Source organism: Paractinoplanes rhizophilus (genome assembly GCF_042664765.1).
Taxonomy (GTDB): Bacteria; Actinomycetota; Actinomycetes; order Mycobacteriales; family Micromonosporaceae; genus Actinoplanes; species Actinoplanes rhizophilus.
The window spans coordinates 278287-319022 of the sequence record NZ_JBHTBJ010000006.1 but is presented as its reverse complement, the minus strand read 5'-3'; the positions used below and the strand labels follow the sequence as shown (position 1 = coordinate 319022).

Genomic DNA, 40736 nt, shown 5'->3' with positions numbered 1-40736 from the left:
GGCGTCGCTCTCCCGCGCGGCGTCGCTCTCCCGCGCGGCGTCGCTCTCCCGCGCGGCGTCGCTCTCCCGCGCGGCGTCGCTCTCCCGCGCGGCGTCGCTCTCCCGCGCGGCGTCGCTCTCCCGCGCGACGTCGCTGTCGGCCGCGCAGGCCGCGTTGCTGCGGGGCAGGGTCATCGTCGCGGCGGCCGGCGCCCAGAAGGGCAAGCCCTACCGCCACGGCGCCGCCGGTCCCCGCGCGTTCGACTGCTCCGGCCTGTCCGGCTACGCCTACCGCGCCGCCCACATCCGCCTGCCCCGCACCTCGAACGCCCAGTACCGCGCCGCCCGCCCGGTCAGCCGCGCCACCGCCCGCCCCGGCGACCTGGTCTTCTGGGTACACGGTCGCAGCGCCTACCACGTCGGCGTCTTCGCCGGCGCCGGTCGCGTCTGGCACGCCCCGAAACCGGGTGACCGCGTCCGCCTGGCCAAGATCTGGAGCCCCCGGGAAGTCCGGTTCGGCCGCATCGGCGCCTGATCCCGTCGCCGAGGGGCGCGCAGTACCGGCGCCCCTCGGCGATCCCCGCGGCATCGTCGGCCGGCCGGAGCCTGGCTAGCGCCCGGTCGAGCCGTCGATGAGCTCGCGCAGGATGTCGGCGTGCCCCGCGTGCCGAGCCGTCTCCTCCAGCATGTGCCCGATGACGAACCGCAGATTGCAGCGCGGCTGCCCGTCGTCGCGCGCCAGCATCGCCTCGAGGTCGCCCTCCACGAGCACGTGCGCGACGCGCTGCCATGCGGCCTCGTACGCGTCAATCGCCGCGCGCAAGGTGTCGCCCTCCCGGACCTCCTCGTCCGGGAGCGTGACGTCCTCGCCCGCGAAGCGCACCAGAAACCAGGACAGCTCGGCCCACGTCAGGTGTTTGACCAGCCACAGCAGGCTGGTACCACTGCCCACCGGCGACCGGCGCGCGGTCTCGTCGTCGACCCCGGTCACCTTGCGCACCAGCGATTCCCGCTGGAACTGCAGGAGCCCGACCAGCGTGGCCCGCTCCCCCGTCACGGTCCGTGGCGGTCGTCGATCAGCCAACGTGGCTCTCCCCACGCTTTGTCCCGGTGATGTCAGAGCTCGCCCTGATAAGCCAGCACCCCCCGGTTGACCGCGGCGATCGCCTTGCGGGCCGTGTCGCGCACGCCGGTCGACGACGCCGGCGCCTCCTTGACCTGGCCGAGCAGGTCGAGCACCTGGCGCGCCCAGCGCACGAAGTCGCCCGCCGGCATGTCGGCGTCGTAGTTGTGGCCGCTCGCCAGCACCCGGGCCAGCGGCTCGCCGCGGGCCCACCGGTACATCGGCCACACGAACCCGGGGTCGGGCTCGCGGGTCAGGCTCAGCCCGCGGTCGGCCTCGTCGGCGGCGATCTCGCCCCACAGCTTGGTGCAGGCGTCGACGGCCGCGGTGATCGGACCCTTCGGCACCGAGGCGCGGTCGTCACCCTCGCGCCGCGACTCGTAGAGCACCATCGAGACGGCCGCGGCCAGCTCGTCGGGCTCGAGGCCCTCCCAGACGCCCTGCCGCAGGCACTCGGCGACCAGCAGGTCGGCCTCGGACCAGATGCGGCCGAGCATGCGCCCCGCCTCGGTGACCTCGCCATCGGGCGACAAATATCCGCGCTCGCCCAGCACCGCGCACACCTGGTCGAACGTGCGGGCCAGCGATCCCGTGCGCCCCGCCACCCGGTCGCGCAGGGCGTCGGTGTCGCGCTGCAGCCGGTGCCGCCGCTCGGCCCAGCGGGCGTGCTCCTCGCGCTCGGGGCAGGCGTGGCAGGGGTGCTGCCGCAGTCGCACCTTGAGCAGCGCGATCTCGGCGTCCTCGCCGGTGTTGACGCCGCCGCCGCGGCGCCCGCGCCGGCCGCCGCCGTGCCGCTCGAGGCCGGTCGCGGAGATCTGGGCGGCCAGGTCGCGGCGGGCCGACGGGTTGCGGTGGTTGAAGTGCTTGGGTACGCGCAGGCGCTCGAGCACCTGGACCTCGCCCGGGAAGTCGGCCGGACTGACCCGCCCGGCCCACCTGTCCTGGGTCAGCACGAGCGGCCGCGGCTCGCCGAAGCCCCCGGCGGGCGCCTCGAGGACGACCGCCAGCCCGGCCCGCCGCCCCTGCGGCACCCGGATGATGTCGCCCACCCGCAGCCGCTCCAGCGAGGACACTGCCGCGGCCCGCCGCTGGTTGGCGCCCTGCCGGGCGAGCGCGCGCTCCCGGTCGGCGATGGCCACCCGGATCCCGAAGTACTCGTCGAAGTCGCCGTGGTGGCAGGCGGCGTCGTTCCCGTACGCCTGGATGGTGTCGACGTTGCGCTGCACCTGCCGGGCCAGTCCGACCACCGAGCGGTCGGCCTGGAACTGGGCGAACGACGACTCGAGCAGGTCGCGGGCCTTCTCGGCGCCGACCGTGCCGACCAGGTTGACCGCCATGTTGTAGGACGGGCGGAACGAGGAGCGCAACGGATACGTACGCGTGGACGCGAGCCCCGCCACGTGGCGCGGGTCGACCTCGGGGCTCCACAGCACGACCGCGTGGCCCTCGACGTCGATGCCGCGGCGCCCGGCCCGACCGGTGAGCTGGGTGTACTCCCCCGGGGTCAGATCGACGTGCGCCTCGCCGTTGAACTTGACCAGCCGCTCGAGCACCACGCAGCGGGCCGGCATGTTGATGCCCAGGGCCAGCGTCTCGGTCGCGAACACCGCCTTCACCAGGCCCTGCACGAAGCACTCCTCGACCGCCTCCTTGAAGGCGGGCAGCATGCCGGCGTGGTGCGCGGCGACGCCCCGCTCGAGGCCGTCGAGCCACTCCCAGTAGCCCAGGACCGACAGATCCTCCCGCGGGATGCCGGCCACCTTGGCGTCGGCGATGCGGCGGATCTCGGCGCGCTCCTCGGAGTCGGTCAGCCGCAGCCCCGCCGCCAGGCACTGCTGCACGGCCGCGTCGCAGCCGGCCCGGCTGAAGATGAACAGGATCGCCGGGAGCAGGCCGGACCGCTCGAGCCGGTCGACCACCTCGGGCCGCGGCGGCGGCTGCCAGCGGCGGGAGCGCCCGCGATAGCCCGGCCCGTGCGCCCGGTCGGTGAGCTCGAGCCGGCGATCCATCTCGCGCGTGTAGCGCAGCAGCTCGGGGTGCACGTCGTGCTTCTTGGCCGCGTCGGCGTCGTGGAACAGGTCGAACATGCGCCGGCCGACCAGCATGTGCTGCCACAGGGGGACCGGCCGGTGCTCGCTGACCACCACCTCGGTCTCGCCGCGCACGGTGACCAGCCAGTCGGCGAACTCCTCGTAATTGCTGACCGTCGCGGACAGCGAGACCAGGGTCACCGACGCCGGGAGGTGGATGATCACCTCCTCCCAGACCGCGCCGCGGAACCGGTCGGCCAGGTAGTGGACCTCGTCCATCACCACGTAGGCCAGGCCCTTGAGCGCGGCCGAGCCGGAATAGAGCATGTTGCGCAGGACCTCGGTGGTCATCACCACCACCGGGGCGTCGCCGTTGATCGCGTTGTCGCCGGTCAGCAGGCCGACCTTGTCGGGGCCGTAGCGCTCGACCAGGTCGTGATACTTCTGGTTGGACAGCGCCTTGATCGGCGTGGTGTAGAAGCACTTGCGCTCGCCGGCCCGCAGCGCGAGGTGCACGGCGAACTCGCCCACCACCGTCTTGCCGGCGCCGGTCGGCGCGCACACCAGTACGCCGCTGCCGCGCTCGAGCGACTCGCAGGCCGAGCGCTGGAAGTCGTCGAGGTCGAACCCGACGTCGACCATGAAATCCTCGAGCGCCGGGAACGCCGCCCGCCTTTTGGATTGGGCATACCGCTCGGCGGGACTTGTCATGCCGACAACGCTACTTCCTGGGTGTGACAACTCGCAGCACCGGCGGTGGCGTCCCACTGTCCCGGACCGGGTGGGTATCGTGCTTCCGTGCCGGAAGCCGTGGAATCGACCGATCATCCTCCCCATCGGCCGTCCCGCCAGGTCGACGCCGTGCTGTTCGATTTCCACGGCACGCTGGCCCAGGTGGAGGATCCGATCCAGTGGGTTCAGGCGGCCGCCGTGGCCTGCGGCCACGAGCTCGACCGGGGCCGGGCCACGATGCTCGCCGACCGCTTGGTGATGGCCGGCCGCGCCGGCGGGCCGCTTCCGGCCCGGGTGCCGCCCCACCTGGCGGAGCATTGGGCCGACCGTGATCTGTACGCCCACAGCCACCGCGCCGCGTACACCGGCCTGGCCGCCACCGTCGCCACCGACGTGGAAGGCTTGGCGGACGCCCTGTACGACCGCCTGCTGGGCCCGGAGGGCTGGCTCCCTTACGCCGACACCGAGCCCACGCTGCGCACCCTGCACGACGCCGGCATCAAGGTGGCGGTGGTCAGCAACATCGGCTTCGACATCCGCCCCCACTTCGACGCCTGGGGCTTCGACGCGCTGATCGACGCGTACGCGCTGAGCTACGAGCTCGGCCGCACCAAGCCCGACCCGGCGATCTTCCTGCGCGCCTGCGGCATGCTCGGCGCCGACCCCGAGCGCACCTTGATGGTCGGCGACTCCCCCGCCGACGCCGGCGCGGTGCAGGCGGGCTGCGCGGCCCTGGTCCTGCCCGCCTCCGAGCCCGGCCACCCGAACGGCCTCACCGCGGCGCTGGCCCTGGCCGGCTGCGGCGCGTAGCACATTCCGCCGCCGCCCGAGCGTTTTCCACAAACTCGAGTCGTCCACAGCCTCCGTCCCCCGCTCACCCGTACACCCATCTTTCTCGTGGACAATGACCTGAGGGGGCTCCCCCAGGGAGGGTGGGGTCCGCGGCGGCGCCCGAAATGATCTTTGTTCTGCGCTGGGCCATCGGCCACCTGGTTGCCACCGGCGCGTCGCCGTCGCACGGCGGGGCTGCCTGCGGTTTCGGTAGCCGGCGGGGCTTGCCATGGCCGGGCGAGCTGGGTGGTCGCGGCGGGTGCCGCCACTCAAGCTGATGACGCTTGGGGATCCCGGTACGGCTGTCAGACGACGCGCCGCCTTCCGGTGGCACTTCTCGAATGGCAGGACGCGCACATCACGATGCGGGAAGCCGGGTCGAATCGGACGCGACATATCGGGAATTTCAGGCGGAAGGCCCGTCGGCGTGCCGAAGGATGAAGACCTAACGCTTCCCTCGAACTGCGACTTATCAAGATCGCAACGCACCTCACCCAGGGTGCCGAATGGCGAGACGCGGTGGAGACTGCGGCCCGATGGACTTATCCGGAAATTTCGTTGGCTGGGCGCCGAGGGAGTCAAAGATGAAGACTTCCGGCGCTGACCGAACCGAGCCTCATCAAGGTCGCGCTCCGCGATCGTCGCTGGCGGCCGGGCTGGGCGGGATCGCGGCGGGCGGGGCGGGATCGCGGCGGGCGGGGCGGGATCGCGGCGGGCGGGGCGGGATCGCGGAGGGCGGGGCGGGATCCCGGCGGGCTGGGCGGGATCGCGGCGGGACCCGGGCCGGAGCCACGCCACGCCTCAGGCGTAGGCGTCCAGCGCGAGCCCCTTGCGGATGCCGGCCTTGCGCCTCTCGGTGGGCGTCACGTCTGCCGCCTCGCTCTTTGTCACAGCAGCGGCCGTGGGCGTCGCCGTGGCGCCCTGGTGCCTGCGCTCGCCCGTCGACGTCTCCGCCGAGGCCGTCTCCGCCGAGGCCGCGTCGGAGCCGGGCGGCGGGACGGCCGCCTCGGCCATCGCCTTCAGCGTCGAGCGAGCGGTGTCGAAGGCGGTGGTGGCGAGCGACGCGGCGCCACTGAACGAGCGGAGCGAACTGAGCGACATGCTCTCAGGTTCGGTCCCGGCGGAGATTTCTGACCGCGTGGCCCGCCCCGCAACCGGACCGCTACCGCAGCAGCCGCAGCGCGCCGGGGACGCAGGTGATCTCGAGCGGGAGCGGGCCGACCCGCTCGCCGTCCGCGTACGCGATGATCCCGTCCGAATGGAGGCGCACCTGCTTCGCCCGGTATGCCCGGACCCGCGGGTCGGTCACGTGGGTGCCCCGGCGCAGCCGCGGCTTGAGGCGGGTCATCGCGGCCCGGGTCAGTGGCAGGGCGGTGACGATGTCGAGCAGCCCGTCCGCTGGGTCGGCGGCCGGGACGATCCGCAGACCGCCCCCGTAACTGGGGCAATTGCCGACCGCGACCAGCGTTCCCTCGAAGCCGTGATCGACCCCGTCGAGCTCCAGGGCGTACAGCCGGGGGCGCACCCGCACCATCTCCAGGAAGATCGCCACGTCGTACCGCCGCGGGCCGCGCGGCCAGCGCATCCGGTTGGCCCGCTCGTTGACGATCGCGTCGAACCCGGCCGCCAGCACCGCCCCGAACCAGCGCGTCTCGCCGTCGGTTCCCACCGCGCGGGCGAGGTCGATCGGCACGACGGACGACGACTCGAGGGCGGAAGCGATCGCGGACGCCGCCGCCAGCGGATCGAGCGACACCCCGGTCCCGGCGGCGAAGTCGTTGCCCGTCCCGGCCGGCACCACGCCGAACGCGACGGACCGCGTGGCGGCCGCCTGCAGGGCGAGGTGCACCGTCCCGTCGCCGCCCACGGCCACCAGAGCGGCGCAGCCGTCCCCGACGGCCCGATGGCAGGCCTTCTCCGCCTCCTCCGCCGTCGACGCCTCCAGCAGCCGTACGTCGTGCCCGGCGGCCCCGAGCCGCCGCACCACCCCCGGAAGCAGACCGCGGTGCCGGCCACGCCCCGCGCGGGGGTTGGCCAGCACCGCGATGTCACCGCTCGTCATGGCGGGGGACATTACTACGTCATGTCGTCGAAACGACCCTCCAGCGGCAGCGGTTTGCTCACCGGAGTCGGTCCGTCGACCGGGCTGGGCGCCTCGATCGGGTCGGAGGCGCCGACCGGCACCCGGTCGTCCTCGAGCGGCGAGATGGTGTCGTCGTCGAGGTCGGCATAGATCTCCTTGCCGCGGCCCTTGCGCCGGTCGTTGAGGAAGCCGATGCCGACCGCGATGAAGTAGAGCAGCACCATGCAGGCGGCGAGCAGCGTCATGCCGAACGGTCCGGGATCGGGCGTGGCGACCGCGGCGAACGCGAACGACACGAAGATCACGATCCGCCACCAGCCGAGCAGCCGGCGGGCCGAGACCACGCCGGTGAAGTTCAGCATCAGCAAGATCAACGGGAACTCGAACGCCGCCCCGAAGAGCATCAGCATGCTGGAGACGAAGCCCAGATAACTGCCGACTTCAAGCTTCGTCGGCTCGCCCAGGACGCCCGCCTCCATGATGAAGGCGAGGCTGTGGCCGACGACGAAGTAGGCCAGCACCGCGCCGGTCACGAACAGCGGGGCCGCGATGGCGACGAAGATGTACGCCCACTTGCGCTCGTGCCGGTGCAGGCCGGGCGCGATGAACGCCCAGAGCTGGTAGAGCCAGACCGGGGCGCCGACGATGATGCCCACCCACAGCGCGATCTTGAGCCGGATGATCAGGCCGTCGCCGACGCCGAGGACCAGGAAGTCGCAGTACGGCGTGCCGTCGGTGCGGGTCGACCAGGACGACGGCAGCGCGCAGTACGGCTCCTTGAGCAGGTCGAAGACCCAGTTGGACAGGATGAAGCCGACGATCAGGCCCACGACGAGGCCGAGCGAGGCCACGAACAGCCGGTTACGAAGCTCCCGGATGTGGTCGATGAGCGTCATCGAGCCGTCGGCGGCCTGCTGGAACTTGCTGGGCCGCCCCTGACGGCGAAGGGTCAGCGCCATGACCGATGGTCAGCGGTCGTTGGTGCGCTGCACCGGGTCGACGTACGGCTGCGCCTGTGGCTGGGCGGGCGGCGGCTGGTAGCCCTGCTGCGCCTGCGGCGGCTGCACGTCACCCTGCAGCGGCTGGCGGTGGTACTCGGGCTCGGCCTTCTCGGCGACGTTGCTGTTCTCGTCGATGAGGCCCTTGGTCTCCGCCTTGATGATGCGCAGCGAACGGCCGAGCGACCGGGCCGCGTCGGGAAGCCGCTTCGCGCCGAACAGCAGCACGAGCACGACCACGAAGATGGCTATGTGCCATGGCTTGAGGGCACCCATGGGAGAACTCCAGTCGTCGGATCAAGTTGTGCGGGGTCCATCGTACGTGGCAATTCTGGTGAAGTAGCCCACGGGACCGGCCGGATTCCCACGAAGTCCCGGACAACGGGGAAGGAACGCCGCACGCTACCGTCGCCGGTCCAGATCTGTAAAGGCTACTTCCGATGCGGGACCTTGGCCTCCACCTGCGCGGCCGTCTCCTGCAGGCGCAGCAGCCGCTCCTGGAGCTTGGCCGCCTCGGCCTGGGCGCGCTGCATCTTCGCCACGGCCCGGCGCAGGCCACCGAGCTTGCCCGGCAGCGGCGCCGCCGCGGCGACCAGGACGACCAGCGCGACCGCGACCACGGCGATCCAGACCCAGAGCAGCACGGCAGCCACCCTACCGGCTGGGCGAGCTGTACTGGTCGAGCGCGGCCGTGGCCTGCTGCCGGATCCGCTCGAGCAGCTCGGGCGGCCCGATCACGGTCACGTCCGGCCCGAGCCCGAGCAGCAGCCGCTGCGCCCAGCCCAGGTCGGTGATCCGCATGGTCACCACCCACTCGGCGGAGGACTCCGAGCGGCGGATCTCCTCGACCGGGTAGTACTCGGTGATCCACCGGCTGTGCCGGCCGATGCGCAGCGTCATCAGCGGCAGGTCGTCGGTGGGCTTGAACACGCCGTCGCTCACGTCCTGTGGCGCCGCGTCGGGCGGCGGCGCCGAGGGCTCGTCCAGCTCGGCGAACGCGTCGATCCGGTCGACCCGGAACATCCGGACCGCCTCGGCCCGCCGGCACCAGGCCTCCAGGTACGCCCGTCCGCCCACCATGAGCACCCGCATCGGATCCACGACCCGGGAGGTGGTCTCGTCGCGGGCGGCCGTGTAATAGGTCATTTGCAGCGCGTGCCCGCCCTCGACCGCCGCCCGTACCTTGTCCAGCTTCTCGGCGTTGGCCGGCAGCTTCACCGCGACCGGGGCGTCGGCGAGGTCGCCGGCCGCGCTCTCGATCTTGGCGAGGGCCCGCTCGATCACGTCGCGGGTGCCGGTGCCGGGTGTCTCGGCGAGCATCCGCAGCGCCACCACCAGCGCGAGCGCCTCGTCCTGGTTGAGCCGCAACGGCCGGTCGATGCCCGCGTCGTGGCTGATCGTCACCCGGTCGCCGTCGAGCGCCATGTCGATCAGGTCGCCGGGGCCGTACCCGGGCAGCCCGCACACCCAGAGCAGCTCGAGGTCCTCGCGCAGCTGCTTCTCGCTGATGCCGAGATCGGCCGCCGCCTCGGAGATCAGGATCCCGGGGCGGGCGAGCAGGTAGGGCACGAGGTTGAGCAGCCGGCCGAGCCGGTCGACCGAGGGTTTCGGGGCGGTCATGCGGCCACCACGCCCTCGTGGCGGGCCATGACCTCCTTGAGGTGCTGGATCACCGCGTCGCGCACCTCCGGCGGCCCCTCGACGCAGACGTCCGGGCCGTAGCCGGCGAGGGTCGCGGCGAGCCGCTCGGCGTCCGCGTAGGGAAGCGTGAGCCGGTCCCCGGCCGGTCCCGGCTGCGTCGAGACGGCCCAGCGGCGCAGCCCGGCGGCCCGGCCCGGGCGCGCCACCACGAACGCCCGCCCGGTCCACTGGTGCGGGCCGTCCCAGCCGGCCACGTGGCTGATCAGGTCCTCGCCCGCCGGCGGCGTGAACGCGCCCGGCCGGCCCACCGGGCGCACGTTGCCGACGATGCGGGAGAGGCGGAAGCAGCGGGTGGCGTTCCGGTCCCGGTCGTGGCCGACCACGTACCACCGGCCGCGCCAGCAGACCACGCCCCAGGGCTCGAGGCGGCGGGTGGCGGGCTCGTCCACCTCGGGCACCCGGTAACTGAACGTCACCGCACGACGGTCACGGGCCGCGTTGGTCAGCGGGCCGAACGCCGGGTCGACGGTCACCACCGGCTCGACGCCGAGGGTGGCCTGCGGGTCGACCTCGACGCCGGCGGCGCGCAGCTTGGCCAGGCCGGAGGAGGCGGCCGCGGCGAGCCCGGCGTGCTGCCAGAGGCGGGCCGCGATGCCGACCGCGGCGGCCTCGTCGGGCGCGAGGATGATGTCCGGCAGGGCATACTCGCGGCGGGCGATCCGGTACCCCGGCTCCTGGTCGAAGACGCTGGCCGTACCCGTCTCCAGCGGCACGCCGAGCTCGCGCAGCTCGGCCTTGTCCCGCTCGAACTTGCGCTGGAACGCCTCGTGGTCGCGCGGGTCCTCGGGGTCGTGCTCGTAACCCGGCACGGTCGCGGCGATCTGCGCGGCGGTCAGGAACCGTCGCGTGGACAGCAGGCAGATCACGAGATTGACCAGGCGCTCGGTGCGGGTGCGCGACACGAGAGGCAACGCTAGCAGCCATCCGCCCCGCACTGTTATTTCGTAACCTGCGCGGGGAAGGATGATCCGGTGACGTCCGAACCTACCGGCCTGGCCGGCGCCGAGCCACTGCCCGTTCCCGGCGACGGTGCGAAGGGCGGGAACGAGAGCGTCGGCACGGTCATCCTGGCCGGCGCGGCCAATCTGGCGATCGCGCTCGCCAAGCTGGTGGCCGGCCTGTTCTCCGGGTCGTCGGCCATGCTCTCCGAGGCGGCGCACTCGTTCGCCGACACGATCACCGAGGTCTTCCTCTATGTGGCGCTGATCCGCGGCCGGCAGCCGGCCGATGAGGAACACCCCTTCGGGTACGGCAAGGAGAGTTACGTCTGGGCGTTCATCGCCGCCGTGTTCACGTTCGTCGGCGGTTCCGCCTTCTCCATCTACCACGGCATCACGTCGATCGTGGCCGGCGAGAAGTCCGGCGACTTCCTCTGGTCGTACGTGGTGCTGGGGATCTCGTTCGTCGCCGAGGGCACGTCCTTCCTGCGCGCCCAGCGCCAGGTCGCCGGCGAGTCGCGGCGCTGGGGCGTCACCCGCTCGCGTTTCCTGCGCCTGACCCCGGACACCACGGTCAAGGCGGTCTACTTCGAGGACTCGGCCGCGCTGGTCGGCCTGATCCTGGCCGCGCTGGGCCTGGTGCTCACCGAGATGACCGGCGACGAGCTCTGGGACGGCCTCGGCTCGATCGCGATCGGCGTCCTGCTCTTCCTGGTCGCCGCGATCCTCGCGCGCAGCAACGCGTCGCTGCTGGTGGGCCGCTCGGTGCCGCGCCGGATCCACAACCAGATCGCCGCCGACCTGGCCGACATCCCGATCGTGGTGGCGGTCCCGACGCTGCTGACCATGCAGCTCGGCCCGGGCGACATCCTGGTCGCCGCCAAGGTCGACTTCGAGGACGAGGTGACCGGGGGCGAGATCGAGGCGGCCTCCGACGAGGCCGAGCGGCGGCTGCGGGCCAGATACCCCGGCATTCGGTACGTCTTCCTCGACCCGACCCGGGGCGCGGCCGGTCGTCATCACCTGGACGGCGGCATCGAGTAGATTCGCCGGTCATGGTGCGCTGGCGGTCCGGGACGGTGCAGGCGATCCGCCGCAGGTGGCACGGCGCGATCGAGCTCGAGGTGGCGACCGGCGACGGCGTGGTGCGCGCGCTCGCCTATCCGGAGCTGGTCGGTCAGCCGCAGGAACAGGACCGGGTGCTGCTCAACGTCGGTGCGCTGGTCATGGGGCTGGGCACCGGCGGCTACGCGCTGGTGGTCGCCGTTCCCGACCGCTTGCCCCCGGATCCCGACGACGACGGCACCGATCGCGACCACGGCCACCTGGTCAAGGCCCGGTACACGCCGCTGCAGGCGATCCGGCTCGGCGTCGACGAGGAAGCGTCCCCGCATCGCGCGGTGATGGTGGCGGCCGACTCGCTGGACGGCATGCCGGTGGTCACGGCCGATCTGCACTCCGCCCTGCCGGCCATCGTCGCCGGCATTCGCGCCGACAATTCAACGGCGATGATTGCGTACGTCATGACGGACGGCGGAGCGCTACCGGCGTGGTTCAGCCGCACCCTGGACGGCCTGCGCGACCACCTGGCCGGCACGATCACCACCGGCCAGGCCTTCGGCGGCGACCTCGAGGCGAGCACCGTGCACACCGGCCTGCTCGCCGCCCGGCACGTGCTGCGCGCCGACATCGCGATCGTCAGCCAGGGCCCGGGCAACCTGGGCACCGGCACCACCTGGGGCTTCTCCGGGGTGGCCCTCGGCGAGGCGATCAACGCGGTGGCCACGCTGGGCGGGCGCCCGGTCGGTTCGCTGCGGGTCTCCGACGGCGACGGCCGGCCGCGGCACCGTGGCGTCTCGCATCACACGCTCACCGCGTACGGGAAAGTCGCTTTGCTGCCCGCGGACCTGCCGGTGCCGGACGGCCTCGACCCCCACCTGGCCGCCGAGATCGACGCCGCGCTCGCGCCGCTCTCCGGCCGCCACCGACTGGTCCGCGTCCGCACCGAGGGCCTCGACGACGCGCTCCGCGCGAGCCCGGTCGGCCTGTCCACCATGAGCCGCGGCCTCGACCAGGACCACGCCTACTTCCTGACCGCGGCCGCGGCCGGGCGGCACGCCGCGTCGCTGCTGGCGTCGTAGCCGCCGCTCGCTCTCCCGCCGGCACGCTGCTGGCGTCGTAGCCGCCGCTCGCTCTCCCGCCGGCACGCTGCTCACGTCGCAGCCGCCGCTCGCTCTCCCGCCGGCACGCCGCCACGCTGCTGTTACGAGATCGCCACCAGCCAGAGCCAGCCGAGCAGGATGACGCCGAGCAGCACGGCCAGCAGCCACGTCGGGACCTTGTGGCCGCCTGCCCGGTTACGCCGGATCTCGGACCGGATGCGGTCGCGTTTGCGCTGCACCCGGCCCCAGGCGACATCTTCGGCGGTGCGCTCGGGTTCGGTCGTCATAGGCCGACCAGAGTAGCTGAGCCGGCCGGCTCCGCCTCGTCGGTGGCTGATCACATGCTGGCGATCAGCCGCTCCACGCGCTCGTCGTACGCCCGGAACGGGTCCTTGCACAGGACGGTGCGCTGCGCCTGGTCGTTGAGCTTGAGGTGCACCCAGTCGACGGTGAAGTCGCGCCGCTTCTCCTGCGCGTGCTTGATGAACTCGCCCCGCAGCCGGGCCCGCGTGGTCTGCGGCGGCGTCTCCTTGGCCTGGAAGATCTCCAGGTCGTTGGCCACCCGGTCGACCTGCTTGCGCTTCTCCATCAGCGCGTAGAGGCCGCGGCCCCGGCGCACGTCGTGGTAGGCCAGATCCAGCTGGGCGATCCGCGGGTGCGACATCGGGATCTCGTGCTTGGCCTGGTAGCGCTCGATCAGCTTGTACTTCGACACCCAGTCGATCTCGCGGGAGACCGGGTCGAGGTCGCCCGACTCGATCGCGTTGAGCACCCGGCCCCACAGCTCGACAACCCGCTTGGCGGTCTGGTCGCCGCCGCGCCGCTCGACGAACTCGGTCGCCTTGGCCAGGTATTCCTGCTGGATCTCCAGCGCCGAGACCTCCTTGTTGTTGGCCAGGCGGATCTTGCGGCGGCCGGTGACGTCGTGGCTGACCTCGCGGATCGCCCGGATCGGGTTTTCCAGCGACAGGTCGCGCATCACCACGCCGGCCTCGATCATCCGCAGCACGATGTCGGCCGAGCCCACCTTGAGCAGGGTGGTGACCTCGTTCATGTTCGAGTCGCCGACGATCACGTGCAGCCGGCGGTAACGCTCGGCGTCCGCGTGCGGCTCGTCGCGGGTGTTGATGATCGGGCGGGACCGGGTGGTGGCGCTGGAGACGCCCTCCCAGATGTGCTCGGCGCGCTGGGAGAGGCAGAAGACCGCGCCGCGCGGCGTCTGCAGCACCTTGCCGGCGCCGCAGATCAGCTGGCGGGTGACCAGGAACGGGATGAGCACGTCGGCCAGCCGGCCGAACTCGCCGTGCCGGGAGACCAGGTAGTTCTCGTGGCAGCCGTACGAGTTGCCGGCGGAGTCGGTGTTGTTCTTGAACAGGTAGATCTCGCCCGCGATGCCCTCGTCGTGCAGCCGCTTCTCGGCGTCGACGAGCAGGCCTTCCAGGATCCGCTCGCCGGCCCGGTCGTGGGCGACCAGGTCGGTGACGGAGTCGCACTCGGGGGTCGCGTACTCGGGGTGGGAACCGACATCGAGGTAAAGACGGGCGCCGTTGCGAAGGAACACGTTGCTGCTGCGCCCCCACGACACCACTCGGCGGAACAGGTAGCGGGCCACCTCGTCCGGCGACAGCCGCCGCTGCCCCCGATAAGTACACGTGACTCCGTACTCGGTCTCGAGGCCGAAAATTCGCCGTTCCATGTCGAAACACTAGCCTCATCGGCCACCCATTGGCAGTCACCACTCGCGCATTCCCGGGCACGGGGCGTCAGAGCTCCGGTCGCCGGATCGGGTGTAATCGATCATGCGCTGGGTAAGCTCGCCTGGCGATGAGGCTTTTCGTCACCGGTGGCGCCGGGTTCGTCGGCTCGCACTTCGTGCGAGCGATTCTCGCCGACCGGCTGCCGGGCCTTCAGGGCGCGTCGGTCACGGTTCTGGACAAGCTCGCGTACGCCGGAAGCTTCACGAACCTGGGTCCCGTGGCCGAGAGCGGGCGCCTGGATTTCGTCCCCGCCGACGTCGCGGACGCGGCGGTGGTCCGGCCCGCCCTGCGCGGCCACGACGTGGTCGTGCACTTCGCGTCGACCCGGTCCGGCGCCGACGTCCCCGGCGTCGAGGCCCTGCTGGCGGCGGCCCGGTCCGGCGACATCGCCCGCTTCGTCCACATCTCCACCGACGAGGTCTACGGCTCGATCGACCACGGCGCCTGGACCGAGCGCTCCCCGCTCTCCCCCACCACCCCCGGCGCCGCGGCCCAGGCCGGCGCCGACCTGATGGCGCTCGCCCACCACCGCACGTACGGCCTGCCGGTCGTGGTCACCCGGGCCGGCGCCACCTACGGCCCCTACCAGGACCCCGCCGAGACCCTCCCCCGCCTCGTCACCGAGCTGCTGGACGGCCGCACGGCCCGCCTGCCCGGCGACGGCATCCGGGTGCGCGACTGGCTGCACGTCGACGACCACTGCCACGGCATCGCCCTGGCCCTGCTGAAGGGCCGCGCCGGCGACGTCTACCACATCGGCGGCAGCGTCGAGCTGGCCGACCGCGACCTGGCCGGCCTGATCCTGGAGCACCTGGGCCGGCCCGGGGACCACATCGAGCCGCTCGACGACGGCAAGCCCCACGACCACCGCCACGCCCTGGACGACGACAAGATCCGGCGCGAGCTGGGCTGGCGCCCCCGCATCGAGTTCAGCTCCGGCCTGGCCGACACCATCCGCTGGTACGCCGACCACCCGTCCTGGTGGCGCCCTCTCCTACCCGGCTGACACACCCTTCCGCGTCACACCCGGCGAATCACCAAGGCCGGCTTTGTGCCCACCGTGCTTGCGAGGTGAATGATGTCGTCCGGGTCGCTGGTGAACACGATCGCGCCGTGTGCCAGCGCGATCGTGACCACGGTGGCGTCCACGACATCGCGGGTGCCCGCCTTGCCGCACAGCACGCCGGCCGCCTTGGCCACCTCCAGGCTGACCGGAACGACCTCGCAGCTGTGCAGAAACCTGCCGAGCTGCACCTGACGGCGCGCGTCACGCCACGCTTGCGCCACGACGACCGACGGGACCAGAAGGCGCCGCCCTTCCTCCACCGCGAGGTGATGGATCACCCACATCCGCCGGTCGTTGCTGTCGATCGCCAGCAGCACGCCGGCGTCGTACACATACGGGATGCTCACGCCGCCGCAGGCCCGGACACGTCGAACGCCTCGGCGTCGGCAGCAGCCATCTCCGCCCGCGCGGCCGCGATCTCCTCGACCGTGAACGCGCCGTGCTCGGCCTGCCAGTCGGCCACCAGCCGGCGACCCACGCGGCGCCGCAGCTCACTCTCGGCCGCGCGGGCGACCAGCCGCGACAGCGGGACACCGTCCTCGTGGGCCGCCGAGCCGAGCGCCTCGACCAGTTCCTCGGGGAGCGTCACCGTTACCTTCTTCACCGCCATACAATCACCATACCTCGATATGGCGGCGGGCAACCGATCCCGCGCAGGCAGCTTGCCCGGTAACGCCCGGACCGGTGCCAAGGCTTCGGCGATCGGACGGTGTGCCGGCCGGCAGCGATCGAGGCCGGCGGAGCTGTGCAAACGAAGGCGCGGCCCGGCTGGAAAGCCGGCCCGCGCCATGCCGAACGCGCTCCCAGTAAGCCGGAGCCCAGCAAGCCGGAGCCGCCAGGAACCGTCCCAAGCCGGAGCCGTCAGGAACCGTCGCCGTTCACGTCGTCGGCCGGCTCGTCCGGGTCGTCCGGCGCCTTCGCGTCCGGCGCCTTCGCGTCCGGAGCCTTGGTGGCCGGAGCCTTGGCTGCCGGCCTCTTGGCGTCCGGAGCCTCGGGCGCCGCCGACGCCGTGGGCTCGTCCTCGGTGTCGACCGACGCGGCCGAGACCGTCGGCTTCTCCTCGGCCGGGTTGGGCGGGGCGGCGTCCACGCCGCCCAGGTCCTTTTCCGCCACGTCGTGGCTGCCGGCCAGCAGGGTGGTCAGCGCCGGGCCGGCGATCCGGCGGAACGCCCGGCCCTTGCGCCGGCGGTCGAGCACCGCGACCTCGAGCTGCTTGGCCTCGAGCGTGCGGGTCTGGCCGTTCTCGCCGCCCACGCTGCCCAGCGCCTCGGCCGCCAGGGCCAGGGCGGAGGTCAGGTCGGCCGCGGTGTCGTGCCGCTCGCGCAGCACGTTGGAGATCGCCTCGGCCTGGCCGCCCATGGCCATGAAGCCGGGCTCGTCCATGACCGAGCCGTCGTAGGTGATCCGGTACAGCTCGTCGGCCTCGGGGGTGGCGCCGACCTGCGCGATGCAGATCTCCACCTCGTACGGCTTCTGCGTCTCGGAGAAGATCGCGCCCAGCGTCTGGGTGAACGCGTTGGCCAGGCCGCGCCCGGTCACGTCGCGCCGGTCGAAGCTGTAACCGTTGAGGTCGGCCATCCGCACGCCGGCCCGGCGCAGGTTCTCGAACTCGTTGTACCGCCCGACCGCCGCGAACCCGATCTTGTCGTAGATCTCGCTGATCTTGCGCAGGGTGGTGATGTTCTCGGCGACCATCAGGACGCCGCCCTCGTACGTCAGCACCACGGCGGAGCGGCCGCGGGCGATGCCCTTGCGGGCGTACTCCGAGCGGTCGCGCTGGACCTGCTCGGGTGATGCGTAGAACTGCATGGCCACGGCTGGCTACTTCCTCTCGGTCCCGGGTGAAAGCGTGATCGAGGCGGGACTCAACCGCCGGGGTTCTCCATGCGGCCGGCCACGACCCGCTCGGCCACCGCCGTGATCTCCTCTTCCGACAGCCGGTGCGTGCCCTCGGCGGTCGCGGTCATCACCACCGGATAGATCTTGCGGGACACGTCGGGGCCGCCGGTCGCGGTGTCGTCGTCGGCCGCGTCGTACAGCGCCTCCACCGCGAGCGTGATCGCGTCGGCCGTGCTGACGCCGGGGCGGTACTTCTTCTTGAGCGCGGACTTGGCGAACAGCGAGCCGGAGCCGATCGAGTCGTACCCGGTCTCCTCGTACAGCCCGCCGGCCACGTCGAAGCTGAAGATGCGGCCCGCGCGCGACGGGTCGACCGGCGACAGGTCGAAGCCGGCGAACAGCGGCACCACCGCGAGGCCCTGCATGGCCGCGCCGAGGTTGCCCCGCACCATGCCGGCCAGCCGGTTGGCCTTGCCGTCGAGGGACAGCATGATGCCCTCGATCTTCTCGTAGTGCTCGAGCTCGACCTGGAACAGCCGCATCAGCTCGATGCCGATGCCGGCGGTGCCGGCGATGCCGATCAGCGAGTACGAGTCGGCCGGGTGCACCTTTTCGATGTCGCGGCTGGCGATGAGGTTGCCCATGGTGGCCCGGCGGTCGCCCGCCATGACCACGCCCTCGGCCGTGGCGATGGCCACGATCGTGGTGCCGTGCGGCGCCAGGTCGGCCGCCATGCCCGGCGGGAGCGGCCGGCGGCCCGGCAGCAGCTCGGGTGACGCGTGGGTCAGGAACTGCGTGAAGGAGGACGTCCCCGCGTTCATGAAGAAATCCGGCAGCCGCCCGGATGGATCAAAGCCCTGTGTCACGTGGTTCCTCTCAGATACGTGATCGCATCGGCGCCCACACCCCCGGGACGCCGTCGCGGTTGAAGCACAATATCCCGCTCTCCCCCGCCGGTGCGATGATCGCGATCAACGTGTTCGAGCGTCAACGGAACGCGGGCCGTCCACGCCGGCGCACGGCCAGGACCAGCCTGCCCGATGCGGCGCACGACGACCCGCACTTCCCCCGAGTCGCCCGGATTGTCCGATCCGGGCGACCCTACGAATTCATCTCAGGGCGAAACTCTCCGGCCCGACCAAGAAGTCGGACAGAAGAGATTATTCGCCGCCCTTCTGCACATAGCCCCGGACGAACTCCTCGGCGTTCTCCTCCAGGACGGAGTCGATCTCGTCGAGCAGGTCGTCGACGTCCTCGGTGATCTCGGCGTGGCGCTCGGCTACCTCCGGGTTGGCCTCGACGGCGACGTCCTCGACCTCTTCCGCGCTGCGGCTCTTGCCGGACTGCGACTGACCGCCGGTGTCTCGCGTTGCCATAGGATGTCCCCCTTCTTGCCAACCCGAAGTCGCACAACATCGGGTACCAAAAACCTACCTCGACCCTGTGACGAATCACCCCGCGGGGACTGAGCTAATTCCCGGCGCCTGGTCCTACGGACGGCACGGAGAACCCGCGCCCCTGCGGGGCGATCTCGCTGGTCACCGGCTGGTGATGACCTCGAGCAGGTCCTTCGCGCTCTCGCACTTGTCGAACAGCGCCCCGACGTGCTTCTTGGTGCCGCGCTCGGGCTCCATCATCGGCACCCGGACGAGCGACTCGCGCCCGACGTCGAAAATCACCGAGTCCCAGCTCGCGGCGACCACTTCGGACGCGTACTGCGCCAGGCAGCGGCCCCGGAAGTAGGCCCGGGTGTCCTCCGGCGGCTCGTACATGGCCCGCTGCGTCTCGGCCGGCTCCAGCAGGGTCTTCATCGAGCCCCGGGCCACCAGGCGGTGATAGAGGCCCTTCTCCGGCCGCACGTCGGCGTACTGGAGGTCGACCAGCTGCAGCTTCGGCGACGACCAGCCCAGATCTTCCCGCTCGCGATAGCCGTCGAGCAGGCGCAGCTTGGCGACCCAGTCGAGGGTGTCGGAGCAGAGCATCGGGTCGCGGCCGAGCTTGTCGAGCACGTCCTCCCAGCGGTCGAGCACGTCGAGCGTCTGGTCGTCGGCGTCGTCGCCGGCCCGGTCCTCGACGAACGCGCGGGCCCGCTCGTAGTACGCCCACTGCAGGTCGAGGGCGGTGAGCCGGCGGCCGTCGCGCAGCCGGATCAGGTGCTTGAGCTCCGGGTCGTGGCTGACCGACTTGAGCTCGCTGACCGGGTCGGCGATGCCGAGCTCGCCGGTGAACACCTTCTCCTCGATCATGGCCAGGACCAGCGAGGTGGTGCCGACCTTCAGGTACGTCGCGATCTCGGAGAGGTTCGCGTCGCCGATGATGACGTGCAGCCGGCGGTACTTGTCGGCGTCGGCGTGCGGCTCGTCGCGGGTGTTGATGATCGGCCGCTTGAGCGTGGTCTCGAGACCGACCTCGACCTCGAAGAAGTCGGCCCGCGAGGAGATCTGGAAACCGGCGCCGGAGCCGTCCTGCCCGATGCCGACCCGGCCGACGCCGGTGAAGATCTGCCGGGTGACGAAGAACGGCGTGAGGTACGCGACGATGTCGGCGAACGGGGTCTGGCGGCGCATCAGGTAGTTCTCGTGCGACCCGTACGATGCGCCCTTGTTGTCGGTGTTGTTCTTGTACAGCTGGATGCGGTGCGCGCCGGGGATCGTGGCGGCGCGACGGGAGGCCTCGGCCATCACCTTCTCGCCGGCCTTGTCCCACTTGACCACGTCGAGCGGGTTGGTGCACTCGGGGGTGCTGTACTCCGGGTGGGCGTGGTCGACGTAGAGCCGGGCGCCGTTGGTCAGTATCACGTTGGCGAGGCCCAGGTCCTCGTCCGCCAGTGCGTCGGCCGGGTCATAGGCAGCGCCGGAGTAGGTGAACCCCCGGGCGTCGCGCAACGGCGACTCCTCCTCGTAGTCCCAGCGGGCGCGTCCACCGCGGTTGAGCTCGGGACGCGCGCCGTAGGCGTTGACCACCTGGGAGGAGGTGACCATCGGGTTGGCGCCGGGCTGCCCGGGCACCGAAATGCCGTACTCGACCTCGGTACCCATGATCCGTCGAACGCTCATGCGACCACCATCCCGCGCGCCACGCTGCTGCTCATGCATCGAGCCTAGACGCTTCGCGTTCGTTCTCGCCCCTGCCCGTGCCCGGCGCGGCACGCTGGGTGGCGAGCAAGCTCGCCGGGGCCGGGCGGGGGCCGAGCCGGGCGGCGATCTTCCGGCCCAGTCGCTGGCCGGGCTTTTCCACCATCCGGTACGCGATCCCGGCGACCACCAGCGATGCCGCAACGTACGCGAGCCCTGCGGCAACCCGGAACTCCCAGCCGCGCGTCCCGAGATCTGGGAGCACGCGCGACAGCAGCATGAGCCCGATCACGTGCAGCAGGTACAGCGAGTAACTGATCCGGCCCAGCCACGTGAAGACGAGGGGCACCGTCCGATTTCTCATGGCGTACGCGAAAAGGAACGTAACCGTGACCGCGCCGACGGTGGCCAGCCACAGTCGCAGCGCCGCGCTCGTGCCCAGGTGCGTCCAATGCGCACCGATCATGCCCAGCGCGACCACCGTCAGCGCGAAGGCCGCCTCGCGGCCGCCGATCTGGCGATGCTGCCACCGGTAGACCACCGTGCCGGCGAACATCGCTGCCAACAGCAGAACGCCCTGCCAGGACGCGATGACGGTGCTCTGCTTGGTGGCATGACCGTTCAGGGCGGGCAGCAGCACCAGGGCGATGCCGGCGACGCCGGCCGCGGGCACGAGACGATCCTTCAGGTACGCGAGGACGCTGAGTCCCGTGACCAGCAGCAGCACCGCCGCCGTGGCCCGCCGGTCGGCGAACGTGGCGCCGAGCAGGTCGTCGGGCAGCGCCGCGCCGCCGGCCAGCGCGACGATCGCCAGCCCGGAGGCCCACCAGGCGCTGCGGCGGTGCCACCGCAGGACGAACAGGCCCGACACGATCAGATAGAAGACCATCTCGTACGAGAGGGTCCAGAAGACCCGGACGGCGCCCCGCAGCCCGACCAGGTCGTTCATCATCGTGGCGTGCGCGAGCACGCTCGCCCACGTCTCCTGGCGCAGGGCGACCGGCCAGGCGAGCCAGCCCGCCCCGGCCAGGATCGCCACCAGCGCGATGGCCGCCAGGTAGGCCGGATATATCCGGAACAGCCGCCCGATCCAGAAGCGGCGCAGGCTGCCGTGCCGTTCCAGCGACATCGGGATCACATAGCCGCTGACCAGGAAGAAGAGCAGGACACCGTACTTGCCGGCGTCGAAGTGGCGGTAGATCGCCAGGTGCGGGCCGGTGCCGATCACCTTGGGGCTGAGGTGGAAGAGGACGACCACCAGGGCGGCGTATCCGCGCAGCGCGTCGAGCCAGGCCAGGCGTGCGGGAGCGGAGCTGGTCACTTCCGTTCAACGAGAACGCGGGCGGAGGGTGACCCCCCGCCCGCGTCTCGATCGATCTTTTACAGGTACTGACCGGTGTTGGTCGCCGTCTCGATGGAGCGGCCGGCCTCGGCGCCCTTGCCGCCGGAGACCAGCGTGCGGATGTAGACGATCCGCTCGCCCTTCTTGCCGGAGATGCGGGCCCAGTCGTCGGGGTTGGTGGTGTTGGGCAGGTCCTCGTTCTCGCGGAACTCGTCGACGCAGCTGTCGAGCAGGTGCTGCAGGCGCAGCCCCTTCTTGCCGGAGGTGAGGAACTCCTTGATCGCCATCTTCTTGCCGCGGTCCACGATGTTCTGGATCATCGCGCCGGAGTTGAAGTCCTTGAAGTACAGGACCTCCTTGTCACCGTTGGCGTAGGTGACCTCCAGGAAGCGGTTCTCCTCGGACTCGGTGTACATCCGCAGGACGACGGCCTCGATCATCGCGGCCACCGTGACGTCGCGGTCGTTGCCGTGCTCGGCCAGGTCCTCGGACGAGAGCGGCAGGCCGGACAGGATGTACTTGCCGAAGATGTCCTTGGCCGCCTCGGCGTCCGGCCGCTCGATCTTGATCTTCACGTCGAGCCGGCCGGGGCGCAGGATCGCCGGGTCGATCATGTCTTCCCGGTTGGACGCGCCGATGACGATCACGTTCTCCAGGCCCTCGACGCCGTCGATCTCGCTGAGCAGCTGGGGAACGATCGTGTTCTCCACGTCGGAGGAGACGCCGGAGCCACGGGTCCGGAAGATCGAGTCCATCTCGTCGAAGAACACGATCACCGGGGTGCCCTCACCGGCCTTCTCCCGGGCCCGCTGGAAGACCAGGCGGATGTGCCGCTCGGTCTCACCCACGTACTTGTTCAGCAGCTCCGGGCCCTTGATGTTGAGGAAGTAGCTGGTGTGCTTCTCCTCGCCGCGGCGCTCGGCGATCTTCTTGGCCAGGGAGTTGGCCACCGCCTTGGCGATCAGGGTCTTGCCGCAGCCGGGCGGGCCGTAGAGCAGGATGCCCTTGGGCGGGCGCAGCTGGTGCTCCCGGAACAGGTCGGCGTGCAGGAACGGCAGCTCCACCGCGTCGCGGATCTGCTCGATCTGGGCGTGCAGGCCGCCGATGTCGGTGTAGTCGACGTCGGGGACCTCCTCGAGGACGAGTTCCTCCACCTCGCTCTTGGGGATCCGCTCGTACGCGTACGCCGAGCGCGGCTCGATCATCAGCGAGTCGCCCGCGCGCAGCTTCGTCGTGTCGAGAGAATCCGCGAGGAGGACGATGCGCTCCTCGTCGGCGTGCGAGACGACCAGCGCCCGGTCGCCCGGAGCGCCGTTCTCGCCGGCGAGCACCTCCTTGAGGGTGACCACCTCGCCCGAGCGCTCGAAGCCGAACGCGTCGACCACGTTGAGCGCGTCGTTGAGCAGGACCTCCTGGCCCCGCTGCAGCTCTTCCACCTCGAGCGACGGCGAGACCGCCACCCGCAGCTTGCGGCCGCCGGTGAAGACGTCGACGGTGCCGTCCTCGTGTGCGGACAGGAAAACGCCATAGCCGCTCGGCGGCTGGGCGAGCCGGTCAATCTCTTCCTTGAGAGTGACGATCTGGGCCCGGGCTTCCTTCAGGGTCGCCACGAGCCGGTCGTTGTTCTCGGTCACTCGGGCCAGCTGCGCCTGCGTCGCCGCAAGCCGTTCCTCGAGCTGCCGGACGTGTCGTGGGCTTTCGGTCAACTTTCGCCGAACCAGCGCCAGTTCCTCTTGCAGGAACGCGACCTGGCTGGAGAGATCGTTGGCCTCTTTCTCCCAACGTGCGGCGCGTGAATCCGCCTCGTCGCTACGTGCCACGTCCCACCTCCCCGGGGGCTCGAACGTCTTGCGATAACACTAGCTGCTGCGGACGGGATTTCGACCCATGCAACACCCTCGTCACCGAGTCTTGATCCATTCGGCCGGTGGCCGCACGTTGATTGTCGGACGTATCCGGTACCGTCGGCCGGGGCCATTTCTGGGAGGTTGCGGGTGTCGGCACGGACCGGGACGGACGGGTTGCGGGTCTGGATCGATCAGGACCTCTGCACCGGCGACGGGCTCTGCGTGCAGTACGCGCCCGAGGTCTTCGAGTTCGACATCGACGGCCTCGCGTACGTCAAGGACCCCGGCGGTGAGCTGCTGCAATCCCCCGGCGCGCGGACGGGCGTGCCGGCCCGGCTGCGGCTGGAGGTGATCGACGCGGCCAAGGAGTGCCCCGGCGACTGCATCCACGTCGTGCGGGCCGCCGACGACGTCGAGATCGCCGGCCCGGACGCCGGCTGAGAAACCGCCGTCGGGCTACTCGCTTTCCCTACGGCAAGCAACGCCGGCGGCCCAAATTCGCGGCAAAGGTCACAAACGCGCCGCCCAGGTTTAGAGTGTGGGCCGTCCCACCAGAGAGGCCACGACCCGGCTGAACTCCTCGAGCCGGGCGATCTGGCCGGGCCCGCCGTCGTCCAGCGTCTTGCCGAAGCGCAGCGCGTCGTGCCGCATCGCCGGGCGCCCCTCGCCCTCCTCCAGCCCGGGCGGCGGAACCGCGTCGTCGATCGAGCTGAGCAGCAGGTAGACGTCGATGCTGTCGACCCGGGCCTGCCCGTTGGAGGTGCGGGTCAGCCGGCGGCGGCAGCCCACCTCGGTCACCGTGGAGAGCGGCACCACCCGCAGCGACGAGGTCATCGACCCGACCGGGCCGTCGCCGGGCGCCACGTCCTCGCCGTGCCAGAGCACCAGGCGGCTGCCGTCGCAGATGACGACCTCCTGCCAGACGCCGTTCACCTCGTTGACGAAGCGCTCGAGGGTGAAGCAGAGCACCGAGGCGCCGCGGAGCACGCCGAACAGCGCGTCCAGGGCCACCTCGGGGTCGCGCAGGTAGGCCCGGGCGGCGGAGTCGAGATCCTGGTACGGCGACCAGTCGGGGAAGACGGCCGGCATCTCGTTGCTGCCTCCGAACGGCGGAGAACTCATCGCGCCCACCCGATCCTCCCGTCCGACTGCCCGTCCACCGGCCCGCCGCCACCCTCGAACGGACTGAAGACTGGTTGACTCACAGGAAGCTACCCGACCGGACCGGCCGTAGTCACATCGCTCGCCCGGGTAACGGTCATCGATCCCGTTCGTCCGATTCCGCCGCCTTCGTGACCGGCGCGTTCGCCGATCCGCGTTCGCTCTGGGCTGATTTGCGGCGTATCCGGCACGCGGGCGTTCCCGTTCCGGCGGCCTACTCCTGCTCGTGCGGCGCCGCTACCTCGGCGGCCGCGTGCTCCACGTCGACCCCGGCGGCGTTCAGGGCGGCTTGGGCGGCACGCTTCAACGCGTACGCCTCGGCGCCCTTGCTCGGTTTGCGCCGCCTCGGCGGCGCCGTGACGCCCGGCGCCAGCTTGCGCGCCGAGACCAGGAACGCGGTGTGGGCGATCATCCGGTGGTCCGGGCGGACCGCGAGGCCCTCGGCGTGCCAGTCGCGCACCAGCGACTCCCAGGCGCGCGGCTCGGTCCAGCCGCCGCGCTCGCGAAGCGCCTCGACCAGCTCGGAGAGCTGCGGGGTGGTCGCCACGTAGCCGATGAACACGCCGCCGGGCACCAGCGACCGCTCGACCATGTCGAGCGCCTCCCACGGAGTGAGCATGTCCAGGACGATCCGGTCGAAGCCGGTCTCGGTGTTGCCGGCCACGTCGCCGACGTGCAGGTGCCAGGCCTTCTGCGGGCCGCCGAGGAAGTTCTCCACGTTCTTGCGGGCGATCGCGGCGAAGTCCTCGCGCAGCTCGTACGAGTGAAGCTCGCCGTGCTCCCCGACCGCCCGCAGCAGCGAGCAGGTCAGCGCGCCCGAGCCGACGCCGGCCTCCAGCACCTTGGCGCCCGGGAAGATGTCGCCCATCGCGACGATCTGCGCGGCGTCCTTCGGGTAGATCACCTGGGCGCCGCGCGGCATCGACAGCACGTAGTCGCTCAGCAGCGGGCGCAGCGCCAGATAGGCGGTGCCGCCGGCCGAGGTCACCACGCTGCCCTCGGGCCGGCCGATCAGGTCGTCGTGCTCCAGGGCGCCCCGGTGGGTGTGGTACGACTTGCCCGGCTCGAGCACGATCGTGTGCATCCGGCCCTTGGGGTCGGTGAGCTGGACGCGGTCGCCCGGCTGGAAGGAACGGTCGGGAGCGAACGAACTGGTCACTGGCTTCTTTCTGTAGCTTCCGATTGACGGCCCCGCCTTGTCACGGCCCGCTCTTGTCACGCCGCGCCTTGTCACGCCGCGCTTTGTCACGGCCCGCCTCGTCACGGCCCGCGCCTTGTCACGGGCGGCGTGGCCGGCGTGGCTCCAGGACCTCGGCGACGTCGCCGACGCGGAGCACGCCCACCACATCCTCGCCCGAGGTGACCACGTACTGCCCGGCCGGGTGGGCCTGCAGCGCGCGGACCACCTGCTCCCCGGTCAGCCCGAGCGGCAGCGCGGGCACCGCGTCGCGCGACCGGGACACGGAGTCGACGGCCACCCACGGGCGCCGGTCGACCGGGACGCGCTCGGCGGCCACCGGGTCGACCAGTGCGGTGAGATTACCGGCCGAGTCCGACACCGCGAGCACCACGTTCGGCCGGGGGTCCTCGGAGCGGCGCCGCTGCGCCTCGCCGAGCGGCGTGCCGGCCGGGACGGTCAGCAGCGGCCGGGCCAGCCGGGCCAGGTCGACCAGCGGGAAGCGGCGGGTCATCCGGGCCAGCCGGATCGACTGCCCCGCGCCCTGCCACAGGGTGAAGACGACCATCACCACGAACAGCAGGCCGAAGAGCGTCAGCGTCTGGAGCCGGTACAGCCACAGGGCGACGAGCATGCAGACGAACGCGAGGATCCGGCCCGACCAGGCCGCCGCCTCGGTCGCCGTGTTCCGGTCCTTGAGCAGCGCCCAGAGCCCCGCGCGCAGCGCCCGGCCCCCGTCCAGCGGCAGCCCCGGCAGCACGTTGAAGACCGCCACCAGGATGTTGCTCAGCGCCAGCTGGAAGGCGATCTGCTCGGTCACCGTACGGTCGGGCAGCGCCAGCGTCAGCACGGTGGCCAGCCCGCCGAGCACCATCGAGACCGCCGGCCCGGCCAGGCTGACCAGCGCGTCGACCCGCGGGCTCGGCGCGTCGCGCTCCATCTCGGTCCAGCCGCCCAGCAGCTCCAGCGTGATGCCGCGCACGCCGATGCCGAACCGGCGTGCGGTCAGCGCGTGGCCCAGCTCGTGCAGCAGCACCGAGCCGAGCAGGCACGCCACGAAGCCGAGCCCGACGAAGTAGCCCCATGGCTCCCGCAGGTCGAGCTCGGCCCGCGCGTAGCCGCCGTAGACGGCCGTCACCAGCGCGGCGAGCACGAGCATCGACGCGTTCACGTAGACCGGGATGCCGAGCACATGACCCACCGGCCGGCCCGGCCGGCCGGCGCGTCGGGGCTGCGGCGTGCTCTGCTCCACGCCGAGAATGCTACGGACTCGTCGCGGCGGGGCCGTCACGCGTTTTCGTCGTACCCCTGCCCTAGCCTTTCTGGCATGACGGCACCGACGGTCTCCCTCCCCACCACCGGCCCCTCGCTGTCGCCGTCGAGGGCGGCCGACTTCAAGACCTGCCCCCTGCTGTTCCGCTTCCGCACCATCGACAAGATCCCCGAGCAGCCCACCGCCGACCAGATGCGCGGCACGCTGGTCCACGCCGTCCTCGAGCGCCTGTTCGACCTGCCGGCCGCCGAGCGCACCCCCGCCGCCGCGGCCGCGCTGGTGGCCCCCGCGTGGGAGTCGCTCCTCGAGGCCGAGCCGGCGCTGGCCGGCCTCTTCACCACCTCCGCGCCCGGCGCCGCCCCCACGCCCGCCGCCGCACCCACGCCCGCCGCCGCACCCACGCCCGGCGCCGCCCCACCACCCGGCGCCGCACCCACGCCCGGGGCTGTCCCGGCGCCCGGGGCTGTCCCGGCGCCCGGGACTGTCCCGGCGCCCGGCATCGATCCCGCCGTGCTGGCGGCCGAGGCCGACGCCATCGGCCAGCAGGCCCTGATCGACGTCCCCGCCCCCGACGAGGCGGCCCGCCTCGCCGCGTTCCTGGCGAGCGCCACCGCCCTGCTCGACGGTTACTTCGCGGTGGAGGATCCGCGACGGCTGGAGCCCGCCGAGCGCGAGGCCCTCGTCTCCACGCTGGTCGACGACACGCTGCTGATCCGCGGGTACATCGACCGCCTCGACGTCTCCCCCGCCGGCGACCTGCGAGTGGTCGACTACAAAACCGGCGGCGCCCCGCGCGAGGCCTTCGAGGGCCGCGCCCTGTTCCAGCTGAAGTTCTACGCCCTGGTCCTGTGGCGCACCCGCGGCGTGGTCCCGCGCGTCCTCCGGCTGCTCTACTTGAAGGACGCCGAGATCTGCGACTACAGCCCAGACGCCGAGGAGCTGGAGCGTTTCGAGCGCACCCTGGTCGCCCTGTCCGAGGCGATCGAGCGGGCCAAGCGCGACCAGGATTTCCGCCCGAAACCGAGCCGCCTGTGCGGCTGGTGCAGCCACCAGGCGTTGTGCCCCGAGTTCGGCGGCACCCCGCCGCCGTTCCCCATCGAGGAGCCGGTGACCATCGACCTAACCCCCGCCGACGACGATCGCTTAGGGTGACGCCCAAGCACGACTGACCGCGACGTGCCAAGCCGGGCGCGCCGCGACCGGATGCGAGCGCGACCGGATGCGAGCGCGACCGGATGCGGCGTGACGTGGCCGGGCGTGACGCGCCGGGCGTGACGGGACCGGGCGACGCGAGGTGCCCGGTGCGGCGCGACGTGGCTGGACCCGGCGCGGCCTGATGCGGCACGGCCGGACGCGGCGCGACGTGGCCGGGCGCGACGTGGCGGGGCGGTGGCGTGGCGTGCGGGCGTCGTGGCTGTGCTGATGCGCGTGTGGCCGGCAGAGCGGGATGGGGCTGAGGGGGCGGGGACGTACGGTGAGCGAGACAACGGCCGGGAGGCCGCTGCGTGTGCTGCTGGCCGACCCCGCGCCCATGCACCGCTCCGGCATGCGCCTGGTGCTGGCCGCCACCGGGTCGGCGCCGCACGCGGAGCACGGGGACGGGCCGGAGATCGTCGTGGCCGGCGAGACCGGGGACGGGGCGGAGGCGGTCGATCTTGCCCGCCGACTGCTGCCCGACGTGCTGATCGCCGAGGTCGCGCTGCCTCGCCTGGACGGGATGGCGGTCGCGCGGGCGGTGACGGCGACCGGCCTGCCGGTGCGGGTGCTGATCCTCACCGACCACGACGGCGACGAGCTGGTGCTGGGCGCGATCGCCGCCGGCGCCGCGGGCTTCCTGCGCAAGGATGCCCCGCCCGCCGAGGTCATCACGGCCATCCGCGCGGTGGCCACCGGCGGGGCCGTGATCACCCCGGCCGTGCTGGCCCGCATCCTCACCCGGGTGGCCGAGGCCCTGCCCGCCCCCGAGACCACCACGACGTCCAAGCTGGACGCCCTCACCGACCGCGAGCGCGAGGTCCTCGTCCACGTCGCCCGCGGCCACTCCAACGCCGAGATCGCCGAGGCCCTCCAGGTCAGCGAGACCACGATCAAGACGCACGTGGGCCACGTCCTGACCAAGCTCCGCCTACGCGACCGCACCCAAGCGGTGGTCCTCGCCTACGAGACGGGCCTGGTGAAACCCGGCGCCTGACCGGACACCGCGTGCACCGGATCGTGCGAAGGCGTGACGAGATCATGATGAGCAGCCGTCCGTCGCTCACGGCAATCCATCAAGGTCGCCCCGCCCGCACACCGCCCAACCGATCATGATGAGCTGCGGTTCCGCCCGCGCGGAAATTCACCATCGCTCCGCGCTCGCCATCGCTACCGCCACCGCATAACCGAAGTGTCGGGTATGCGGAGCACAACGGAGGAGCGCTTGGCTCAGCGCCGGCAGCGGAGCGAGAGCGCCAGCAGCGGAGCGAGAGCGCCAGCAGCGGAGCGAGAGCGCCAGCAGCGGAGCGAGAGCGCCAGCAGCCGAGCAGGAGCAGCGCGGGCGAGTGCAGAAACAACGCGGGCGAAGCAGGAGTAGCGCGGGCGGAACGCCGGGCGGAACGCGGGGCGGAGCGCGGGCGGAGCGCGGGCGAAGCGCAGAAGCAGCGCGGACAAGCGCGGGACGGAACGCAGGCGGAGCGTGGGACGGGGCGCAGAAACAGCGGGCGAAGCACACCAGCAGCGCGGGCGAAGCGCTGAAACCGAGAAGCGCAGCAGCAGCGCGGGCGCGGACACCAGGCCGACTGCCGGGACGTGCCGGAGCCCGGCGCGCGCGGCGCCGGGCTCTCGGGTCACTTGCTCCTGGGGTTGGGTGTCGGTCCGCGGCTCCGCGGCCAGTCCGGCGGGCTGAAGCGGTCGGCACGCGCCCGTCCGTGGCCACGGCGGAGGCGTCGCTGGACGGCGGCGGGGGCGGATTCGAGGCTGAAACGGTCGCCGGGAAGCATCAGGCGGCTGCCTTTCCGTGGTGGGCCGCGGCCCGGTGGATGCGGACGTCGCCGCTGACCGCGCGGATGCGCAGTTCGAGCGCGACCTGCTCCTCGGCCGGCGGGACGTCGCCATGGGAGGTCAGGTCGGTGATGGAGCGGCCGGACACCGTGTTCACGTCCATCCACACGGCCGAGCCGGCCGCGACGCCCACCGTGATGTCGCCGGACGCTGTGGTGATGCTCGCCTTACCCTGCCGCAGCGAGCCGATCTCGATGTCGCCGCTGGCGGTGCGGGACCGGGCCGAGCCGCCGATCGCGCCGGTGCGGATGTCGCCGCTCGCGGTGTCGAAGCTGACGTCACCGGTGACGTCACCGACGCGTACGTCGCCGGAGGCCGACTTGACCCGGAGCGAACCGCCCACCCGGGCCACCGAGAGGTTTCCGCTCGCGGCGTCGAGCGACACGTCGCCGGTCGCCTCGGCCACCTCGACGTCGGCCGAGGCCACGTCGAGCCGGACGTCGGAGAAGACGCCGGTGGCGCGCACGTCGGCCGAGGCGGACTTGCCCACCAGCGCGCTGCCGAGCGGCACCCGCGCGGTGATCTTCAGTTTCGGGGTGCGGCGCCAGCTCCAGAACTCGGCGCCGGGCACCGAGACGAGCAGGGTGTCGTCCTCCAGCTCGACGCGGGTGTTCTGCGCGGCCTCGTGGCCGTTGGCGCCGATCGGCTGAACGTCGACCTGGATGGTCAGGCGCTCCTCGGCCACGATGTCGACGCTGCCGCCGAGCGCGCGCAGCACCAGGGTGACGGGGGTGGAGCGGTCGAACTCGTACATCAGGGGTCTCCTTATGCCTGGAAATAGCCTTTGAGGGATTTGCCGGGGCGCCCGGGCCGGGGCGGACCGGGCGGAGCCGGCGGAGGCGGCGGGAAGCTGATCGCCGCGGTCACCGCGCGGACCAGCCACGCGTTGACGGAGATGCCCTCGGCCGCGGCGATCTGCTCGACGTGGGTCTTGAGCGCCTCGGGCATGCGCAGGGTGAGCCGGGTCAGGTCGCCGCCGGGGTCGACCGGGGCACCCGCGGCCGGCGCGGCGGCCGGCGGCTCGGGGGCGACCTGGTTGACCACCAGGTCGGCCTCGCGGCCGCGCAGCCGCACCTCGACGGTGGCGTCGGTGAGCCGGGTGGTGATCTCGGCGGCCGCGTCGGAGAGCGCCTCGAGCAGCGCCAGCCGGGCCGACGACTCCAGCGAGTGGCCGAGCAGATCGGCGGCTCGCGTGGTCTCCGGCCCGCCGGGCGCCGCCGCGGCGGCGAGGTCGGCCCGGAGGGTCTCGAGGTAGGGCGTCAGGTCCATGTCACCACTATGACGTCATCGATGACGTCAGTCAAGCGTCATGATGACATCTCAGGGTCGTCCCTGAGACGTCCCAGGGTGTTCCCCGTACCCGAATCTCCGCGTCGTCCTCCGACCACGGGCGGACGTGCCGGGCCGGATTCGCCGAAAGACTGGTCCCTGCCGGCCGGGCATCAGCCCGGCCGGACCACAAAGGGGGAGAGATGATCGAGCCGGTCGCGGCACGCGCCGACGAGGTTTGGAAGGTCTACGGCACGGGCGACGCGCGCGTGGTGGCGTTACGAGGGGTCAGCGCGAGCTTCGCCCGGGGCAGATTCACGGCGATCATGGGCCCGTCGGGCAGCGGCAAGTCGACGCTGATGCACTGCCTGGCGGGTCTCGACACGGTCAGTCGCGGCATTGTGCACATCGGGGGGACACAGGTCTCCGGGCTGAACGACAAGGCGATGACCAGTCTGCGCCGCGACCGGGTCGGCTTCATCTTCCAGCAGTTCAACCTGCTGCCCACGCTGACCGCAGCGGAGAACATCCGGCTGCCGCTGGACATCGCCGGCAAGAAGCCCGACCCGCAGTGGTGGGACACGGTCATCAAGACCGTGGGCCTCGAGGACCGGCTGGGGCACCGGCCGAGCCAGCTCTCCGGCGGCCAGCAGCAGCGGGTGGCGTGCGCACGGGCGCTCATCGGCCGGCCCGATGTGATCTTCGCGGACGAGCCGACCGGCAACCTCGACTCCAAGTCCGGCGCCGAGGTGCTGTCGTTCCTGCGCTCCAGCGTGCGCGAGCACGGCCAGACCATCGTCATGGTCACCCACGACCCGGTGGCGGCCAGCTACACCGACCGGGTGATCTTCCTGGCCGACGGCGCGATCGTGCAGGAGCTGGACAACCCGACGCCGGAGACCGTGCTCGAGGCCATGAACACCCGTGAGGTGCTGGTCTGATGTTGCGCGCGACGCTCAAGAGCCTGCTCGGGCGCAAGCTGCGGCTGGTGCTCTCCGGCCTGGCCGTGGTGCTGGGCGTGATGTTCGTGGCGGGCGCGTTCGTGGTGACCGACACGCTGGGGCGTTCGTTCGACCGGGTGTTCGCGGCGGCGTACGCGACCACCGACGTCGGCGTCACCGCCAAGCCCAAGATCGCCGTGTCCGAGATGGAGGGCGAGCAGGTCGAGACCCCGCTGCCCGCGTCCGTCGTCGATCAGATCAAGACCGTCGAGGGTGTACGCACCGCGACCGGCATGGTGAGCGCGGACGGCGCCCGGGTCATCGGCTCGGACGGCAAGGTGATCAGCAGCTACGGCCCGCCCCGGCTCGGCAACAACTGGCTGGGCGAGGACGACCAGGTCAAGCTCCGCGACGGCCGGGGGCCCACCGCGGACGACGAGATCGCGGTCAACGCCGCGGTGGCCAAGGCCGGCGGCCTCAAGGTCGGCGACCGGGTGGGCGTGCTCACCCTGGAGCCGAAGAAGACGTTCACGCTGGTCGGCATCTGGGGCTACCCGGGCAACAAGGACTCGATCGGCGGCGCCCAGGAGGTCGCGTTCACCACGCCGGTCGCGCAGAAGCTGATGCTAGGCGAGACCGGCGTCTACTCGATGATCAACGTACGCACCGCCGACGGCTCGACCGACGCGCAGGTCCGCGACCGGATCGCCGCCGAGCTCGGCGGCGACTACGTGGTCAAGACCGGCGACCAGCTCGCCGCCGACAGCTCCGGGGACCTCAAGGAGGCGCTCGCCTTCTTCAACAAGATCCTGCTGGGCTTCGCCGGCGTGGCGCTGTTCGTCGGCGTCTTCCTGATCCTCAACACGTTCTCGATCATCGTGGCACAGCGGACCCGGGAGCTCGCGATGATGCGGGCGCTCGGCGCGAGCCGTCGCCAGGTGATCGGCTCGGTGCTGCTGGAGGCCGTGGTGATCGGCCTGATCGCGGCGGCGCTCGGCCTCGCGGCCGGCATCGGCGTGGGCGCGGGCCTGGGATACCTGTTCAGCACGATGGCCGACGGCCTGGAGCTGGCCCCGGTCGGCGTGCCGCTGGCGGCGGTGCTCAGCTCGCTGATCGTCGGCGTGGTGGTCACCGTGGTGGCGGCGGTGCTGCCGGCTTTGCGGGCGTCGCGGATCCCGCCGGTCGCGGCCATGCAGGACGTGGCCACGCCGGACCGGCCGCTGACCAAGGTCAGCGTCACCGGCGCGGTGGTGGGCGCGGCCGGAGCGACGATGCTGGGCATCGGCCTGTACGCGACGAGCTCGCTGTGGCTGATCCTCGGCGGGGTGCTGGTCGCCTTCATCGGGATCGCGCTGCTGACGCCGCTGATCTCCCGGCCGGTCGTGGCCCTGCTGGGCCGGCTGTTCTCGTGGTCGGTGCCGGGCCGGCTGGGCCGGCTCAACTCGGGCCGCAACCCCCGCCGCACGGCCATCACCGCGGCCGCCCTGATGGTCGGCATCGCCCTGGTCACCGGCGTCACGGTGGTCATGGACTCGGCCAAGACCAGCCTGGCGGCCCAGGTCGAGGACACGGTCAAGGCCGAGATCGTGATCGGCGCCAACCAGAACGGCCCGCGGCCGCCGACGTTCGACGACGCGGTGCTGGCCGAGGCGCGCCAGGTCGACGGGGTGCGCTCGGTGGCCGGCCTCTGGCAGGACCAGGCGCAGATCGACGGGAAGCTCGACTATGTGTCGGCCACCGACGACCTGGCCAAGCTCGCCGACGCGTACGGGTCGGCGCCGCTGGCCACTCTCAAGGACGACCAGCTGGTCATGAGCACGCAGCAGGCCGACGAGCGCGGGTGGAAGGTCGGCAGCGTGCTGACCATCCAGCTGGCTCGCGGCGACCCGCACAAGTACACGCTGGTCGCCACCTACGACGAGATGGCGCTGCCCGCGACGTACCTGCTGCCGGCCGCCGCCACCAAGGACTTCGGCATCCCGTCGCCGATCTTCGGCTTCGTCCGGCTGACCGACGGCACCACCGTCGCCCAGGTGCTGCCCCAGATGAAGGCCCTGGTCGCGGACAGTCCCGAGGTGTCGGCCACCGACCGCACCACGTTCGTGCAGGAGCAGCTCTCCACCTTCGACACCGTGATCACCATGGTGCAGGTGCTGCTGGCGCTGGCGATCCTGATCGCGGTGCTCGGCGTGGTCAACACCCTCGCCCTGTCGGTGCTGGAGCGCACCCGCGAGCTGGGCCTGCTGCGCGCGGTCGGGCTCAGCCGGGCGCAGACCATGCGGATGGTGACGGTCGAGGCCGTGGTCATCTCGGTCTTCGGCGCGCTGCTGGGCGTGGTGGTCGGCTCCGGCCTGGGCGCCGCGGTGGTGCGGGCGCTCAACGACGACGGCATCGACCAGATCGTGCTGCCGTGGGACCGGATGGGCGTCTATCTAGTCCTGGCCGCCCTGGTGGGAGTGCTCGCCGCCGTCCTGCCGTCGATCAAGGCCGCGCGCCTGAACGTTCTGACGGCAATAGCTCATGACTGATCAGCAACGACGCTAGGTACGCGGGGTCCACGCCGACGAGCGATCGCCGGAGGTGGACCCCGTCGGTCGGTGGGAGCTCCAGCTCGGCCGGCACCGCCAGCACGACCGCCCCGGAGGCGAGCGCGCTGGCCACCCCGGTCGGCGAGTCCTCGATGGCCACGCACTGCTCGATCGGCGCGCCCAGCAGCTTGGCGGCCGTGCGGTACGGCTCGGGGTCGGGCTTGGGCATGCTGACCTCGTCGCCGCAGACCACGACGTCGAAGTTCGCCCGGCCCAGGGTGTCGAGGGCGGCCTCGACGAGCAGCCGGCCGGTCGAGGTGACCAGCGCGGTGGGCAGGCCGGCCGCCTTGACCGCGCGCAGCAGCTCGGCCGCGCCGGGCCGCCACACCAGGCCCTCGCGGAAGAGGTGGAACACCCGGGTGGTCAGCCACTCGACGTCGGGCTCCTCGGGCCGGTCGGGCCGGCCGAGATCCTCCCGGAAGATCCGCATGCTCTGCGCCATGCTGCCGCCGACCATCGCCTGACGGGCCCGGTCGGAGAGGGTGCCGCCGGCCCGGGCCGCAAGCTCATGCAGGGCGATGCCCCACACTTTTTCGCTGTCCACCAGCGTGCCGTCCATGTCGAAGAGCACCGCGGCGGGTCGTTGTGAGTTCATCACCGCCAATTCTCCCCGGCCGCCGGGGCATTCGGGTGGGCTGTGACGCAAGTGGCAGAGTTGTCGGCCGTGCAGCCACCGGAGACCGTGTTCGACGACGTCGAGGTGCCCGCGGTGATCCACCGCATCGCGCGCGGGCGGCCGCTGCGCCCGGTCTGGCGGAATGCGCTGGGCGGGCTCACGTACGAGATGCCGGGATTTTTTGTGAAGTTCGCCCCGGAAGGCAGCGGTCTGCCGCTGCGGCAGGAAGCCGAGCGCCTCGCCTGGGCGTCGCGCTTCACCCCGGTCCCGCGGGTGGTCGACGCCGGCGAGGACGCCTCGGGTTTCTGGATGCTGACCGAGGCGCTCCCCGGGCGCTCGGCGGTCGACGCCCGATGGCGGGCAAACCCCGAAAAAGCGGTCCAGGCCATCGCGTACGGCTTGCGTCAGTTGCACGAAAATCTGCCGGTCGACGAGTGCCCGTTCGATTGGGGCGTCGAATATCGCCTGGAGCGCAGCCCGCGCGACCTCTCGCACGCGGACGAGCCGCACCGGAGCATCCCGATCGACGTGGCCTGGGCGCGCGCCACCGATCCGCCGCCGGTGGACCAGCTCGTGGTCTGCCACGGCGACGCCTGCTCCCCCAACACCCTGCTCGGCGACGACGGCGAGTGGTCCGGCCACGTCGACCTGGCGGCCCTCGGCACCGCCGACCGCTGGGCCGACCTGGCCGTGGCCTCCTGGGCGCTGAACTGGAACTACGGCCCGGGCTGGGAACCGCTGTTCTTCACGACCTACGGCATCGAGCCCGACCCGGAACGAATCGCCTACTACCGCCTGCTGTGGGACCTCGGCCCGTAACTCTCATCACAAAGCGGGCCGCCCCGGGCGGGCGTAGCTTCGGCCCCATGGAGCACATCTCGCGGGACCGGGTCGTCATCGCCACCAAGTTCGGCCTGCTCTCGCACCGCGGCGGCGACGGCGGCCGGCAGCTCGACAGCCACCCCGACAACATCCGCGCCGCCGTCCGCCTCACCGCGATCGCCCCGCCGGCCGGCGACCGCTACGCGAACATGTCCGAGATCGGGCGCTGACCGTCGTGACCGTCGAGGAGGTCACGCCCACCACGACCCGCCCGGTGCGCCGCTCGCTGCTGGTCCAGCGCTGGGCCGACCTGACCTTCCTGCACTGGCCGGTCGATCCTGCGCTGGTGGCCCCGCTGCTGCCCGCCGGTTGCCGGCCCGACCTCCTCGACGGCCGCACGTACGTCGGCCTGATCGCCTTCCGGATGGAGGGCGTCGGCTTCTTCCGCGGCCCCGGCGTGCCGTATTTCGGCGACTTCTGCGAGACCAACGTCCGCCTCTACAGCGTCGACGCGAACGGCCACCGCGCCGTCGTGTTCCTCTCGCTCGACGCCGAACGCCTGCTCCCGGTCCTGATCGCGCGCGCGTGGCTGCGCCTGCCGTACATGTGGTCCCGCATGCGCCTGTCCCGGCAGTATTCGCAGGACCGTGAGCGCCCCGTCCGCGAGCACAACCGCGGCCGGCAGCACGGCGCCGACTCGGAACAGGGCGGCGCTGGCCGGCAACACGGCGGCCCGCAGCCGGGCCACGGCGGCAACGGCGCCGGGGACGTGCTCACGTACACGTCGCGCCGCCGCTGGCCCGGCCCTCGCGGCGCGCGCTCGTCCCTTTCCGTCCGCGTGGGCGACGCCATTGCCGAGCCGACTCCGCTGGAGCATTTCCTCACCGCCCGCTGGGGTCTGCACACCCGTTCCTGGGGCCGCCGCACCATTCATCTCCCCAATGACCATCCTCAATGGCCATTGCACCGCGCCGAGCTCCTTTCCCTCGACGACGAATTGGTGCCCGCCACCGGCCTCCCGGCCCCATCCGGGCCGCCGGTCAGCGTCCTTCACTCCCCCGGCGTGCCGGTCATTTTCGGAAAACCTCTTCAGCCGTACGGGTGACGCGCTGCCGCCATTGTGGACGGGTGCGGTCGTTTTCCCGTACGCGTCATCGGCCGGACCTCGGCCCGATCGCCGCCCCGCGGCCCGGTGTCCTCGCCCGGCTCGCGGTCACACCTTTGCCGGCAGGCGCCGGTGCAGCTCGGCCAGCAGCACCTCCGGCCCGGGGGACATCAGCCCCACGTCCACCAGGTAGGAGACCTCGCCCGCCCGCCGGCGCAGGCGCGGCCGCCGGCCCGGCCCGTCGCCGACCGTGGCGAAGTCCTCGGCCACCGGCGTGACCACCAGCTCGGTGAACGGCCCCCAGCGGCGCAGCGCGACCGTGGCCACCCCGGCCCACGGCAGGTGGACCGGCTTGCGCCCGGTGGCGGCGAAGTCGAGGCCGTGCATGGAGCTGTGCAGCCATCCCAGCCGCCGCCAGGCCAGCAGCAGGATCGCCGCGGCCACCACCACCGGCACGACCAGCGCGACCTCGAGATACGTGACCAGCTCGCCCGCCGACGGCGCGTCGCCGATGGCCAGACGCACCAGGATGTGCAGGCCCAGGCAGACCGCCCACACGGCGGCCGTCACCCAGAGCATCGTCACGTAGACCATGGCCCGGGGCTGGAAGAACGTCACCGTGTCGTCGGCCGGTCCGAGGACTTGGTCGATGTGCGCCACCGTTGCATTATGCGGGTTTATCCGACTCTTCGCCGTCCTGACCGGAATTATGGGGTGATGACCGAAGCGGCGGTGACCCGGCTGGTGCGCGCGGGCGACCCCCTGCTCGACGGCGCCGCCACCCTCTTCGACGAGTACCGCCAGCACTACGGCGCCAATCCCGCCCCCGAGCCCGTCACCACCTGGCTGACCGACCTGGTCCTGTCCGGCCGGGCACGGATCTACGTCGCCGCCACCCCCGAGCCCGCCGGGATCTGCTCGGTGGCCGTGGCCCCCGCCGCGCTCACGCTGCGCACCGTGTGGCTCATCCGCGACCTCTACGTGACCCCCGGAGCCCGGCGCCGCGGCGTGGCCCAGACCCTGCTGACCGCGGTGACCGAGGACGCCCGAGCCGCCGGCGCCCACCGGCTCTCGCTGCGCACCGAGACCTCCAACACCCGAGCCATCGACCTCTACGCGAAGAACGGCTTCGACGTGCTGACCGACGTGGCGGTCATGGAGCGCGTCCTCTGACCTCGTCCACAACCGCGCAGTATCCACAGGCTCGCCCGGCCGTTTCCGCGATCTCCCCCGTTTCCGGGGAGAATGACCTGCGGGGGCTCCCCCAGGGAAGGGTGGGGTCCCAGGGTCCCAGGGTCCCAGGGTCCCGGGCCGGCGGCGCGGGACGGCCTCACGTTGCAGGTGGGCCGTCGCCTACGGCGGGGGCGGTGGCTGCTGCGGTCGGGGACGGCGCCGTCCCCGTACCCGATGCTTGTCTCAAGATTGCCGCGCAGCGCAAGTTCCGGTATCTGCCCTGGTGGTCGAGGCCGTAACCGACGATCAGGCCGGGGCCTACGTCGAAGCCGATGTGCGTCGGGGTGTCGGCGAAGCGGGCCGTTTCGGGCTTGCGCAGCAGGGCGCACACCGAGATGGACGCCGGGTTGCGCTGGGCCAGGTTGCTGATCAGCCAGCTCATGGTGAGGCCCGTGTCGATGACGCCGTCGACGATGACGACGTGGCGGGCGGTGATGTCGACGTCGAGGTCCTTGAGCAGGCGCACGGAGCCGGAGGCGCGGTTGCGGGTGCTGTAGGACTTGATCGCCATCCAGCCGATCTCGGCCTGGGCGGGATAGGCGCGGGCCAGATCGACGGTGAAGGTGGCGGCGCCGCCGAGGACGCCGACGAGGACGGGTACGTGGCCGGCCAGGGCGCGATGCAGATCCTCGGCGAGGGTGGCGACCCGGGCGAGGATCTGCTCCTCGGTGAGGATCACCGCCTCGAGATCGTCCGCCACGTGGCTGGCGTCCACGTCGTGCTCCCTTCTTCTCGAGTCCGCGCGATCATGTCACCGGCCCACTACGGAGCGGAGTCACTATCGTTGTCAGTAAGCGCATAATCCCGGGCATTTTGTCCTGAGCTTCTCAACCGAGTTCCCGGTCCGGTAATGTCCGCGCGTTCGGAAGTTCATTTCTTTGGCACCTGGTGGAGTTGTTGGATGGCGCTACGGGTCACTCTCGGTGAGATCCGGTCCCGCACGTACAAGCGTCGGGATGCGTGGTGGACGGTCTGGCTCGTGGACCCGCTCGCCTCGCGGCTCGTCTGGGTGGTCGCGCCATGGCGCTGGGTCACGCCGAACCGGCTGACCACGCTGGCGTTCCTGGTCGGGCTCGGCTCGGCGGCCTGCTTCTGGCAGGCGTCGTACGGGTGGCTGCTGCTGGGTGCCCTGCTGTTCCACCTCAGCTTCGTCCTCGACTGCATGGACGGCAAGATCGCACGGCTCAACGGGACGGGGTCGGTCTTCGGAGCGTGGCTCGACTACGTCTTCGACCGGCTGCGGGTGGCGGTCTGCGCGGTGGCGCTGTTCGGCGGCCAGTATGTCGCGACGCACAACTTCACGTACATCTGGCTTGCCGGAATCGTCATTTTCCTGGACATGTTCCGCTACCTCAACGCCCTGCAGATGGGCAAGGTCAAGGCGGACATGAAGGCGAAGCTCGACGAGGCCCGCGGGCCCATCGCCTTCGCCGAGACGATCGCGGTGGACCCGGGCGCCGAGGCCCCGGACGTGGACGAGGCCGTCGACGTCTACAGCGATTTCCGTACCCGGTTCGGGCTCTTCGTCCGCATCCGCAACGTCCTCATCCGGCAGCGCATCCGCGCCCACGTGATCAGCGGCATCGAGTTCATGATGTTCGTGTTCATCGTCGGGCCGGTCGCGAACCTGATCGTCGGCACCACCGTGGTCGCGTCGGCGCTGCTGGCCGGGTTCGAGCTGCTGCTGATCTACAAGCTGTGGACGGCGACGAAGACGTACGACCGCAAGATGGCCGCCCTGGTCAAGATCCCGGCGCAGGTCACGCCGGCGCGCGACGAGGTGCCCGCCGCCTAGGCCGTTCCGCCGTTCCGCCGCTCGGCCGTTCCGCGTTCTGCCGGGCGCGGAACGCCGGACCGCCGACGGGTGATGCTCGGGCGACGCACGTAGGCTGTCAGCCATGACTGAGTTCGACGGCCTCCCGCTGCTTCGCTCGCCTGTGGCTATCGCCGCCTTCGAAGGCTGGAACGACGCTGCGGACGCTTCCACCGCGGCCGTGGAACACCTCGAGC

43 protein-coding genes (1 of these 43 running past the window's edge) are annotated in these 40736 nt (G+C 71.7%); 16 read left to right on the top strand and 27 right to left on the bottom strand.

Features of this window, described 5'->3' with window-relative positions:
• Nucleotides 1-514 (top strand): C40 family peptidase (locus ACFQS1_RS12185; protein ID WP_378967029.1); only part of this gene is annotated, 514 nt, incomplete at its 5' end.
• Nucleotides 515-589: 75 nt separating this feature from the next.
• Here ACFQS1_RS12185 and ACFQS1_RS12180 read toward each other — a convergent pair.
• A complete protein-coding gene (locus tag ACFQS1_RS12180) occupies nt 590-1063 on the bottom strand; it encodes a DinB family protein (RefSeq protein ID WP_378967027.1) in 474 nt (157 codons plus the stop codon).
• A gap of 32 nt (nt 1064-1095) precedes the next feature.
• Nucleotides 1096-3843, bottom strand: coding sequence for a DEAD/DEAH box helicase (locus ACFQS1_RS12175; RefSeq protein WP_378967025.1), 2748 nt, complete (start codon nt 3841-3843; stop codon nt 1096-1098).
• Nucleotides 3844-3930: 87 nt separating this feature from the next.
• Here ACFQS1_RS12175 and ACFQS1_RS12170 point away from each other — a divergent pair, with 87 nt between their 5' ends.
• Nucleotides 3931-4674 carry an HAD family hydrolase gene (locus tag ACFQS1_RS12170; RefSeq protein ID WP_378967023.1) on the top strand — a complete coding sequence of 248 codons (744 nt, stop codon included), beginning with the start codon at nt 3931-3933 and terminating at the stop codon, nt 4672-4674.
• Nucleotides 4675-5496: 822 nt separating this feature from the next.
• Here ACFQS1_RS12170 and ACFQS1_RS12165 read toward each other — a convergent pair.
• From ACFQS1_RS12165 to ACFQS1_RS12135, 7 genes are all read right to left on the bottom strand, one after another.
• The gene (locus ACFQS1_RS12165) at nt 5497-5796 is read right to left on the bottom strand and encodes a hypothetical protein (protein WP_378967021.1); all 300 of its coding nucleotides are present in this window, start codon (nt 5794-5796) and stop codon (nt 5497-5499) included.
• Nucleotides 5797-5857: 61 nt separating this feature from the next.
• Complete coding sequence (locus tag ACFQS1_RS12160; RefSeq protein WP_378967019.1) at nt 5858-6757, bottom strand: diacylglycerol kinase family protein; 900 nt, start codon at nt 6755-6757, stop codon at nt 5858-5860.
• Nucleotides 6758-6771: 14 nt separating this feature from the next.
• Nucleotides 6772-7737, bottom strand: a complete 966-nt coding sequence (gene tatC / locus ACFQS1_RS12155) for a twin-arginine translocase subunit TatC (protein ID WP_378967016.1) — start codon at nt 7735-7737, stop codon at nt 6772-6774.
• A gap of 9 nt (nt 7738-7746) precedes the next feature.
• Nucleotides 7747-8052: a Sec-independent protein translocase subunit TatA gene (gene tatA / locus ACFQS1_RS12150; RefSeq protein ID WP_378967014.1), complete on the bottom strand. Its 306-nt coding sequence runs from the start codon at nt 8050-8052 to the stop codon at nt 7747-7749.
• Nucleotides 8053-8207: 155 nt separating this feature from the next.
• Nucleotides 8208-8420: a hypothetical protein gene (locus ACFQS1_RS12145; RefSeq protein ID WP_378967012.1), complete on the bottom strand. Its 213-nt coding sequence runs from the start codon at nt 8418-8420 to the stop codon at nt 8208-8210.
• 10 nt (nt 8421-8430) lie between these two features.
• On the bottom strand, nt 8431-9396 hold the full coding sequence (locus ACFQS1_RS12140) for a helix-turn-helix transcriptional regulator (protein ID WP_378967009.1): 966 nt from the start codon (nt 9394-9396) through the stop codon (nt 8431-8433).
• Nucleotides 9393-10379: a helix-turn-helix transcriptional regulator gene (locus tag ACFQS1_RS12135; RefSeq protein WP_378967007.1), complete on the bottom strand. Its 987-nt coding sequence runs from the start codon at nt 10377-10379 to the stop codon at nt 9393-9395. The genes ACFQS1_RS12140 and ACFQS1_RS12135 overlap by 4 nt, the downstream gene beginning before the upstream one ends.
• A gap of 69 nt (nt 10380-10448) precedes the next feature.
• Here ACFQS1_RS12135 and ACFQS1_RS12130 point away from each other — a divergent pair, with 69 nt between their 5' ends.
• Both ACFQS1_RS12130 and ACFQS1_RS12125 read left to right on the top strand, forming a co-directional pair.
• On the top strand, nt 10449-11459 hold the full coding sequence (locus ACFQS1_RS12130) for a cation diffusion facilitator family transporter (RefSeq protein ID WP_378967005.1): 1011 nt from the start codon (nt 10449-10451) through the stop codon (nt 11457-11459).
• Nucleotides 11460-11470: 11 nt separating this feature from the next.
• Complete coding sequence (locus ACFQS1_RS12125) at nt 11471-12556, top strand: DUF3866 family protein (RefSeq protein WP_378967003.1); 1086 nt, start codon at nt 11471-11473, stop codon at nt 12554-12556.
• A gap of 122 nt (nt 12557-12678) precedes the next feature.
• On the opposite strand, the gene ACFQS1_RS12120 is transcribed toward ACFQS1_RS12125, so the two are convergent.
• Both ACFQS1_RS12120 and pafA read right to left on the bottom strand, forming a co-directional pair.
• On the bottom strand, nt 12679-12864 hold the full coding sequence (locus ACFQS1_RS12120; protein WP_378967000.1) for a hypothetical protein: 186 nt from the start codon (nt 12862-12864) through the stop codon (nt 12679-12681).
• A 50-nt stretch (nt 12865-12914) separates the two neighbouring features.
• Complete coding sequence (gene pafA / locus ACFQS1_RS12115; RefSeq protein ID WP_378966998.1) at nt 12915-14273, bottom strand: Pup--protein ligase; 1359 nt, start codon at nt 14271-14273, stop codon at nt 12915-12917.
• Nucleotides 14274-14401: 128 nt separating this feature from the next.
• On the opposite strand from pafA, the gene ACFQS1_RS12110 reads away from it, so the two are divergent.
• Nucleotides 14402-15340: a dTDP-glucose 4,6-dehydratase gene (locus ACFQS1_RS12110; RefSeq protein WP_378966995.1), complete on the top strand. Its 939-nt coding sequence runs from the start codon at nt 14402-14404 to the stop codon at nt 15338-15340.
• 14 nt (nt 15341-15354) lie between these two features.
• Here the strand turns inward: ACFQS1_RS12110 and ACFQS1_RS12105 are convergent, their stop codons facing one another.
• The 8 genes from ACFQS1_RS12105 to arc form a co-directional block, all read right to left on the bottom strand.
• Nucleotides 15355-15732, bottom strand: a complete 378-nt coding sequence (locus tag ACFQS1_RS12105) for a type II toxin-antitoxin system VapC family toxin (RefSeq protein ID WP_378967056.1) — start codon at nt 15730-15732, stop codon at nt 15355-15357.
• An 11-nt stretch (nt 15733-15743) separates the two neighbouring features.
• A complete protein-coding gene (locus ACFQS1_RS12100; protein ID WP_378966993.1) occupies nt 15744-16004 on the bottom strand; it encodes a ribbon-helix-helix domain-containing protein in 261 nt (86 codons plus the stop codon).
• A 257-nt stretch (nt 16005-16261) separates the two neighbouring features.
• Nucleotides 16262-17215: a proteasome subunit alpha gene (gene prcA / locus ACFQS1_RS12095; protein WP_378966991.1), complete on the bottom strand. Its 954-nt coding sequence runs from the start codon at nt 17213-17215 to the stop codon at nt 16262-16264.
• 50 nt (nt 17216-17265) lie between these two features.
• The gene (prcB, locus tag ACFQS1_RS12090) at nt 17266-18105 is read right to left on the bottom strand and encodes a proteasome subunit beta (RefSeq protein ID WP_378966989.1); all 840 of its coding nucleotides are present in this window, start codon (nt 18103-18105) and stop codon (nt 17266-17268) included.
• Nucleotides 18106-18399: 294 nt separating this feature from the next.
• A complete protein-coding gene (locus ACFQS1_RS12085) occupies nt 18400-18615 on the bottom strand; it encodes a ubiquitin-like protein Pup (protein WP_378966987.1) in 216 nt (71 codons plus the stop codon).
• Nucleotides 18616-18777: 162 nt separating this feature from the next.
• Nucleotides 18778-20295, bottom strand: coding sequence for a depupylase/deamidase Dop (dop, locus tag ACFQS1_RS12080; RefSeq protein WP_378966985.1), 1518 nt, complete (start codon nt 20293-20295; stop codon nt 18778-18780).
• 31 nt (nt 20296-20326) lie between these two features.
• Nucleotides 20327-21634 carry an acyltransferase family protein gene (locus ACFQS1_RS12075; RefSeq protein WP_378966983.1) on the bottom strand — a complete coding sequence of 436 codons (1308 nt, stop codon included), beginning with the start codon at nt 21632-21634 and terminating at the stop codon, nt 20327-20329.
• A 59-nt stretch (nt 21635-21693) separates the two neighbouring features.
• On the bottom strand, nt 21694-23475 hold the full coding sequence (gene arc / locus ACFQS1_RS12070; RefSeq protein WP_378966981.1) for a proteasome ATPase: 1782 nt from the start codon (nt 23473-23475) through the stop codon (nt 21694-21696).
• A 174-nt stretch (nt 23476-23649) separates the two neighbouring features.
• Here arc and ACFQS1_RS12065 point away from each other — a divergent pair, with 174 nt between their 5' ends.
• Nucleotides 23650-23943 (top strand): ferredoxin, encoded by a 294-nt coding sequence (locus tag ACFQS1_RS12065; RefSeq protein ID WP_378966979.1) that lies wholly within the window; start codon nt 23650-23652, stop codon nt 23941-23943.
• 90 nt (nt 23944-24033) lie between these two features.
• On the opposite strand, the gene ACFQS1_RS12060 is transcribed toward ACFQS1_RS12065, so the two are convergent.
• The 3 genes from ACFQS1_RS12060 to ACFQS1_RS12050 form a co-directional block, all read right to left on the bottom strand.
• Entirely contained in the window at nt 24034-24624 is a 591-nt protein-coding gene (locus ACFQS1_RS12060; RefSeq protein ID WP_378966977.1) for a hypothetical protein, read from the bottom strand.
• A 253-nt stretch (nt 24625-24877) separates the two neighbouring features.
• Nucleotides 24878-25822, bottom strand: a complete 945-nt coding sequence (locus tag ACFQS1_RS12055) for a tRNA (adenine-N1)-methyltransferase (protein ID WP_378966974.1) — start codon at nt 25820-25822, stop codon at nt 24878-24880.
• A gap of 118 nt (nt 25823-25940) precedes the next feature.
• Nucleotides 25941-26999 carry a site-2 protease family protein gene (locus tag ACFQS1_RS12050; RefSeq protein WP_378967054.1) on the bottom strand — a complete coding sequence of 353 codons (1059 nt, stop codon included), beginning with the start codon at nt 26997-26999 and terminating at the stop codon, nt 25941-25943.
• A gap of 168 nt (nt 27000-27167) precedes the next feature.
• Between ACFQS1_RS12050 and ACFQS1_RS12045 the strand changes: the two genes are divergently transcribed.
• Complete coding sequence (locus ACFQS1_RS12045; RefSeq protein ID WP_378966972.1) at nt 27168-28265, top strand: RecB family exonuclease; 1098 nt, start codon at nt 27168-27170, stop codon at nt 28263-28265.
• Nucleotides 28266-28560: 295 nt separating this feature from the next.
• Nucleotides 28561-29304 carry a LuxR C-terminal-related transcriptional regulator gene (locus ACFQS1_RS12040; protein ID WP_378966969.1) on the top strand — a complete coding sequence of 248 codons (744 nt, stop codon included), beginning with the start codon at nt 28561-28563 and terminating at the stop codon, nt 29302-29304.
• Between the two features lie 786 nt (nt 29305-30090).
• On the opposite strand, the gene ACFQS1_RS12035 is transcribed toward ACFQS1_RS12040, so the two are convergent.
• Nucleotides 30091-30906, bottom strand: coding sequence for a DUF4097 family beta strand repeat-containing protein (locus ACFQS1_RS12035; protein WP_378966967.1), 816 nt, complete (start codon nt 30904-30906; stop codon nt 30091-30093).
• Nucleotides 30907-30917: 11 nt separating this feature from the next.
• On the bottom strand, nt 30918-31421 hold the full coding sequence (locus tag ACFQS1_RS12030; protein ID WP_378966965.1) for a hypothetical protein: 504 nt from the start codon (nt 31419-31421) through the stop codon (nt 30918-30920).
• Between the two features lie 203 nt (nt 31422-31624).
• Between ACFQS1_RS12030 and ACFQS1_RS12025 the strand changes: the two genes are divergently transcribed.
• Together ACFQS1_RS12025 and ACFQS1_RS12020 are read left to right on the top strand one after the other, a co-directional pair.
• Nucleotides 31625-32362: an ABC transporter ATP-binding protein gene (locus tag ACFQS1_RS12025; RefSeq protein ID WP_378966963.1), complete on the top strand. Its 738-nt coding sequence runs from the start codon at nt 31625-31627 to the stop codon at nt 32360-32362.
• Nucleotides 32362-34890, top strand: coding sequence for an ABC transporter permease (locus ACFQS1_RS12020; RefSeq protein WP_378966961.1), 2529 nt, complete (start codon nt 32362-32364; stop codon nt 34888-34890). The genes ACFQS1_RS12025 and ACFQS1_RS12020 overlap by 1 nt, the downstream gene beginning before the upstream one ends.
• Here the strand turns inward: ACFQS1_RS12020 and ACFQS1_RS12015 are convergent.
• Entirely contained in the window at nt 34844-35545 is a 702-nt protein-coding gene (locus ACFQS1_RS12015) for an HAD family hydrolase (protein ID WP_378966958.1), read from the bottom strand. The genes ACFQS1_RS12020 and ACFQS1_RS12015 overlap by 47 nt on opposite strands.
• A 51-nt stretch (nt 35546-35596) precedes the next feature.
• Here ACFQS1_RS12015 and ACFQS1_RS12010 point away from each other — a divergent pair, with 51 nt between their 5' ends.
• From ACFQS1_RS12010 to ACFQS1_RS12000, 3 genes are read left to right on the top strand one after another with little or no spacing between them, the layout of a single operon-like run.
• The gene (locus ACFQS1_RS12010) at nt 35597-36385 is read left to right on the top strand and encodes a phosphotransferase (protein ID WP_378966956.1); all 789 of its coding nucleotides are present in this window, start codon (nt 35597-35599) and stop codon (nt 36383-36385) included.
• 47 nt (nt 36386-36432) lie between these two features.
• Nucleotides 36433-36618 (top strand): hypothetical protein, encoded by a 186-nt coding sequence (locus ACFQS1_RS12005; RefSeq protein WP_378966953.1) that lies wholly within the window; start codon nt 36433-36435, stop codon nt 36616-36618.
• A 5-nt stretch (nt 36619-36623) separates the two neighbouring features.
• The gene (locus ACFQS1_RS12000; protein ID WP_378966951.1) at nt 36624-37493 is read left to right on the top strand and encodes a YqjF family protein; all 870 of its coding nucleotides are present in this window, start codon (nt 36624-36626) and stop codon (nt 37491-37493) included.
• A gap of 108 nt (nt 37494-37601) precedes the next feature.
• Here ACFQS1_RS12000 and ACFQS1_RS11995 read toward each other — a convergent pair whose 3' ends face one another.
• Nucleotides 37602-38153: a hypothetical protein gene (locus ACFQS1_RS11995; RefSeq protein ID WP_378966948.1), complete on the bottom strand. Its 552-nt coding sequence runs from the start codon at nt 38151-38153 to the stop codon at nt 37602-37604.
• Between the two features lie 57 nt (nt 38154-38210).
• On the opposite strand from ACFQS1_RS11995, the gene ACFQS1_RS11990 reads away from it, so the two are divergent.
• Nucleotides 38211-38666, top strand: coding sequence for a GNAT family N-acetyltransferase (locus tag ACFQS1_RS11990; RefSeq protein WP_378966946.1), 456 nt, complete (start codon nt 38211-38213; stop codon nt 38664-38666).
• A gap of 157 nt (nt 38667-38823) precedes the next feature.
• Here the strand turns inward: ACFQS1_RS11990 and ACFQS1_RS11985 are convergent, their stop codons facing one another.
• Nucleotides 38824-39441, bottom strand: a complete 618-nt coding sequence (locus ACFQS1_RS11985; RefSeq protein ID WP_378966944.1) for a phosphoribosyltransferase — start codon at nt 39439-39441, stop codon at nt 38824-38826.
• A gap of 186 nt (nt 39442-39627) precedes the next feature.
• Between ACFQS1_RS11985 and ACFQS1_RS11980 the strand changes: the two genes are divergently transcribed.
• Together ACFQS1_RS11980 and ACFQS1_RS11975 are read left to right on the top strand one after the other, a co-directional pair.
• The gene (locus tag ACFQS1_RS11980; RefSeq protein ID WP_378966942.1) at nt 39628-40521 is read left to right on the top strand and encodes a CDP-alcohol phosphatidyltransferase family protein; all 894 of its coding nucleotides are present in this window, start codon (nt 39628-39630) and stop codon (nt 40519-40521) included.
• Nucleotides 40522-40624: 103 nt separating this feature from the next.
• A protein-coding gene (locus ACFQS1_RS11975; protein ID WP_378966940.1) for a PAC2 family protein crosses the window boundary here: on the top strand, nt 40625-40736 show its 5' end (the start). Its footprint extends 758 nt past the window's final position; only the first 112 of its 870 coding nucleotides appear in the window; its start codon is at nt 40625-40627; its stop codon lies off the right edge, out of view.

What these genes read in the sequence shown, in the direction of transcription:
- ACFQS1_RS12040 (WP_378966969.1), top strand. Translation starts at nt 28,561, where the DNA reads ATGGGGCTGAGGGGGCGGGGACGTACGGTGAGCGAGACAACGGCCGGG.
- ACFQS1_RS12175 (WP_378967025.1), bottom strand. Translation starts at nt 3,843, where the DNA reads ATGACAAGTCCCGCCGAGCGGTATGCCCAATCCAAAAGGCGGGCGGCG.
- ACFQS1_RS12160 (WP_378967019.1), bottom strand. Translation starts at nt 6,757, where the DNA reads ATGACGAGCGGTGACATCGCGGTGCTGGCCAACCCCCGCGCGGGGCGT.
- ACFQS1_RS12085 (WP_378966987.1), bottom strand. Translation starts at nt 18,615, where the DNA reads ATGGCAACGCGAGACACCGGCGGTCAGTCGCAGTCCGGCAAGAGCCGC.
- ACFQS1_RS12035 (WP_378966967.1), bottom strand. Translation starts at nt 30,906, where the DNA reads ATGTACGAGTTCGACCGCTCCACCCCCGTCACCCTGGTGCTGCGCGCG.
- ACFQS1_RS12005 (WP_378966953.1), top strand. Translation starts at nt 36,433, where the DNA reads ATGGAGCACATCTCGCGGGACCGGGTCGTCATCGCCACCAAGTTCGGC.
- ACFQS1_RS11990 (WP_378966946.1), top strand. Translation starts at nt 38,211, where the DNA reads ATGACCGAAGCGGCGGTGACCCGGCTGGTGCGCGCGGGCGACCCCCTG.
- pafA (WP_378966998.1), bottom strand. Translation starts at nt 14,273, where the DNA reads ATGGAACGGCGAATTTTCGGCCTCGAGACCGAGTACGGAGTCACGTGT.
- ACFQS1_RS12030 (WP_378966965.1), bottom strand. Translation starts at nt 31,421, where the DNA reads ATGGACCTGACGCCCTACCTCGAGACCCTCCGGGCCGACCTCGCCGCC.
- ACFQS1_RS12125 (WP_378967003.1), top strand. Translation starts at nt 11,471, where the DNA reads ATGGTGCGCTGGCGGTCCGGGACGGTGCAGGCGATCCGCCGCAGGTGG.
- tatC (WP_378967016.1), bottom strand. Translation starts at nt 7,737, where the DNA reads ATGGCGCTGACCCTTCGCCGTCAGGGGCGGCCCAGCAAGTTCCAGCAG.
- ACFQS1_RS12165 (WP_378967021.1), bottom strand. Translation starts at nt 5,796, where the DNA reads ATGTCGCTCAGTTCGCTCCGCTCGTTCAGTGGCGCCGCGTCGCTCGCC.
- dop (WP_378966985.1), bottom strand. Translation starts at nt 20,295, where the DNA reads ATGAGCGTTCGACGGATCATGGGTACCGAGGTCGAGTACGGCATTTCG.
- ACFQS1_RS12050 (WP_378967054.1), bottom strand. Translation starts at nt 26,999, where the DNA reads ATGCTCGTGCTCGCCGCGCTGGTGACGGCCGTCTACGGCGGCTACGCG.
- ACFQS1_RS12140 (WP_378967009.1), bottom strand. Translation starts at nt 9,396, where the DNA reads ATGACCGCCCCGAAACCCTCGGTCGACCGGCTCGGCCGGCTGCTCAAC.
- ACFQS1_RS12045 (WP_378966972.1), top strand. Translation starts at nt 27,168, where the DNA reads ATGACGGCACCGACGGTCTCCCTCCCCACCACCGGCCCCTCGCTGTCG.
- ACFQS1_RS11980 (WP_378966942.1), top strand. Translation starts at nt 39,628, where the DNA reads ATGGCGCTACGGGTCACTCTCGGTGAGATCCGGTCCCGCACGTACAAG.
- ACFQS1_RS12025 (WP_378966963.1), top strand. Translation starts at nt 31,625, where the DNA reads ATGATCGAGCCGGTCGCGGCACGCGCCGACGAGGTTTGGAAGGTCTAC.
- ACFQS1_RS12015 (WP_378966958.1), bottom strand. Translation starts at nt 35,545, where the DNA reads ATGAACTCACAACGACCCGCCGCGGTGCTCTTCGACATGGACGGCACG.
- tatA (WP_378967014.1), bottom strand. Translation starts at nt 8,052, where the DNA reads ATGGGTGCCCTCAAGCCATGGCACATAGCCATCTTCGTGGTCGTGCTC.
- ACFQS1_RS12020 (WP_378966961.1), top strand. Translation starts at nt 32,362, where the DNA reads ATGTTGCGCGCGACGCTCAAGAGCCTGCTCGGGCGCAAGCTGCGGCTG.
- ACFQS1_RS12060 (WP_378966977.1), bottom strand. Translation starts at nt 24,624, where the DNA reads ATGAGTTCTCCGCCGTTCGGAGGCAGCAACGAGATGCCGGCCGTCTTC.
- ACFQS1_RS12120 (WP_378967000.1), bottom strand. Translation starts at nt 12,864, where the DNA reads ATGACGACCGAACCCGAGCGCACCGCCGAAGATGTCGCCTGGGGCCGG.
- ACFQS1_RS12110 (WP_378966995.1), top strand. Translation starts at nt 14,402, where the DNA reads ATGAGGCTTTTCGTCACCGGTGGCGCCGGGTTCGTCGGCTCGCACTTC.